The 47,594-nt window shown below is 65.9% G+C and carries 38 protein-coding genes and 1 pseudogene; 29 read left to right on the top strand and 10 right to left on the bottom strand.

From position 1 onward, the window contains the following. Window positions 1-1,139 (top strand): cyanophycinase (locus GM676_RS26230; protein WP_155467154.1); only part of this gene is annotated, 1,139 nt, incomplete at its 5' end. Window positions 1,140-1,214: 75 nt separating this feature from the next. On the opposite strand, the gene GM676_RS26235 is transcribed toward GM676_RS26230, so the two are convergent. From GM676_RS26235 to GM676_RS26255, 5 genes are all read right to left on the bottom strand, one after another. Next, a complete protein-coding gene (locus GM676_RS26235; protein ID WP_155467155.1) occupies window positions 1,215-2,963 on the bottom strand; it encodes a hypothetical protein in 1,749 nt (582 codons plus the stop codon). Between the two features lie 130 nt (window positions 2,964-3,093). Next, entirely contained in the window at window positions 3,094-4,020 is a 927-nt protein-coding gene (locus GM676_RS26240) for a hypothetical protein (RefSeq protein ID WP_155467156.1), read from the bottom strand. 57 nt (window positions 4,021-4,077) lie between these two features. Next, window positions 4,078-4,233, bottom strand: a complete 156-nt coding sequence (locus GM676_RS26245) for a hypothetical protein (protein WP_155467157.1) — start codon at window positions 4,231-4,233, stop codon at window positions 4,078-4,080. A 63-nt stretch (window positions 4,234-4,296) separates the two neighbouring features. Next, window positions 4,297-4,503: a hypothetical protein gene (locus GM676_RS26250; RefSeq protein ID WP_155467158.1), complete on the bottom strand. Its 207-nt coding sequence runs from the start codon at window positions 4,501-4,503 to the stop codon at window positions 4,297-4,299. A gap of 89 nt (window positions 4,504-4,592) precedes the next feature. Beyond that, the gene (locus tag GM676_RS26255; RefSeq protein ID WP_155467159.1) at window positions 4,593-4,769 is read right to left on the bottom strand and encodes a hypothetical protein; all 177 of its coding nucleotides are present in this window, start codon (window positions 4,767-4,769) and stop codon (window positions 4,593-4,595) included. 200 nt (window positions 4,770-4,969) lie between these two features. On the opposite strand from GM676_RS26255, the gene GM676_RS26260 reads away from it, so the two are divergent. Then, window positions 4,970-6,061, top strand: a complete 1,092-nt coding sequence (locus GM676_RS26260) for a type IV pilus twitching motility protein PilT (RefSeq protein ID WP_155467160.1) — start codon at window positions 4,970-4,972, stop codon at window positions 6,059-6,061. A 267-nt stretch (window positions 6,062-6,328) separates the two neighbouring features. Here the strand turns inward: GM676_RS26260 and GM676_RS26265 are convergent, their stop codons facing one another. Continuing rightward, entirely contained in the window at window positions 6,329-7,651 is a 1,323-nt protein-coding gene (locus GM676_RS26265; RefSeq protein WP_155467161.1) for a diguanylate cyclase, read from the bottom strand. A gap of 125 nt (window positions 7,652-7,776) precedes the next feature. Here GM676_RS26265 and GM676_RS26270 point away from each other — a divergent pair, with 125 nt between their 5' ends. Next, on the top strand, window positions 7,777-8,658 hold the full coding sequence (locus tag GM676_RS26270) for a nuclear transport factor 2 family protein (RefSeq protein ID WP_155467162.1): 882 nt from the start codon (window positions 7,777-7,779) through the stop codon (window positions 8,656-8,658). An 88-nt stretch (window positions 8,659-8,746) separates the two neighbouring features. Here GM676_RS26270 and GM676_RS26275 read toward each other — a convergent pair whose 3' ends face one another. Then, on the bottom strand, window positions 8,747-8,950 hold the full coding sequence (locus GM676_RS26275) for a hypothetical protein (RefSeq protein WP_155467163.1): 204 nt from the start codon (window positions 8,948-8,950) through the stop codon (window positions 8,747-8,749). Between GM676_RS26275 and GM676_RS26280 the strand changes: the two genes are divergently transcribed. Together GM676_RS26280 and GM676_RS26285 are read left to right on the top strand one after the other, a co-directional pair. Continuing rightward, window positions 8,949-13,262: a HAMP domain-containing protein gene (locus tag GM676_RS26280; RefSeq protein WP_155467164.1), complete on the top strand. Its 4,314-nt coding sequence runs from the start codon at window positions 8,949-8,951 to the stop codon at window positions 13,260-13,262. The two genes, GM676_RS26275 and GM676_RS26280, sit on opposite strands and share 2 nt — an antisense overlap. A gap of 188 nt (window positions 13,263-13,450) precedes the next feature. Next, complete coding sequence (locus GM676_RS26285; RefSeq protein ID WP_155467165.1) at window positions 13,451-18,811, top strand: hypothetical protein; 5,361 nt, start codon at window positions 13,451-13,453, stop codon at window positions 18,809-18,811. 346 nt (window positions 18,812-19,157) lie between these two features. Here GM676_RS26285 and GM676_RS26290 read toward each other — a convergent pair whose 3' ends face one another. After that, a complete protein-coding gene (locus GM676_RS26290) occupies window positions 19,158-20,069 on the bottom strand; it encodes a LysR substrate-binding domain-containing protein (RefSeq protein ID WP_155467166.1) in 912 nt (303 codons plus the stop codon). Window positions 20,070-20,211: 142 nt separating this feature from the next. Here GM676_RS26290 and GM676_RS26295 point away from each other — a divergent pair, with 142 nt between their 5' ends. The 17 genes from GM676_RS26295 (at window position 20,212) to glcF (ending at window position 40,370) form a co-directional block, all read left to right on the top strand. After that, a complete protein-coding gene (locus GM676_RS26295) occupies window positions 20,212-21,003 on the top strand; it encodes a citryl-CoA lyase (protein ID WP_155467167.1) in 792 nt (263 codons plus the stop codon). A 22-nt stretch (window positions 21,004-21,025) separates the two neighbouring features. Further along, the gene (locus GM676_RS26300) at window positions 21,026-22,180 is read left to right on the top strand and encodes a CaiB/BaiF CoA transferase family protein (RefSeq protein WP_155467168.1); all 1,155 of its coding nucleotides are present in this window, start codon (window positions 21,026-21,028) and stop codon (window positions 22,178-22,180) included. A 46-nt stretch (window positions 22,181-22,226) separates the two neighbouring features. Next, window positions 22,227-22,817 carry a VOC family protein gene (locus GM676_RS26305; RefSeq protein WP_155467169.1) on the top strand — a complete coding sequence of 197 codons (591 nt, stop codon included), beginning with the start codon at window positions 22,227-22,229 and terminating at the stop codon, window positions 22,815-22,817. After that, entirely contained in the window at window positions 22,804-23,664 is an 861-nt protein-coding gene (locus tag GM676_RS26310) for an alpha/beta fold hydrolase (protein WP_155467170.1), read from the top strand. Before GM676_RS26305 ends, GM676_RS26310 begins: the two co-directional genes overlap by 14 nt. A gap of 39 nt (window positions 23,665-23,703) precedes the next feature. Continuing rightward, entirely contained in the window at window positions 23,704-24,903 is a 1,200-nt protein-coding gene (locus GM676_RS26315) for an FAD-dependent oxidoreductase (protein WP_155467171.1), read from the top strand. Beyond that, complete coding sequence (locus GM676_RS26320) at window positions 24,900-25,715, top strand: alpha/beta fold hydrolase (RefSeq protein WP_155467172.1); 816 nt, start codon at window positions 24,900-24,902, stop codon at window positions 25,713-25,715. Before GM676_RS26315 ends, GM676_RS26320 begins: the two co-directional genes overlap by 4 nt. Continuing rightward, complete coding sequence (leuC, locus tag GM676_RS26325) at window positions 25,712-27,136, top strand: 3-isopropylmalate dehydratase large subunit (RefSeq protein ID WP_155467173.1); 1,425 nt, start codon at window positions 25,712-25,714, stop codon at window positions 27,134-27,136. Before GM676_RS26320 ends, leuC begins: the two co-directional genes overlap by 4 nt. Continuing rightward, window positions 27,133-27,795 (top strand): 3-isopropylmalate dehydratase small subunit, encoded by a 663-nt coding sequence (leuD, locus tag GM676_RS26330; protein ID WP_155467174.1) that lies wholly within the window; start codon window positions 27,133-27,135, stop codon window positions 27,793-27,795. The genes leuC and leuD overlap by 4 nt, the downstream gene beginning before the upstream one ends. 84 nt (window positions 27,796-27,879) lie before the next feature. Then, on the top strand, window positions 27,880-29,619 hold the full coding sequence (locus GM676_RS26335) for a DUF1302 domain-containing protein (RefSeq protein ID WP_155467175.1): 1,740 nt from the start codon (window positions 27,880-27,882) through the stop codon (window positions 29,617-29,619). A 17-nt stretch (window positions 29,620-29,636) separates the two neighbouring features. Next, window positions 29,637-30,992, top strand: coding sequence for a DUF1329 domain-containing protein (locus tag GM676_RS26340; protein WP_155467176.1), 1,356 nt, complete (start codon window positions 29,637-29,639; stop codon window positions 30,990-30,992). Beyond that, the gene (locus tag GM676_RS26345; RefSeq protein ID WP_229262874.1) at window positions 30,992-32,056 is read left to right on the top strand and encodes a WD40/YVTN/BNR-like repeat-containing protein; all 1,065 of its coding nucleotides are present in this window, start codon (window positions 30,992-30,994) and stop codon (window positions 32,054-32,056) included. The genes GM676_RS26340 and GM676_RS26345 overlap by 1 nt, the downstream gene beginning before the upstream one ends. Window positions 32,057-32,068: 12 nt before the next feature. Continuing rightward, on the top strand, window positions 32,069-34,504 hold the full coding sequence (locus GM676_RS26350; RefSeq protein ID WP_155467177.1) for an efflux RND transporter permease subunit: 2,436 nt from the start codon (window positions 32,069-32,071) through the stop codon (window positions 34,502-34,504). 11 nt (window positions 34,505-34,515) lie between these two features. Next, a complete protein-coding gene (locus GM676_RS26355; RefSeq protein WP_155467178.1) occupies window positions 34,516-36,126 on the top strand; it encodes a methyl-accepting chemotaxis protein in 1,611 nt (536 codons plus the stop codon). A gap of 43 nt (window positions 36,127-36,169) precedes the next feature. After that, on the top strand, window positions 36,170-36,589 hold the full coding sequence (locus tag GM676_RS26360) for a GlcG/HbpS family heme-binding protein (RefSeq protein ID WP_155467179.1): 420 nt from the start codon (window positions 36,170-36,172) through the stop codon (window positions 36,587-36,589). Next, window positions 36,573-38,051, top strand: coding sequence for an FAD-linked oxidase C-terminal domain-containing protein (locus GM676_RS26365; protein ID WP_155467180.1), 1,479 nt, complete (start codon window positions 36,573-36,575; stop codon window positions 38,049-38,051). The genes GM676_RS26360 and GM676_RS26365 overlap by 17 nt, the downstream gene beginning before the upstream one ends. A 13-nt stretch (window positions 38,052-38,064) precedes the next feature. Next, window positions 38,065-39,126 carry a glycolate oxidase subunit GlcE gene (glcE, locus tag GM676_RS26370; RefSeq protein ID WP_155467181.1) on the top strand — a complete coding sequence of 354 codons (1,062 nt, stop codon included), beginning with the start codon at window positions 38,065-38,067 and terminating at the stop codon, window positions 39,124-39,126. A 2-nt stretch (window positions 39,127-39,128) separates the two neighbouring features. After that, the gene (gene glcF / locus GM676_RS26375; RefSeq protein WP_155467182.1) at window positions 39,129-40,370 is read left to right on the top strand and encodes a glycolate oxidase subunit GlcF; all 1,242 of its coding nucleotides are present in this window, start codon (window positions 39,129-39,131) and stop codon (window positions 40,368-40,370) included. 55 nt (window positions 40,371-40,425) lie between these two features. On the opposite strand, the gene GM676_RS26380 is transcribed toward glcF, so the two are convergent. Further along, entirely contained in the window at window positions 40,426-41,241 is an 816-nt protein-coding gene (locus tag GM676_RS26380; RefSeq protein WP_229262875.1) for a TetR/AcrR family transcriptional regulator, read from the bottom strand. A gap of 101 nt (window positions 41,242-41,342) precedes the next feature. On the opposite strand from GM676_RS26380, the gene GM676_RS26385 reads away from it, so the two are divergent. After that, complete coding sequence (locus tag GM676_RS26385; protein ID WP_155467183.1) at window positions 41,343-41,786, top strand: DUF2147 domain-containing protein; 444 nt, start codon at window positions 41,343-41,345, stop codon at window positions 41,784-41,786. 148 nt (window positions 41,787-41,934) lie between these two features. Beyond that, window positions 41,935-42,747, top strand: a complete 813-nt coding sequence (locus GM676_RS26390; protein ID WP_155467184.1) for an oxidoreductase — start codon at window positions 41,935-41,937, stop codon at window positions 42,745-42,747. A gap of 112 nt (window positions 42,748-42,859) precedes the next feature. Here GM676_RS26390 and GM676_RS26395 read toward each other — a convergent pair whose 3' ends face one another. Beyond that, window positions 42,860-43,309 (bottom strand): hypothetical protein, encoded by a 450-nt coding sequence (locus tag GM676_RS26395; RefSeq protein ID WP_155467185.1) that lies wholly within the window; start codon window positions 43,307-43,309, stop codon window positions 42,860-42,862. 196 nt (window positions 43,310-43,505) lie between these two features. Here GM676_RS26395 and GM676_RS26400 point away from each other — a divergent pair, with 196 nt between their 5' ends. From GM676_RS26400 to GM676_RS26420, 5 genes and pseudogenes are all read left to right on the top strand, one after another. Next, a complete protein-coding gene (locus GM676_RS26400; RefSeq protein ID WP_155467186.1) occupies window positions 43,506-43,745 on the top strand; it encodes a hypothetical protein in 240 nt (79 codons plus the stop codon). A gap of 6 nt (window positions 43,746-43,751) precedes the next feature. Continuing rightward, window positions 43,752-44,171 carry a hypothetical protein gene (locus tag GM676_RS26405; protein WP_155467187.1) on the top strand — a complete coding sequence of 140 codons (420 nt, stop codon included), beginning with the start codon at window positions 43,752-43,754 and terminating at the stop codon, window positions 44,169-44,171. Beyond that, entirely contained in the window at window positions 44,171-46,162 is a 1,992-nt protein-coding gene (sctC, locus tag GM676_RS26410) for a type III secretion system outer membrane ring subunit SctC (protein WP_155467188.1), read from the top strand. Before GM676_RS26405 ends, sctC begins: the two co-directional genes overlap by 1 nt. Window positions 46,163-46,392: 230 nt before the next feature. Next, a complete protein-coding gene (locus GM676_RS32430; RefSeq protein ID WP_229262876.1) occupies window positions 46,393-47,175 on the top strand; it encodes a toxin co-regulated pilus biosynthesis Q family protein in 783 nt (260 codons plus the stop codon). Continuing rightward, window positions 47,172-47,594 (top strand): annotated as a pseudogene (locus GM676_RS26420) (PilN family type IVB pilus formation outer membrane protein); the annotation flags it as partial. The gene GM676_RS32430 and the pseudogene GM676_RS26420, both read left to right, overlap by 4 nt.

Here is a 47,594-nt window from a genome sequence, read left to right on the forward strand (position 1 = left end):
GCCCGCGCGGCGCGCTGGTCATCATCGGCGGCGGCCTGCGCCCCGACAACGACGCCGTCTGGCAACGCATCGTGCAGCTGGCCGGCGGCAAGGGCGCGCGCATCGCCGTGTTCGCCTCGGCGGCGGCCGACCCGGCGCCGGTGGCGGCCGCCATCGTCGACTACCTCAACCGCTACGGCGCCGACGCCTTCCAGGTGCCGCTGGCGGTCAAGTTGGCCGACAGCGACTACCGCAAGGCCGCCGACGACCCCATGCTGGCCGACGCCGTGCGCGGCGCCGGCGGCGTGTTCTTTTCCGGCGGCGACCAGGCCCGCATCACCCAGGCGCTGGTGCGCCCGGACGGCAGCCGCAGCGCCGTGCTGGACGCGGTGTGGGACGTCTATCGGCGGGGCGGGGTGGTGGCCGGCAACAGCGCCGGCGCGGCCGTCATGAGCAGCACCATGTTCTACGCGCCCAAGACCGTGTTCGCCACCCTGCGCGGCGGCGTGCGCGAGGGCGAGGAAATCGCCCCCGGCCTCGGCTTCATCGGCGACGACGTCTTCGTCGACCAGCATTTCCTGGTGCGCGGCCGCTTCGCCCGCATGATCCCGGCCATGCTGGCCAAGGGCTACAAATACGGCCTGGGCATCGACGAGAACACCGCCATGGTGGTCGATCCGCGGCGGCGGGTGGAAATCGTCGGCAGCAAGGGCGCGCTGCTGGTCGACCTGACGCGCGCCAGCACCGACAGCGCACACCCCGGCTTCAACGTCAGCAACGCCGTGATCAGCTACCTCGACCGCGGCGACCTGTACGACCTGGCCACCCACACCTTCACGCCGTCCGAGGCCAAGGCCGGCGGCAAGCTGGCGGCGCGCCGCGACCTGACCGCCGAGCCGGTATTCTCGCCCGACATCCTCGGGCGCGGCGCGCTGGTGCAGCTGATGGAAAACCTGATGAACAACCGCCGCAGCGAGGCGATCGGCATCGCCACCAGCGGCCGCAACACGACCTTGCCGGAGCTGGGCTTCCAGTTCACCCTGAGCAAGACGGGCGACAGCGTCGGCTACGCGTCGATCGCGCCGCAGAGTTTCTCGATTCTGCGCATGCGGCTCGATATCCGGCCGCTCGACATCGGCCAGTCGCTGACGCCGAAATAAGCGAAGGCATGCCGGCCCGCGGGCCGGCATGCCTTGGTTCGCGGCCGCCGGGAAGGGACGCCGCAAGCGTTGCCGTCAGGCCGCCGCAGCGGCTTTCGGCAGGTCGGCGGTGCCCGGCTTGCCGATGGTGCCGTCCTTGAGGGCGGCGTCGTAGTCCTTGGCGCTGAGCAGGCCGTCATGCTCGGGACGGATGGCGGTCTCGATCTTCTTGAACAGCTCGGCGTTATTGTCCATCATCTTCTGGGCGGCGGCCTGGACATCCGGCGGCACCTGGATGGTTTTGCCGTTCGGCAGGGTGCAGTAGCCGGTCTCGGCCATCTGCTGGAGCTGCTTGACGCTCATCAGACCGATCTTGTTATCCTGCTGGAAGCTCTGGATGGACTTGGCGGCGTCGGCGGCCGACGGCAGGTTGGCGCCAGTGCCGCCGGTGCTGCCCGTGTTGCCGGTGGTGCCAGTGCTGCCCGTGTTGCCGGTCTTGCCGCCGCCGTTGTTGTCGAGGTTGATGGTGATTTGCGTCGCCTTCGGCAGGTCGGCGGTGCCCGGCTTGCCGATGGTGCCGTCCTTGAGGGCGGCGTCGTAGTCCTTGGCGCTGAGCAGGCCGTCATGCTCGGGACGGATGGCGGTCTCGATCTTCTTGAACAGCTCGGCGTTATTGTCCATCATCTTCTGGGCGGCGGCCTGGACCTCCGGCGGTACCTGGATGGTCTTGCCGTTCGGCAGGGTGCAATAGCCGGTGTCGGCCATCTGCTGGAGCTGCTTGACGCTCATCAGATCGATCTTGTTATCCTGCTGGAAGCTCTGGATCGACTTGGCGGCGTCGGCCGCCGACGGCAGGTTGGCGCCGGTGTCGAGCGGCAGCGACAGCGACAGCGATGGATCGGACGAGGCCTTGTGATGGTGGTGGTGGCCGTGCGCGGGCGACGCGTCCAGTCCGCCATCCTTGATCAGGCGGTTGACATCGGCCGCGCTCAGCAGGCCGTCCGGCTCGCGGCGGATGGCGGTTTCCAGTTTCTTGAACAGCTCGCCATTATTGTCCATCATCTTCTGCGCGGCGGCCTGGACATTCGGTGGCACCTGGATGGTTTTACCGTTGGGCATGGTGCAGTAGCCGGTGTCGGCCATCTGCTTGACCTGGTCGGCGCTCAGCAGCTTGAGATGGTTATCCTGCTGGAAGCCCTGGATGGTCTTGGCGGCGTTGTATTCGGTCGGGCGGTTGCTGGAGATGGTGCCGTCCATCACGAACTTGAGGAAGGCGCGCGGGTCCAGGCCCAGATCCTTGGGCAGGTCGGCGGTGCCCGGCTTGCCGATGCTGCCATCCTTCAGCGCGGCGTCATAGTCCTTGGCGCTGAGCAGGCCGTCGTGCTCGGGGCGGATGGCGGTTTCCAGTTTCTTGAACAGCTCGCCGTTGTTGGCCATCATCTTCTGGGCGGCGGCCTGCACGTCCGGCGGCACCTGAATGGTTTTGCCGCCGGGCAGGGTGCAGTAGCCGGTGTCGGCCATCTGCTTGACTTGCTCGCTGCTCAGCAGGTTGATGCCGTTCTGCTTCTGGAAATCGCGGATGCCCTTGGCGGCGTCCGAGGCGGCCGGCAGGTTGTCGCCGGAACCGCCGAGCAGGCCGAGGGCCTTGAGCAGGGTGGATGTCGACAGGTTGTCGGCGCCGTTGCCCGGCGCGCCGGTTTTGCCGCCGTCATCGATGTCCTCGTCGTTGGTGTCGAGGTCGATGCTCAGCCCGTTCCCCGTGGTGGAGATGTGGAGCTCGGTTTGCGGCGGGCTGAAGATGTTGATGGTCAGACCGTTGTTGGGATTACTATTTACACTGCTCATGGCATTCTCCAATATCCGATATTGATCACATTCCGCGCCTGAGCGAGGAACAGTTTGAGTTTGAATTGACTCGATCTATGTGGTCGGGGCCGGCGCGCGGGTTCCATGCGCGCCGCACCCGGCCTGGACATCAAATGTTTTCCAGCGCGGCGTCGCGTCCCTTTTTTTCCAGCTTTTGCTGGGCCTTCAGATAGTCCACCTGGCTGCTGGCCCAGTTGGTCGCGTCCATGTCGGCCATCGCGGTTTCCGAGCCCTCGCGCGCCGCCGTCTGCATGCTGTCGGGATGGCCCGAGCCGCCCGGCGCGTGCGATGGCGGCGGGGTCGTCGAGGACGAACCGGGCACGCTGCGCCCCGAGTTGGGCGCGCCACCGCTGCCGTTGCCGACGCCGCCGGCATCGCCCGGCTGCTGGCCGACGCCGGCCTCTTCCGTCACGGATGGCGCGATGGCGCGATGACCGTGGTGGTGGTGATGGTGGTGGTGATGATGATGGTGGTGCGCCGGCTCGCCGGCCTGCGGCGCGCCGGCGCCGTGCTGGCCGATGCTGCCATGGCGCAGGGCGGCGTCGTAGTCGGCCGCGCTCAGCAAGCCATCGGGGGTGGCGCGGATGGCGGTCTCCAGTTTCTTGAACAGCTCGCCGTTATTGGCCATCATCCTCTTGGCGGCGGCCTGCACATCCGGCGGCACCAGCTTGATTTTCCCGTCGGCCATGGTGCAGTAGCCGGTGTCGGCCATCTGCTTGATCTGGTCGATGCTAAGCAGCTTGATGCCGTTCAGTTTCTGGAAGTCGCGGATGCAGCGGGCGGCGTCCGCCGCCGATGGCAGCGCGTCGCCGGCCTCGCCGAGCAGGTATTTCAGGCAGGCCTTGAGCCAGCCCGGCACCGGCAGGCGGTCGATCGCGCCGCCATGGTTGGCATGTTGCGGACAGCCGTCGTCGATGCCGCTGTCGTGCGGGTGATGGTCGCCGACTGCCGTCGGCCCGGCGGCGTGGTGCCCGGCCGGCGGTGTCGGGTAGATGTTGATGGTCAGGTGGTGCGGGCTACTATTTTCACAATGCATGGCGTGCTCCGGTATGCAGGTTGATCACATTCCGCGCCTGGGCGAGGAACCGTGGCGTTAGGTCGACGACTGGGCGGCGTCCTCGGCCTTTTTCATCAGTTTGAAGAACAGCTTGGCCATGTCGACCTGGTCCGACGCCTGGTCGACGCCCTCCATGGTGGCCACGGCGTTGTTGGCGCCGTCGGTGCTGGCTTGCTTGATTGAGTTGGACATCTGGCCTCCCAATAACTCAGGTGAATCGGCGGACGCCGCGGCGGGCGGCGTCCCGGACAAAAATCATTGCTGGTCGTTGATGGACTTCGCCATGGAATGGAAAATCTTCAAACGGCCCAGCGTCTGCGACTGCTGCGCGACCCACAACTGGAACGCCATGGCGTCCTGCGCGCTCGCTTGCGCCGCAGACACCATCGGATTGGGCGGACCCGAGGCGGTGCCGCCGGGTTGCTGTTGCGCGGGGATCAGGTTTTGCTGGTAGGTGGCCATGCGGTTTCCTCCGATAGAGCCTGGATAAAAAAAAGGGGGCATCTTGGAATGCCCCCGCAGGATCAGACTTGAACGGTCAAGCCGACGCGTTAGATGTTTTCCAGCGCGGCGTCACGGCCTTTCTTTTCCAGCTTCTGCTGGGCCTTCAGATAGTCGACCGCGCTGCTGGCCTTGTTGGTTGCGTCCATGTCGTCCATGGCGCTTTCCGAGCCTTTGGTGGCGCCGTCTTGCATCGACGATGGGCGAGAGGTAATTGCACCTGCCATAATAATCTCCTTTGGATAAGTCAGTGGGTAGAAAGGTTAATCAGTAAGACCGTCCCGCAAGCAAACTTGTTCAAGGTGGTCGAACATAGGTGGCGGCCCGCCGTCGAGAAGTTCCAAATTTTTTTTTGCCGGCGGCGCGCCTGTTCCTGCCCGGGGAGTTAGGCTATACTCGGACCGATTCCCCCAACGCCTGGTGCACCATGTCCAACGACTTCTCCTTATCGCGCGACCTATTAGACGAACTGATCTCCCTGGTGAATTCCGGCCAGAGCTTCTCGGACATCCACCTGGAGCAGGACATGCCGATCATGATCAAGGCGCCGCGCGGCTGGCAGCAGGTCGGCACCGAGCCGGTCTCGCTGGAGGACATGGCGCCGGTGTTGACGGCGATCGACGAGGACTGGGAAGACAAGATCATCGAAAGCGCGATCGACCGCCCCTTCATCCTGACCGACTACCGGCTGCGCTGCAACGTGTTCCGCTCGTCGGGCGGGACCAAGGTCACGGTCTCGATCCGGCGCCTGCCGCTGCGCCCGATATCGCTGGAGAAGACCGGCCTGCCGCAATACGTGAAGACCATCCTGGAGGCCTCGCGCGGCATCATCCTGATCACCGGCCCGACCGGCTCGGGCAAGACCACCACCATCGCCTCGATGCTGGACCACATCAACGCCACCCGCAGCGCCCACATCGTCATGATCGAGGAGCCGATCGAGTACCAGTTGCAGCGCAAGCAGTCGATCATCTCGCAAAAGGAAGTGCCGACCGACACCGCCACCTTCTTCTCCGGCCTGCGCGAGGGCCTGCGCCAGAAGCCGGATGTGCTGATGGTGGGCGAGATCCGCGACTTCGACACCGCCGACACCGTGCTGCACGCCGGCGAGTCGGGCCACCTGGTGCTGGCCACCATGCACACCAACAGCGCGGTCAGCGCGATCACCAAGCTGCTGGGCTTTTTCCCGGCCGAGCAGCGCGAGCAGCGCGCGGCCGGGCTGGCCAAGTCGCTGCTGGGGGTCATCTTCCAGAGCCTGCTGCCCACCGAGCAGGGCGACGACGTGGTGCTGGCCCACGAGATGGTGTTCAACCACAACCAGCAGGTGGCGCCGTACATCGCCGACCTCGGCAAGATCCATCTGATCGAGGATTTCATGCGCCGCAAGGAGGACAATATGTCGCGCGGCCTGAACGAGGTGCTGGCGCAACTGGTCGCGAAGAAGGCGGTGAGCGCCAAAGACGCCATGCGCACCGCCTATAACCGGCTGGAACTGCACGAGATGCTCAACAAGCGCTGATCACCGGCGGAACCGGAACGGCCGTGGCGCCACCCATGCTTGCCTCATCCCGCTCGCGGGCGGGGCTGGAGGTTTTGATCAACCAATCCGACTGGAGAATGCAATGTTTGTTCAATTAGGCATGGCCCTGGGTTTTCTGCATCAGCTGAAGGAAGTGGCGCACGTCGCCAAGGAGATCAAGGACAATGTGTGTCCGGCGCTTGATCTGAAGTAAGGACCGGCGGCGCTTGCGCCGCCCGGCCCGGGCGCCCTGCGGGGCGCCTTTTTTTATGCGTGCCCGGCGGCCGCCGCCAGCTCGACACGGTCGCGGCCGCCGTGCTTGGCGCGGTACAGCGCCAGGTCGGCCGCGCGGAACAGGGCGTCGACGCTGGCCAGGCCGGCGGCCTCGTCCAGCCCGACCACCCCGGCCGAGAAGGTGGCGGCGAACTCGCCCTGATCGGCGCGATGGCGCAGCCGGCCGAACGCCGCGCGCACATCGTCCAGCGCCGCCGCGGCGGCCGCCGCCGAGGTGGCCGGCAGCACCACGGCGAACTCCTCGCCGCCATAGCGCCCGACCAGGTCGCCGTGCCGCAGGCGTTGCAGCAGCAGTTGCGCCATCGCCCGTATCACCTGGTCGCCGACCGGGTGGCCGTGGCGGTCGTTGATCTTCTTGAAGAAATCGATGTCGAGCATGGCCAGCGCCAGCGCGCCGCCGTCGCGCTGGCTGCGCGCGATCTCGCGCGCCAGTTGCTCCTTGATCGCGACATGGTTGTACAGCCCGGTCAAGCCATCGTGCATGATCAGGCTGCGCAGCGCCCGCGCCCGCTCCACCCGGCTGGCCACCACCCACGCCAGTTCCTCGCCGTCGGCCGGCAGGTAGTCGTCGACGCCGGCGGCGATGGCGCGGCGGCGCTGCGCCGGGTCGCGCCGGTCCGACAGCACCAGCACCGGCAGGTCGAGGAAGGCCTGGTCCTGCCGGATCAGCGCCGCCAGGTCGAGGCCGTCGCAGGCGCTGGTGTGGACGTCGATCACGATCGCCTCGGGATGCAACTGGCTCAGGGTGCTGAGCAGGTCGAGCGGCTTGGGCAGGCGCAGCGCCTCGATCCCCGCCGCCGCCAGCCGGGCTTCGATCCGCGCCAGCCGCCCGGGGTCGCTGGCGGCCACCAGCACGCGGTAGGGCTGGCGGTCGCGGCGCCGTAGCAGGGTCTCGATGCAGGCCTTGAACGCGTCGGTGGCCACCGGCTTGGCCAGGTAGGCGTCGACCCCGGCGCGCACGGCCGCCAGCCGGGCCTCCAGCTTGTCGAGCGGCGCCAGCCAGACGATCGGCGTCGCCGCCGCGCCCAGGGCGCGGATCTGCGTAACGCAGGCGGGATCGGCGAACGGGCTGTCGCGGCCGCTGGGATCGACCACCACGCAGTGCGGCGCCTGATGCACCAGCAGCGGCGCCAGTTGCGCCAGTTCGCTCGCCACGCTGACCGTGTAGCCGGCGTCGCGCAGCCGCATCGCCGTGTCGCGGGTGAGCAGGCCATTGTCGCCGAGCAGGCAGATCAGGCGGGACGTGGCGGGGACGGCAGCGGACATGGGGCGGGCTTTCGAGGTTGATTGGACCATGTATGGCGCCGGGGGCCGTGACGGTTCCCTGGGTTTCGTTGCTTTTAGGGAACTGGTGATATGATTTGCAAGTTGCCCGCCGGGTCAGCCGGCGGGGGGATCATGATGGTGACGTCAGGAGGAATATGCGAAAGTTCGCTGGCTTGAACAAGGTGGTGCCGGCCGCGCTGGCCGCGGTGGTGCTGTGCGCGCCGGTGCGCGCGGTGGAGATATCGGATGTGTCCGCGCTGCTGCGCGCCAGGCAATATGCCGCCGCGCTGGCGCAGTCGGACGAGTACCTGGCCGCCCGGCCGGACGACGCCCAGATGCGCTTCCTCAAGGGCCTGGCGCTGGCGGGGCTGGGACGGCGCGCCGAGGCGATCGCCGATTTCACGCAACTGACGGCCGACTATCCGGCCATGCCGGAGTCGTACAACAACCTGGCGGTGTTGCAGGCGGCGGACGGGCAGTACGACAAGGCGCGCATGGCGCTGGAGGGCGCGGTGAAGGCCAACCCATCCTACGCGCGCGGCCACGAGAACCTGGCCGACATGTATCTGCGGCTGGCCAGCCAGTCCTACGCGCAGGCGCTGAAGCTGGAACCGAACAACGGCGCCGCGCGCGCCAAGCAGGCGCTGCTCCTGCCGGCGCTCGACTACCGTGGCGAGGCCGCGCCGGCCGCCCCCGGGCAGGAGGCGGAGGTGGTGGCGGTGTTGCAGGACTGGGCGCGGGCCTGGAGCGCGCGCGACGTGGCCGCCTACCTGGCGTTTTACGCCGCGGATTTCCACACCCCCGGCAATATCCCGCGCGCCAGCTGGGAGGCAGAGCGCAGCGCCCGCCTGCGGGGCGCCGCCGCCATCCACGTCACGCTGCGCGCGCCGGAGGTGGTGCTCGACGGCGCCCGGGCGACGGCCAAATTCGACCAGAGCTACCGCTCCGACCGCATCTCGTCCAACGACCGCAAGACCCTGCTGCTGGAAAAGCGCGACGGCAAATGGCAGATCCTGCGCGAGGACAGCCGCAAGTGAGCCGCCGGCTGTCGCGCTAGCCAGGCGGCGCCGGCCGGCGCCGCCTCCCGCCTCCCCTGGCGCGCCTGTCCGGCGCGCCGCCTTCCCCTCACGCCGCCACCACGCGCGGCCCACGTTCCCATCCCGGACCCGGCGACGGAACCGCCGCCGCCGCGCCGTCACTCACCGCTATATGGATGAAAGCAACCCGCTCTTTCATCGCCAGCGCGCGTCCGCCGCCATGCCGCTCAAGAAGCCCGGGTGGCGGCGCGCCTTTGGCCAGCCGATTTTGCCCACCAACGGAGAACGCCATGCCCAAGCTCGCCTCATTCCTGCACTCATCCCTGTCCCACAGCGCGCCGGCGCCGCACGCGACGCCGCCCGCCAGTCCCTCCCACAGTTCGGGGGCGGCATCGGATGCCGCGCCGGCGGCGGAGCTGCCGACCACCGCCGCGCCCTTGTCCGGGCGCGCCACGGCCAAGCGCAAAAAATCCAGCAACCCGTTCAAGCGGCTGGCCCACGCGATGGGCGCGCGGCCCTTCACGGTGGGACAGAAGGTGATGGGACTGGGCTACACCAAGGGCACCGAACTGGGCACCACCGACGGCCTGCCGGCGCCGGCCAAGCCACCCAACGAAACGGTGGACAGCCTGATCGGCGAGGCCAACGCGCTGACCCGCCGGCTCAAGAAAATCCTCGACACCTCGCTGGAGGAAATGCCCGACATTAACCAGCGGCCGCAGCGCTCGCTGGCGATGAAGGTCGTCACCGCCGCCATCCCCTGTTTCAAGCCCGAGAACCTGGGCCAGGTGATCGCCCAGGACCCGGCCTATTCCGGCGCCGGCGGCAAGGGCGGGCCGGCCCCAGGGGCGGCCTCGCCGGCCGACACGCGCGACCTGCGCAAGGCCGCGACGGACGATATCGGCACCCTGACGGAGGCGGTGCGGACGGCGCAGGCCACGCTGGAGCGCGCCCACGGCGGGGAGGATGAAATTGTCCAGCAGGAGGAGCTGGCGCAGGCCCAGGCCGGCTACGAGCGCGCGGTCGGCGACCTGCGCGAGGCGCTCATGATGGGAACGCTGGTGGGGGCGAACGACAACGCGCTGGCGACCGAGGTCCTGAGCCAGCGCATGGACTACGTCAAGGGCCAGATCGAACAGATGACCGACAGGCTGGACGAGTCCGGCCTGGATATCAAGCAGCGCAAGCTGCTGCTGGACCAGAAGCACGACGGCCTGCGCGAGGGCGTGCAGCTGGCGCGCCTGAACCTGCAAAACGCCAGCCTGACCTTGCAGGAAATGGGCACCGCCCTGCTGGCGTTGCAGGCGGAGCAGCTCGCCGCCACCGGCGCGCACATGCGGCGCGAATTCCACGACCTGCGGCTGGGGATGGCGGCGGACGCCGGCGCGCCCGCGCCGCAAACCGAGATCGTCATGGACGGCATGGAGGACGCCGGGGAGGTGGAGGAGGACCCGGCGGCGCTGGCCGCCCGGCGCGCCCGGATTGATGAAAAGCTGACGTATTTTTCCACCTGCCTGAGCGAGCTCAAGCAAGACGTGGCTCAGTGCGAGGAGGCGCTGGCGCGCGACAGCGCCGCGCTGGCGGATTTCCTGCCCGACTATACGCGTGAAATGACGTTGCTGACGGGGCAGAACGCCGGCGTCGAGGCCGCGCGCGGCGAGCTGCTGGCGGCCGGCCGGCCGCTGACGGCCAAGGCCGATCAGTGGGAAACCCGGGCGGCCGAGACGCGCGAGCTGGACAGCGCCCACCATGAACAGGTGCTCCAGGCGCTGGTGGCGGCGCCGCCCGGCTTCTCGGCGGAGCAGCTGGCCTCGCCGGGCGGACAGGCGTTGCAGGCCTGCCTGCGCCAGTTGGCGGAGGAGCTGCCGGCCAACGATCCGCAGGCCGAGCGCGAATTGCCGCGCGTGGCGACGCTGGAAATCGTCAGCCGCGCGTTCGCCGGCGTCGCGCACGGCGACGCCCAGGCCGCCGCCGACTTGCTGCGCGAGGTGATGTCGCACGGCACCGAGGACTGGTTGCCGATGCCCGACAGCCCGGTCCTGCCCGATGCCCGGCCGTCCGACCTGAACCACAGCGCGCCCTCGGCCGCAATGCGCGAGCTGTTCCATCGCATGGCCGAGGTGCCGCGCGGGCTGGAGGTGCTCAACCAGGTGTCGCTGCGCGACGAGCGCAAGCCCATGGGGCGGGCGCAGTCGGAGGCCTTGCAGGCCTACTGGATGGCCGACAAGGCGCAGGCCAAAGAGGACTCGCCCGAGGTGCGGGCATGGCTGGAATCGGCCAAGCAGGTGGCGCAGCACGAGGTGCGCAACCGCAAGAAGGAGCCGCCGGTGTTCGATACCGCCACGCTGCCGCTGGCGCAGCTGATCGCGTTCCGCGCCGTCTCCAAAGGCATCCTGTCCAACGCGGCCGATTCGGAGTTCGGCGACATCAACCGCAAGCTGCTCAAGCTGAATGGGCAATGGGTCGAGCAGGCCGGCGACAAGCGCCACAAGCTGCTGCAAGGCTTGCCGCGCAAGGCCGATCCCAGCAAGGGCAAGACGCCGTTCCATCCGCATGCCATCAAGATGGCGACCAACTCGATGGAGGCGCAGGGCATGTCGACCCTCAAGTCGAAGGCCAGCGACAGCGTGGCGGAGATCGCCGACGCCCTGATGGCCAGGGTGGCGGGCGGCTGCATGAGCAAGCGTCCCCATCACGCGAACGACCCGGCTTCGCTGGCGTTCGACGAGACGGTCAAGGTGCTGTGCGAGTACATCCGCGAGCACGGCGGCGGCGAGGCCTTGCAGGCCAACTGGCAAACCGGCCTGAAGCCGACCGGGTTCCAGGACGCCAAGCGCCTGTACCAGGCCAAGCTGGAAAAGAAGGATCTCCAGCAGATCCTCAAGGAGGCCAGCCTGCGGCTGGACCTGCCGGCGGACGGCGGCAAGTTCCCCGACCCGTTCTTCCACGACCTGCTCCACGAGAAGCAGCTGTCGGCGCTGGACGCGCTGCGCCGCGTGGCCGAATACATCGATCTGACGCTGGCCCCCTGGGAGAAGGAGGCGCAGGATCTGGGGCAACTGCGCCAGGACGTCAAGCTGGACACCATCGACGCCAAGATCAAACAGGCCGAGCAAGGGCAGTTCCACTCGCGCGAGGATGTCATCCAGTTCTTCGAGCCGATGCTGGAGGACCTGAAGCTGCGCCAGCAGGTCACCATGACGGCCGGCGGCGAGAAGGGCATCGGCATCCCCTTGCTGCCATGGACCCCGGTCAAGCCGCTGCTGGCCAGCCTCAACATGAATATCTACTCCAAGAAGGACGAGGCCACGTTCCAGGTGAAAAGCCCGACCTTCGGCGTGGAGTTCATGATCGGCGAAACCACCACCCACGCCCACGACATCAAGGCCACGGTGGGCCTGGGCGTCAAGAAGGCCAAGGTCAACGTCACCGCGCCGGCGGTCGCGGTCAAGGCCGAGAAGGCGTCGTCGGAGGCCGACTTGCTGGTGGTGCGCATCCTGCGCACCAAGGACGACAACGGCGTGCGCGAGGAGCAAAAGGCGCGCGACGACGGCCTGGCCCTGCTGGACACCATGCTGCGCTGGGACGCCGACGACAAGCATCCGGTGGCCGGCGAGAAATTCAACAGCCCGATCGAGGCCATCCTGGCGCTGCATCCGGATGTGTTGCTGGGCCGCGCCAGCAAGAGCGGCACCAGCACCGGCGTGACGGTGGATGTGTCGGTGGCTGCCCGCATCGAGCTCGACAAAAAGAAGAAATACACGCTGGGCGTGGCCGCCAACACCAACATCAAGGCCGAGAAGGCGACCGAGGTGATGAACGAGCGCAGCGGCTTCGCCCACCAGGTGGTGCATGACCGTTCGGACCAGCGCAAGCAGCGCTGGGGCGCCGGCGCCGGAGTGAGCGGCGCCGCCACGCTGTACAAGAAACTGGTCAAGCCGTCGCCGGCCACGCACGACGCCGAAGGCAAGGAGACCACCGGCCACAAGAACGACAAATACGGCACCTGGCGCGCCTCGGGCTCCGCCAACGTGCTCGACCTCACCCGCGAGCTGGCCAGCAACCTGGAAAAGAACGGCGCCACCCGCTTCGGCATGGGCGACCGCACCGGCGGCAGCGTCGACCGCAGCTACGGCACCGCCAAGGATTTGCTGGCGGAGATCGAGGCCAACCGCGAGGACTTCTTCATCCGCTTCCTCGACACCATCCCGCTGGCGCCCGGCGCCGAGAAGGACACGCCCGAGAACCGCGCGCTGGCGAAATCCTCGCTGGACCAGTTCATCAGCGATCTCAAGGTGGCGGACAAGAATCCGGCGCTGCAATTCAACGTCAAGTATGAAATGCAGCCGCGCATGAGCGGCTGGGTGGACGCCTTGAACGCGCTGGAAACCATCGCGCGGCAAAACGACGACGAGCAGGGCGTGCAGGACGTGCGCGAGGCCAGGAGCGATCTGATGAGCTACCGCAGCACCTGGGCCTTCAAGAACTGCGCCGTCCGCAACAAGGGCAAGGAAACCAACGGCACCGGCCTGGACTTCATCGCCCGCTGGCAAAGCAAGCAGACGGTGGAAACCTCCAGCGCCTTTACCGCCTATCCCGCCTAGGCCGACCGGCCCGCCCGCCACCCGGCCATGACCCCGGCCACGGCCCATGGAACCGGCCGTGGCCGGGCGTCCACCCATCCACGACATTCCGTCGCAACGCCTTTGCACTCAGGCGGGGCTGGCCGCAGGACGGCCATGCTCCCATTTCTCCATCCACCCTGGATCAGCGTACCCGGCTGAAAACAATAATGAAGACATTCACCAACCTGTTCAAACCCCTCATGACGCTGGTCCACAAGACACCGGCGGAAACCACCACCGCGCACACCGCGCACCAGCCCCATCAGGCCGGCGATGTGCCCGGCGCCGCCACCACGCGGCCCGACGCCGAGACCGGCGCGACCCAGGGCAAGAGTGCGCGCAAGCGTTTCATGAGCCGCTTCAAGAAAAAGGAAAAGCGGCCCGCCGAGCAGGGGCCGCGCCTGGGCCTGAAGGACGACAAGTCCTATCAGGCGGCGCTGGCCAAGCTCCAGCGGCAGACGCCCACGCCGGCATCGCCGCCACCGCAAACGCCGGCCGCGCCGCCGCCGCCCGAGGCCGGGCACAACACGGAGATCGATTACGATCACGTCGAGGTCGAGACGATCTACAGCGAAACCGCGTCGGAGCGCAGCGAGATCGGGGAGGAACAGGAACAGATCGAGTTGCAGCTGGTGCAGAGCGAGTCCGCGCACAGCGAGACCGCGTCGGAACCCGACGAGACCGGGCCGGTCGTGACCGGCCAGCCTGAAGCAACGGCCGCCGCCGACGGTACCAACGCCGCTGAAGCCTCGGCGCCCACCAGGACGCCGCATGAAGTGGCCCAGGGCATCCTGCAACAGGTCAGGAACACCATGATCGACCACATCACCGGCGACGTGCTGGAGGACCTGGTGGCCGGCTTCGTGGAAGACATGCTGGAGCACGCGGACGAGGAGCTGCTGCACGCGGTCAGCGCCGACGAGGTCGGGCAAGCCATCTCGGCCAGGGTCGAAAGCGCGCTCGAGGAGATCATCGCGGCGCAAGTGCGGGAGGAGGTCAGCCAGCACGTCACGGACGAGGTGCAGGGCGAAATCGATGCCGGCGCCGAACAGATCGCGCGCGAAATCCTCCAGCACATCATCGACAACATCGACGCCGAGGCGCCGGAGCCGCCGGTGAACCTCAGCGAGATCGAGGAGGTTGATGAGATCGAGGAGGTTGAGGAGGTCGTCCAGGCCGGCGCCGGCGAGGAGACCACGCCGGTGGCGCTCACGCCCGCGCCGGTGCTCGATCCGAAGACGCATGAGATCCGGCCGGAGCAGCTCAAGGCGCTGGCCGCCGACTTCGGCAATTACATCGAGCAGGCCACCCCGCTGCTGGGACAGTCGACCGTGGACGCGCTCAAGGGCAAGCTGGAGCAACTGTCGGCGGCGGGCGACAAGGACGTCGGCGCCGAGGGCTTCAGCCATGGCAGTCACGGGCTGGACGCGCGCGATTGCTACAAGAACCTGGCGCGCGAGTGCGCCAGGCAGGCCGAGGGCGCGTCCGGCGACAAGCGCGACATGCTGCTGACCCTGCGCGCCCTGTTCGATGAACTGAAGCGCCACCACCTGTCCGGCGCGGCCACGCCGATCTTCAAGGAATACGCCGCCGCCGAGCTCAAACAGATGAAGAAGGATAACATCGGCATGACCGACATCCGCGCCGGCGCCGCCGTCGGCAGCGTCGGCGAACAGAAGCTCGGCGTCAAGATCAACATCGCCCAGGCCGAGCTCAAGCGCGAGCGCAAACGCGACATGAAGATCGACGACGACAACGATGTGATGAACACCGATTACGCGGGCGGCAGCGCCGGTGGCGGCGTCGGCGGCATCGTCAAGAAAGTCCTCACCTTCAAGGGCGCGCTGAAGGTGACCAAGGGCGGACGCTACCGGAAAACCACCAATTTCCCCAACCTGGCCAAGATCGTCGCCGCCGACGAGGCCAATCACCCGTCCCGGCTGCACGCGATGCTGCTGGCCAAATCGGCCGGCGTCAAGGCGCGCCAGCGCGACCAGCTGTACCAGGGCGGCTACAAGATCGCCAACGGCCGCCTGCTGCACAACGAGGCCACCATTCCCGGCTACCTGACGGCGGACAAGGTGGCCAAGGGCGCCTACAACACCGCCGCCATCCACGCGGCGGCCCGCCTGCTGGAGCAGGCGGCGCCCGCGCCCCGGGACGGCGGCAGGACGCTCAGCCAGATCCTCAAGACGGCCTACCCCGCCGTCGCCGACCAGGCCGAACTGCCGGCCAGCGCGATGGACTACGCGCCCTTGCCGACCCTGAGCGCCGGCACCACGCTGCGGGGCAAGGAAAAGAAAACCACCATCACCGGCGTCGAGGTGGGGGCGGAGGCCAAGGCCGCGCTGCCGAATTTCCTCGGCAACCACATGAAGATATTCAAGCCGGGCAAGCACGGCTTGCCCGGCAAGATGACGGCCAGCAAAGGTTTGAGCAGCCTGGTGGAGGGCAACGCCGCCGTCAAGGGCCGCCGCATCGAGACCGCGCTGGAACGCCTCAAGCCGGTGCACACCATGATCACCACCGGCTACACCAAGGACATGCGGGTGAGCCTGAATCTGCTCGACACGCTGGAGAGCGCCGCCGCGAAGAACGATAACGCCACCAATCAGCGCATCAACGCCAAGCTGTCGCTGTACCGCGATATCAACCAGGCGTTCCAGCTCGACTCCGACGCGCACCTGCCGTCGCATGACGCCACCCTGTTCGGTCCCGAGATCGACATCCCCGCCACCTATCTCGGCAGCGTGCGCGCGCCCAAGGAGCAGTGGGGCGAGCTGCTGGGCGCGGTGAGCGGCGCCTGCGACCACTTGCAGGGCGCCTACACCCAGTTCGAGGCGGCGGCCGGGACGCTGCACATCGAGAATCGCGGCAAGGACCCGGAGGCCCTCAAGCAGGAATACGCCACGCTGCGGGAGACGGCGTCGCGCGAGGTGCTGGGCAGCGTGTGGAAGCAGGGTTATCCCGGCCTGCCGGCGGGCGACACCGGCAAGGGGCTGGCCACCAACAGCACCCGGCGGCGCGAGTTCATCGCCGACACCCACGACGCCATCAGCACGGCGCTGGCCAGCGCCGGCACCCATCTGGAAATCGTCAAGGCCAGGATCCTCGCCGAGATCAAGGCCAATCCGGAGGCGCTGGACACCGATCCGCAGCTGGCCGGCATCCTCGACAAGGTCAACCAGGCCAATGCCAAATACGCCGGCTTGAGCAAGGCCGTCGAGGCCGGCAACATCCCGGTGGCCAAAAACGAGCTGTACCGCTACAACTCGCTGGCCTGGGCCAAGGTCAACGCGCGCACCGAGCTGGAGGTGCAGGTCGGGGTCAAGGCCGGCGTGCAGATCAAGGGCAGCACGCTGGCCGAGGAGCGCCACACCAAGGAGGTCGCCGGCATCATGGCCGACCTGAACACCTCGGCCGCCACGGCCGGCTTGACGCTGGGCTTCAAGCTCATCAACCAGGACCACCCGAACTACAGCCGCAAGGGTGAGTTCATGGAATTCTCGGTGACCGGCGGCGCCGGCAATCCGCTCGCCGGCGCGCTGGTGGAGAAGATGATGCGGCAGGTGGTCAAGGCGCTGTACGGCGCCGAGCAGTTCTCCGACACCGAGGGCCCGGGCAAGCTGACCGAGCTGAGCAAGCAGGTGTTCGGCTCAGGCGTGCTCGACCTCACCCAAGAGGCGCAGCTGACCTGGCGCATGCACCGCTACCCCGAGGTCTCGGACAGCAAGTTCGAACTCCAGTCATTCAAGACCTACCAGAAGCGCAAGGAGGGTTACGGCGGCACGCTCAACATCCCGATCGCGCCGGACGGCTCGAGCGTCGAGCTCGGTTTCAAGGCGGGCCAGGAAAGCCTGGTGCCGGTGTTCGAGTACATGGGGCGCGACCTGGGCCACCACATCATCAATTTCTCCAGCATCGACGCCGGGCTCAAGGCGGCCGACGCGGCGTTGAAGAAGGAGCAGGCGGCGATCGAGGCCGCCGCCGGGGAGGCCGCCGACGGCGCCGGGCCGGCCGCGCCCAAGGACAAGCTGGCGCATTTGCGGGAGCTGCTGGACAAGGACGAGGGCGCCTATCTCAAGAGCCAGTTCTTCAGCTCGAACGCGATCGTGCAGGTGGTCTCGGATTACGCCGCGTTCAAGGACGAAGGCGACACGGCGATGAACCAGAGCGGCTTCGCCTTCTTCCACACCCGCAAGGTGGAGGAAGCGTCGCGCGTCAGCCGGCAGGCGGACGCGGTGGCGGCGGGCAAGGACTTCAAGACCACCGTGCCGACGCCGTTGACCGAGGTGAGCATCGCGGTGCCCGAGCGCGCCGCGCTGGCGGCGGCGGAGCAGCGGCTCCAGGGCATGAAGGAGGGCGAGCGCGCCGACTACCTGCTCAACACCGAGGAGGGCCGCGCCATCTTCAACGCCTACATCGCGGTGGTCGGTAACTACAAGGACATCAACTCGACCGCCACCACGCTGCACAGCTACGCGCCGTATATCCGGCAGGAGGAGCAGTCCACCGCCATGCAGACCGTCGCGCGCCCGCTGAAGACGGCGAAGAATTTCGCCGCCGCGCTCAACCCGTTCAGCGGCGGCGTCGCCGGCGGCGACCGCAAGGCGGAGCAATACCTCAGCGGCCGCGGCCTGTTTGCCGAGGGCAAGCAGCAGGAGCTGGCCGACGTCATGCAGGCGCGCGCGCGGTCGGAGACGCCGGATGCGGAGATCACCGCGCAGTCGGGCAGTTGGCTGGAGCAGCACCGCATCGCCGTGGCCGACAACGAGATGACCGGCGCCAAGAGCCTGATCGTGGCGTGCCTCCAGCAGGCCACCGGCAATTACGGCCGGCTGTACATGAAGGAGGCGGAAAAGTACCTGGCGCAACTGGGCGGGGATGGCGCCGATGTCCAGCCCTCGCCGGAACAGCTGGAGGCGATCGTCGCGGCCATCAACAAGGATTACGGCAAGAGCGGCGGCGTGCGCCTGGTGACGCCCGGCGTCGAGGGCCATCCGGTCTGGACCGGCGATCTCGCCGTCGGGAACGGCCAGGCCGGCGTGATCCTGCGCGACCGCAATGAGCGGGGCGAGGAGGTGTTCTCGGCGCTGGTGCACAAGGGCGAGCTCAAGTTCGACGAGATCCAGACACGCAAGAGCGCCGACAAGATGATGAACCGGCTGGCGCACCGCAACGAGGTCCGCGCGCACCTGACCGACCCGCAGAACGACGTCGCCGGCAGCGACCTGCGCAAAGGCAGCGATTTTGTCGCAGGCAAGGGGCGGGCGCAGAAGTTCGAGAAGCTGGCCTCCGCCACCCTGGCCGACTACCGCAACCCGATCCGCAGGGAATTGCGCGAGATGACCGACAGCGCCCTGGTCAGTTGGATCGTCCAGACCAGCGACATCGCCGGCAGGGAGAGGGATGTCGAGGAAGGCCGCAAGGAACTGGAGAAGCGCAAGCAGATGAAGGCCGCCCTCGGGGCCGTGCCGGCCGCGCCAAGTTTCGGCGAGCAACTGCTGTCCAACGCGGGGCAATTCTGACCCGGTGGCGGCCCCGCGTCCGGCGGGGCCGTCTGAGACTGGTCGCGGCAAATTCCGCACGAGTTCATGCTTGCGGTTTACCCGGGGAGGGGGCGCTGAGCGGTGTGTTGAGAGGCCTGCGCCGAACGGATTCGCTCTCGTTCGGCAGTTGTGGGTCCCGGCACTTAGGCCCGCATCGGCTTTGTGCCGCCGCACCAGGTGTCGCAGCTTTTTAGGCAGGCAGCCGCTTTGACCGGCGTTGGACGTGATCGCTGCCCCGTGCGAACGTGCTGAAATCTTCGACGCGGAGCATGGTCACGTTCGCGGCTCCCTGCTGGGATGGTCAGGGTATCCCGCTCCCGATTGCTTATGTGCGCTGTCGTTGCGCCTGCAGGCGCCTGCTCAAGGCTAACTTTCTAATGATCGACGAGAAAGACCGTATGTGCACGGTCTGCTGGTGCGCGCCGCGGTTCCACAGGATACCCGGCGTACGCACGGGGGTCGGATCTTCCAGCATGACCACGTGCAGGTCCGACCCCGCATCGATCGCATTCGCGGTGACGATGGCGGCGATCTGGGTCCGTGCAACCAATTGCAGCATGGGGGCAACGGTGTTCATTTCCGCCATCACCAGCGGTTCCGCCCCGCAGGCCCGGAAGCACTCATCCAGCATGGCCCTGGTGGAGAATGCCTCAGGCAGTAGCACCAGCTGCTGGCGATGCAGCTCAACAAAGCGGATGCGCTTGCGATTGGCAAACGGGTGCTGTTCCGACACCACCAAAATCATCTCTTCATTGTGCAGCGGTTCGAACCACAGGTTGTCCGGATTGTTGGGACGATAGGCGATGCCGAGATCCAACTCGCCGGAATTGAGCTTGACGCAAATTTCCTCGGCTGGCAGCTCCTCCACCGTTACCCTGACCAGCGGGTGCTTCTCCAGGAAGGTGGCGATGCATTCGGGCAGGAACTGAAGGTTAAAGGTGTGCGTCGCCCCCACGCGGACGTGACCGGTCAGCTCCCCCGCCGACTCCTTGAGCGCGCCTATTCCCTGGTCCACCGCGGCCAGCGCCGAGGTAACGAATTCCAGAAAGATCTCGCCCGCCTCGGTCAGCACGACCCGCTTTCCAATCCGGTCGAACAATGGCCGGTCCAGCGATTCTTCCAGTTGCTTGATCTGGTGCGACAGGGTGGATTGGGTGACGTGCATCCGCTCGGCGGCACGGGTGAAGTTGAGGCATTCGGACAACGCTTTGAAATACCTGAGGTGACGAAGTTCCATGCGCTTTTCCGTATCCAGTCATCGATGATGTCAATGATAACGATGGATAATCATCATTTCAATATCTGGTTGAAGATCGATATGATGCAGTGACTGGCAGCACAAAAGCCGCGCGACAGCGGCACTGATCAAGGAGACAGACATGAAAATTGGTAAGGAAAGTGTCCCGCGGACAGCCATCTCCACCTCGGACGAGCATTCGATCACGGTTCGAGGAGCTGACCTCTGCCATGATTTGATCGGACGCATTTCGTTCACCGATTACTTCCACCTGCTGGTCACCGGACAGCGCGCTTCCGCCGCCGCCATTGCCGTGCTGGACGCCACGCTGGTCGCGATTGCAGAGCATGGCCTGGTGCCCAGCGTGCAGGCCAGCCGCATGACGCTGGCGGCGGCGCCGGACGCCATGCAGGGCGCCGTCGCCGCCGGCATTCTCGGCTGTGGCTCGGTCATTCTGGGGGCGTCGGAAGGCGCCGGCAAGCTGTTCGTCGAAATCGACCAGCAGGCGGGGCCGGATGGCGACCTGGCCGCCGCCGCGTCGGCTGTGCTGGGACAATACCGCGCGGCGCGGCGGGCGATTCCCGGCTATGGCCATCCCCTTCATAAGGCGCGCGATCCGCGCGTGGACGCCTTGTTCGCGGTGGCACGCGCTCAGCACGTCCACTTGCGTTACATCGCGATTGCCGAGGCTGTGGAGGCCGTCATTCCCGAGGTGCTCGGCAAGGAGCTCAAGCTGAACGTCTCGGCCGCCATCCCGGCACTGCTGCTGGGGATCGGCTTCCCGCTGGCGGCGTTGAAAGGGGTGCCCATCCTGGCGCGCACGGCCGGCCTGATCGCGCATCTGACCGAAGAGTTGCAGCGGTCAATCGGCTTCGCGTTGTCATACCAGGCGACGCGCGAGCTGGTGTTCGATGGCGTCGCCCCCGCCAACTGATCAACTATCCAGAGGTATATACATGAGCAAGGTCCTACAAGGTGTCAAGGTGATCGAACAGGGCACCTTCATCACCGGCCCGGCCGCGGGCGTGATCCTGGCCGACATGGGCGCCGACGTCATCAAGGTCGAGCAGCCGGAAACCGGCGATCCGTTTCGCGCCTTCGCGGGCGGTCTCTACAGCCCGCATTTCCAGACCTACAACCGTAACAAGCGCAGCATCACCCTGAATCAGAAGAACGAGACGGACCAGGCGGTCTTTGACGAACTGATACGCGATGCCGACGTCTATATTCAGAATTTTCGCCCGGGCGCGGCGGAGCGATTGAATGCCGGCGAGGCGCGTCTGCGCGCCTTGAATCCACGCCTGATCTACTGCGCCATCAGCGGCTTCGGCCAGACCGGCCCGGCGGCCCAGCGTCCGGCCTACGACACGGTGGCGCAAGCGGCCAGCGGTTTCCTGAGCCTGCTGATCAATCCCGCCGATCCGCGCGTGGTCGGCCCGGCCATGGCCGATGCCATGACCGGTTATTACGCGGCGTTCGGCATCCTCGGTGCGCTGTTTGAACGGCACCGCACCGGCAAGGGGCGCGGCGTGGAAGTGTCGATGGTCGAGGCCATGTGCCATTTCAACCTGGACGCGTTCACCCACTATTTTGCCGAAGGCGAGGTGATGGGGCCCTTCAGTAGGCCCAGCGTTTCGCAGTCTTACGTGCTGGCCTGCGCGGATGGAAAATGGCTGGCGCTGCACATGTCGTCGCCGGAGAAGTTCTGGCAGGGCCTGGCCAACGCCATGCGTCGTCCCGAACTGTTTGCCGACCCGCGTTTTTCCACGCGCGAAGCCCGTATCGTGCACTACGAAGAACTGGTGGTGCTGTTGCGCGCGATCTTCGCTGGCGAGGCGCGCGAGGTCTGGTGTCAACGCTTGACGGCCGAGGACGTGCCCCATGCTCCGATGCATAACGCGCCGGAAACGCTGGCTGATCCGCAGGTGCGGCACTTGCAGCTGGAGGTGTCGATACCGCGTCCGGCAGCGGAACCTTTCCGCACCATCCGTTTTCCGATCGCCTTCGACGGCCAGCATGCGCTTGATATTGCTCCGCCCCCCACGCTCAACGCGGACGGTCAGGCCATACGCGAAGAATTAATGAACCGAAAGCGCAATCCACAGCATTAACCCGTTCGCGGTAGCCCATCGTCATTCACAAAACAGGAGACAAGCCATGAGCCTTGAGAATTGGACCCCCAGCAATATCGACCTGGATAAGGCGCGCGAGATCGCCTACCAGCGCCGCAGCGCCAACAAGGTGCGGCACCTGCACCATCATGCCTTCCGCTGCCGCAGCGCGGAGGAGACCCGCGCCTTCTACGAAGGGCTGTTGGGTTTCCCGTTGGTCGCCGTGTGCCTGGAGCCGATCGATCCGCTGACCAACGAACCCAAGCCCTACCTGCACCTGTATTTCGAAATCGGCGATGGCAGCGCGCTGGCGTTCTTCGATTACCCGTCGCACTTCAAGCCGGAAGACTTCCCGCAGGTGGATCAGTTTGGCCACCACATCGCCATGGAGGTGTCGGGCGGCGACGCCACCATCGACGCCTACCAGCAAAAACTCATCGCCGCCGGCATCGAGGTGCTGGAGATTAACCATGGTTACTGCCGCTCGATCTATTTCTATGACCCGAACGGCATGCGCGTCGAGCTGGCCACCAACGTCGCCGTGACCGAGCGCTTCTTCGCGGACAAATACCAGTCGGTCGACGCCGACATGGCGGCCTGGAACACTGTGCGTGCGCAACATTATGGCAGCGTCTAAGGCCCGGCACGCGGGCCCGGCCATGCTGGAACCGGCCTTCACCACCTCCAGCGATGGCTGCCGCATCGCCTACTGGAGCGGCGGCAATCCGGACGGCCTGCCGGTGGTCCTCTTGCACGGCTTCGCGCTGGACCACTCGGTATGGTCGCCGGTCTGGCGGCAGGCGGGTTTTCTCGACCAGTGCTACGTGGTGGCGCCCGACTTGCGCGGTCACGGCAGGTCGGGACGTCCAAGCGCCGAGGGCTGCGCGCAGGGGCGCCTGTGGGCCGACGACCTGGACGCCGTGATCCGGTCGAGCGGGGCGGCATGCCCGGCGCTGGTGGCGTGGTCCTACAGCGGCCGCATGGTATTTGACTACCTGCGGCACTATGACGGCGCCTCATTGCGCTGCCTGAACCTGGTGGCCGCCGCCAGCCTCGCCGACCCGTCGGTGCTGGGGCCGCGCCACGGTTACCTGGCCGACTTGTGTTCTGCCGATCCGCAGGTGGAGGCCGTCGCCGCCATTCAGTTCCTGCGGGAGGTGCTGCGGATCGATCAGTCCTTGCCGCAATTCGCCGCGCTGCTCGGGGTGTTGCGTCAGACGACTGCCGAACAACGTGGCTGGCTGCGCAACCGGCCGCTGGATTACGACGCCCTGATCGCGGCGCTGACGCTGCCGGTATTGGTCACCCATGGCGAGCACGATGCGGTGCTGCGGCCTGCGCACGCGGACAATCTGCAACAGGCCATGCCGCATGCGCTGGTCTCGCACTATGGTCAGGCCGGCCACGCGCCATTTCTCGACGATCCGGAGCGCTTCGGGAATGAATTGATTCACTTTGCCGAGCAGGTCGCGGCCCGGCATTGATAGCAACAGCAGTATCAACGATAAATTCAGGAGACTAGCATGGAAAACATAGGCGGGGTACTGGTGTCGGGCGCCGGTCCGGTGGGGTTGTTGACGGCGCTCGGCTTGGCCAAGGCCGGGATCAAGGTGACGTTGCTTGATGCGGCGGCAACCATCAACGACTCGCCGAGGGCCGCCATCTACTATCCGGTGGTGCAGGATGTGCTGGAACGCTACGGCTTGCTGGCCGACGCGCTCGAGGTCGGTTATCAAAGCACCGAATTCCAGTTCCGTGCACCGTCCAGGGAGACCGTGATCCGGATCAGCACCACCATCCTGGATGGCATGGTGGCCCATCCCAGCAACCTGCATCTCGGTCAGCATACGCTGGCGGAGCTGGTGTTGCGCCATCTGCGGCGTTATCCGAACGCCGAGGTGCGCTGGAATACCTCGGTGGTCGACTTGGCGCAGGACCCGCATGGCGTGACGGTGCAGGTCGATACCACCGAGGGCCGGCGCGCGTTGCGCGCGCAGTGGCTGGTCGGCGCCGACGGCGCGCGCAGCACGGTGCGTAAGCTGCTGAACCTACCGTTTGAAGGCCATACCTGGCCGGATCGCTTCGTGGCCACCAATGTGCGCTTCGACTTCGGCAAATATGGCTACGCGCCGATTAATCAGGTATCTGATCCGGTCAACTGGGCCGTCGTGGCGCGACTGGGTCAGGATAATCTGTGGCGCTGCACCTTTGGCGAGGATGCCGATCTGGACGAGGCCGAGGTACGCAACCGTATTCCGGCGCGTTATGCCGCCATCCTGCCCAGCACCGATTCGTACGAGATCGTCTCTGCGGCGCCATACCGGGTGCATGAACGCTGCGCGCCGAAGTTTCGCGTCGGTCGCGTGCTGCTGGCCGGCGATGCCGCGCACGTTTGCAACCCTTGCGGCGGCCTGGGCCTGACCACCGGCCTGCTGGATGCGACCATGGCGGCGGACGCGCTGTACGCTGTGATAGCCGGCGAGGCCGGTGAAGACGTGCTGGATTACTACTCGCGGGAGCGCCGTCGCGTTTACCTGGAAGTGACCACACCGCTGGCCAGCAACTTCAAGCGCCTGCTGTCCGAGAAGGACCCGCACAAGCGTCGCGAGGACGAGGCGTTCTACCAGCTCGCCGCCGACGACATTGACGTCGGCCGTCGAACGCTGCTGTACACCAACGCGGTCGCGGGCAACCCGCTGCCGGCGCGGAGCGTGGCGGCATGAGCACGCTCCTGAGGGATGAGCGCATCCGCACCGCAGGCTTCGAACGCCATGAATACCTGGTGCACGGCGTGCGCACTGTGCTGTACAGCGCCGGCCAGGGACGGCCGGTGGTGTACTTTCATGGCGCGGGCATCTTCCAGGGCTTCGAATTTGCCCGCGCCTGGACTGATCATTGCCGGGTGATCTTGCCTTACCATCCGGGTTTTGGCGAATCTGCCGATGATGATCAGATTGGTTCCCTGCATGATTATGTGAACCATTATCTGGAGCTGTTCGACCAACTGGGCCTGGACCAGTTCGATCTGGTGGGCTGCTCGATGGGCGGGCGGCTGGCGGCGGAGTTCGCCGTCGCGCACGCCGAGCGGATCCGCAAGCTGGTGCTGGTCTGTCCGGCGGGGCTGGCGGTGCCCGACCATCCCATGACCAGCCTGGCCGCGATTCCGCCGGCTGAGTTGATCAGCTACCTGATCGAGGATGCCAGTGTGCTCACCCCCTTCCTGCCCGACGGCCCCGATCCGGCGTTCGCGGCGATGCGCGCGCGCGAGGGAACGGCGGTGGGGCGTGTGCTGCGCAACGGCAGCTTGGTCAATCCAAAGCTCGGGGCGTGGTTGCACCGTGTGCAGGTGCCGACGCTGTTGCTGTGGGGGGAGGGTGACCGTCTGATTCCCGTTGGCCAAGCCGAGGCATGGGCGCGCCTGCTGCCGCAAGTCCAGGTTCAGACTTGGCCGCGGGCAGGCCATCTGCTGCTGGATGAATTGGCGGCGGCCCGCGAGGCGGTTGTGCGCTTCCTGTCGGATGTCGGGAGCGCATGATGCCGCAGACCCTGTTCGACAAGCTGTGGCGCCGCCATGTCGTCGCCGCCGGCGATGATGGCGCCGCCGACCTGTTGTACATCGACCGCCATCTGGTCTACGAGGTGACCAGCCCGCAGGCGTTCGATGGCCTGCGCCTGGGCGGTCGCCGGCCGTGGCGCCCGGATTCGGTCATCGCCACGGCCGACCATAATGTGCCGACCATCGCGCCGCGCCTGCACATCGACGATGCCCTGGCCAGGCAACAGGTCGAGCGGTTGAGCAGCAACTGCGATGAGTTCGGCATCACCTTGTTTGCGCTGGGCGACCGGCGCCAGGGCATTATCCATGTGGTTGGTCCGGAGCAGGGGGCGACCCTGCCCGGAATGACCGTGGTGGCTGGCGATTCGCACACCAGCACGCACGGCGCGTTCGCGGCACTGGCTTTCGGCGTCGGCACGTCGGAAGTGGAGCATGTGTTGGCCACGCAATGCCTGCTGGTGGACAGGATGAAAACCATGCTGGTCGAGATCAGCGGCGAACTGGCGCCGGGCGTGGCGGCCAAGGATCTGGCGCTGGCGTTGATACAGCGGCTGGGCGCGGCCGGCGCCACGGGCTATGCGATCGAGTTCGGCGGCGACACGGTGCGGAGATTGTCGATGGAGGCGCGCATGACGCTGTGTAACATGGCGATTGAGGCCGGTGCGCGCGTGGGGCTGGTCGGCGTCGACGAGCTGACCATCGCCTACCTGCAAGACCGGCCTTACGCGCCGGCAGGCGCGGCGTGGGACGCGGCCTGCGTTTATTGGCGTACCTTGGTGAGCGATCGCGGCGCGGTGTTTGACGCCACCCTGCGGATGGATGCCGAAAGCATCGGACCGATGGTCAGCTGGGGCACGTCGCCGGCCATGTCGGTCGCGGTGGATGGCTGCGTGCCACAACCGCAGGAGGAGCCTGACCCGGTGCGTCGCGCGCAACTTCAGCGCGCGCTCGATTACATGGACTTGCGGCCTGGCCAGGCGATGCGCGAGATCCGGCTCGACCGCGTGTTCATCGGCTCCTGCACCAACGCCCGCATCGAGGACCTACGCGCCGCCGCCGCGGTGCTGCGCGGCCGCGCCGTGGCCGCTTCGATCAAGCAGGCGCTGGTGGTGCCGGGTTCCGGCCTGGTCAAGGCGGCGGCGGAAGCCGAAGGCTTGCATCATATTTTCACCGGCGCCGGCTTCGAATGGCGCGAGCCGGGTTGCTCGATGTGTCTGGGCATGAATGAAGACCGGCTGCTGCCTGGCGAGCGCTGCGCCTCGACATCCAACCGCAATTTCGAGGGGCGGCAGGGTGCGGGCGGCAGAACCCATCTGGTCAGCCCGGCGATGGCGGCGGCGGCGGCGGTCGCCGGGCATTTCGTCGACGTGCGCGGCAACTGGGGAGGCCAGGGACGATGAAAACCTTGCACTCCCTGCACGCGCTGGTGGTCCCGCTGGACCGGCCCAATGTCGATACCGACGCCATCATCCCCAAGCAGTTCATGAAGTCGGTTGCGCGCAGCGGGTTCGGTCGCAATCTGTTTGACGAATGGCGCTATCTCGATCCCGGCTATCCGGGGCAGCAAGACGAGCGCGTGCCGAACCCGGCGTTCGCGTTGAACCTGCCGCGTTATCAAGGAGCGCAGATCCTGCTGACGCGCGAAAACTTCGGCTGCGGTTCCAGCCGCGAGCACGCCTTGTGGGCGCTGGCCGACTATGGCATCCGTGTGATCATAGCGCCGAGTTTTGCCGCGATCTTCCATGCCAATTGTTTCAAGAATTCGGTCTTGCCGGTGGTGCTGGACGGAGCGACGGTGGAGCGCCTGTTCGCGGCGGTGGAAGCCAGGCCTGGCTACCGGCTGCATGTGGATCTGCCGGCCCAGCAATTGATCACGCCGGACGGCGACGCCTTGTCATTTGAACTGGACGCCTACCGCAAGCGCTGCCTGCTGGAAGGCCTGGACGATATCTTGATCACCTTGCGCAAAAGCGAGCGGATCAAGGCTTATGAACAGCGGCGCAAGCTGCTTGAACCGTGGCTGACCGACTCCGCGGCGGTGACCGACAAGCCACCGTGAACCCGCCACGGCGATACCGCCGGGGCAAACCACCATTACATCAACAATATTTGTGCCGGCACAGACTGGCGCAGGGAGACATGCATGTCAAATTTTCGTAACGCCATCGCGGTTGCCATTTCGCTGGCATGGCCAGCGGCGCAGGCGATTGATATCGCCACCGACAATCCGGATCTCAAGGTACGTCTGGATTTTACCCCGAAATACAGTACCGCGTATCGCTTGAGCGATCCGTCCGCAGCGTTGACGCGCTTTGACGTGGCGCGTGACCCCAACACCGCCAATGAGGACGATGGCGACCATAACTTCAAGAAGGGCATGCTCTCCAGCCGGATCGACCTGTTGACCGAATTTGACGTCACCGCCAGGAATTACGGCCTGCGCGTCAGCGGCAGCGGCTGGTACGACAGCGTCTACCTGCGTCCCAACGACTACAGCGGAACGCAGCTCTTTGTCGCCGGCATGCCGACGCCGACCGTGCTGTCCACCGCCAACAACAAGCCCGGACAGGCGCCCAACGCCTTCCTGCCCGGCACCCGCTACCAGCACGGCAAGGGCGCCGAGATCCTGGACGCCTTTGTCTATCTGAAGGGGGAGATTGGCGACATGCGCGGCACCGTCCGGGTCGGCAAGCACACGCTGCAGTGGGGGGAGACGCTGTTCTTCGGCCAGAACGGCATCGCCAATGCGCAAGGACCGGTGGATGTGTCGAAGATCGTGTCGGTGCCAGCCTGGCAGTTCAAGGAGGTGCTGCTGCCGGTGGAGCAGGTGTCGGGGTCGTTGCAGGTGACGCCTGACGTGCAAATCGGGGCGTATTACCAGTTCAAATTCCGCCCCAGCCGTCTGCCCGGTGTCGGCAGCTATTTCTCGGACGGTGACATTTTGCCCGATGGCGGGTTCGTCAATTTCGGCACCGACGCGCAAGGTAAACCGGTCAACCTGGTCTACAACAGCGAGCGCGACCTGCGCCCGAAGAATTCCGGCCAGGGCGGGCTCCAGTTGAAGTGGAATCCGGCGGGAGGCAACTATGAATTCGGTTTCTATGCCGCTCAATATCACGAAAAGTCGCCGGCCGCGCCAGTGTTCGACTTCGTCAATAACAATGTGCACCTGGCGTTCGCGGAAAATGTGCGCATGCTGGGCGCCACGGTCAATTCTTCGCTTGGCCAGTTGAACTGGGGACTGGAAGGTTCGGTGCGTTTTGATGCGCCACTGACCAGCAGCCCGGCCGTTCTGGTGCCGGGCAGCGCGCACACCAGTTGCGGCGCCTCGGACGATGATCCGTGCTACGCCAAGGGCCGCACCGGGCATTTGAACTTGTCGGGCATCTATGTGCTGCAGCCCAGCGGGCTGTGGCAGGGGGGCTCCGTCCTGGCGGAACTCGGCTACAACCGCACCCTGAAGGTGACCCGCGACCCGTTCGCGGCCACGCCTGGCGAGACCGGGGTCAATGGCGGTCTGGCCGGCAATACCACCAAGGGCGCCTGGGCGTCACGGGTGCTATTCGAGCCGCAGTATTTCCAGGTCTTGCCAGGGTTGGACATCTCGGTGCCGATCTCGCTCGGCTACAACTTCGGCGGCCGTTCATCCGCGATGTTCAAGTTTGCCGGCGGCGTCAGCAATGGCGGCGACTACAGCATCGGCCTGAAGGGCAAATATCAGAACGAATGGAACTTCTCGCTGGCCTACACCGATTACTTCGGCGCGGTCGGCACGCTGACCAATACCCTGGTGCCCGGTAGCGCCGCGCCGCGCCAGCTGACGTTCGGGCAGACCCTCAAGGACCGCGGCTACCTGTCCATGAGCGTTTCCCGTACCTTCTAATTTAACGGAGTTCCGACATGAAAATCTCTTACCTTTACGTATCCATGCTGGCCGCGCTGGCCTCCCCCCTGACGCACGGCGCCGTCACGGCCGACGAAGCGGCCAAACTCAAGACGTCGCTGACGCCGATGGGCGCCGAGCGCGCCGCCAACAAGGATGGCACCATCCCGGCCTGGGACGGCGGCGTCACCAGGGCGCCGGCCGGTTACAAGTCGGGCGAACCGCGCCCCGATCCCTACGCGGGCGAGAAACCATTGTATGCGATCAGTGCAAAGAACATGGCGCAGTACGGCGACAAGCTGAACGATGGCGTCAAGGCGCTGATGAAGAAATATCCCGACTTCCGCATTGACGTCTATCCCACCCACCGCACCGCCGCGGCACCGCAGTGGGTTTACGATAACACCTTCAAGAACGCCACCCAGGCCAAGCTGGTCGATGCCGGCCACGGCACCGAAGGCGCTTACGGTGGCATCCCGTTCCCGCTGCCGAAGGACGGCTACGAGGTGATCCAGAATCACCGCCTGGCCTGGTTGGGGTTCTCGATCACCAGCAGCAGCAGCGCGTGGGTGGTCACGGCCGACGGCAAGCGCTCGCTGGCTTCCGCCGGACTGGAACGGATTCTGCGTCCGTACTACGATCCCAAGGGCAGCCTGGACAGCTTCAAAGGCTACTACGCTTACAGCAAGTTCTACACCACCGATCCTGGTTCCAGAGCCGGCGAGTCGATCATGGAGCACGCGGCGATCAATAACCAGACTGCGCGCGGCTTGTGGCAATACCTGGTGGGACAGCGGCGCGTGCGCAAGGGCCCTTCGGTTGCCTATGACACCCCGGACGCGGTCACGTCCGGCCTGGGGCTGGTGGACGAGGCGTTCATGCTGTTTGGCCCGTTGGACAAGCATGAACTGAAGCTGATCGGCAAGAAGGAGTTATACATCCCGTACAACAACAATCGCGCGGCAGGTGCGAAGATCGCCGATCTGATGCTGCCAAAGATGCTGAATCCGTCGTTAATCCGCTGGGAACTCCACCGTGTATGGGAGGTGGAGGCGACGCTGGCGCAAGGCAAACGCCATGTTGTACCCAAACGTAAATACTACGTGGATGAAGACACCTGGCAGATTGTCGCCATCGACGGTTGGGACGCCAGCGGTGAACTGGTACGCACGAACTACACGCTGACCCTGCTGGCGTCGGACCTGCCTGCCGTCATCTCCAACTCCCACTGGGGCGGTTATGATCTGCGAACCGGCGCCTACTACATCAACATGGCCAGTAACGAGCTGTCCATACAATACAAGCCAACGTCGACGCCGTTGACGCCCGCCGATTTTAGTCCCGAGGCGTTGGCCAACGAGGGAGCACGCTGATGCCTGCGGCCACGCTCAAGCTCGGGGCGGCTTGGATGATCCTGTCGGCGACCGGTGGCGCAGCGGCGGTCGCGGCGGTCGTGCCACCGGTCGCGCCGGCGGTCCTGCAAAACAAGGCGGTGCCGAGCAAGAAAGCACCCCAGTCGGCCATGCTGGCGGTGACGCGCGCAGGGCCACGACTGGTGGCCTCTGGTGAGCGCGGCATCATCCTGCTGTCCGACGACGCCGGCGTCAATTGGCGGCAAGCCAACGTGCCGGTACAGACCAGCCTGACGGCGCTGCGCTTCACCGACCAGCAACGCGGTTGGGCGGTCGGCCACCTGGGCACCATCGTGCACACCGCCGATGGCGGCGTCAGTTGGTCACTGCAGCTCGATGGCATGCGCGCCGCCAGGCTCGCTGCGGACGGTCTCAGCGCCAGCGGCCACCCGCCCGACCAGAAACTCGCCGAACAATTCATCGCCGAAGGGCCGGACAAGCCTTTCTTTGACGTTGATTTCAGTGACGGCCTGCACGGCTATGTCGTTGGCGCCTACAACCTGGCCTTCAGCACCGGCGACGGCGGCAAGACATGGCAAACGCTGACACCGCGCCTGCCCAACGCGAACAGCTTGCATCTGTACGCGGTGCGCGCCCGTGGCGACAAAGTCTTCATCGTTGGCGAGCAGGGGCTGGTGCTGCGCTCGCGCGACGGCGGCGCTTCGTTCGAGGCGCTGCCGTCGCCGTACAAAGGCAGCTTTTTCGGGCTGCTGCTGACCCGTTCGGGCACCTTGCTGGCCTATGGCTTGCGCGGCAGCCTGTACCGCTCCAGCAACGACGGCGCCGACTGGCAGGCGATCGCGACCAACGTCGGCAACGCCATCGGCGCCGCCGTCGAGCGCGACGACGGTTCATTGATGCTGTTGACGCACAACGGCGGCATCCTGGTCAGCGCCGACGATGGCCGCAGCTTCGCTCCCCACAAGACGGGCGCCGCCGCGCCGGTGGCCGGCGTGGCCGCCGCGCCCGACGGTGCGCTGGTGCTGGCCACCCTGCGCGGCCTGCGCCGTCAACCCACACCCTGATTCGATATTCCCATGCATACCGATACTACGCTCGACCACCAGCCGGTGATTGCCCGCCTCGCGGATTTCGACGCCAACTCCGGCTCGCTGCCGGAGCGTCTGCTGTTCAATCACCGGCCATGGGTGGTGTTGCTGTGCTTGCTGGCCAGTTTGCTGCTCGGCTGGCAGGCGACACGCCTGCAACTGAACGCCAGCTTTGAGAAGACCATCCCGACCAGCCATCCCTATGTGGTCAATTATTTCGCCAACAAGGGCAATCTGGCCGGCCAGGGCAACGCCATCCGGGTGGCGGTCGCCACCACCGGCGCGTCGATATTCGACAAGGACTACCTTGCCGTGTTGCAGCGGCTGAACGACGAGATCTACCTGCTGCCCGGGGTGGACCGTCCGTTCATGAAGTCGCTCTGGACCAGCAACACGCGCTGGGCGGCGGTCACCGAGGATGGACTCGACGGCAACACCGTGATGAGCGACAGCTACGACGGTTCGGCGCAGGCGCTGGCGGAAGTGCGTGCCAACGTCGAACGGTCGGGGGAGATCGGCCAGTTGGTGGCCGCCGACTTCAAGTCCAGCATCATCTTCGTGCCCTTGCTGGACCGCGACCCCAGGAGCGGCAAGCCGCTGGACTATGGCGCGCTGGGCCGGCGCATCGAAGAGCTGCGCGCCAAATACCAGGGAGCCGGCATTCAGATCCACGTCAGCGGTTTCGCCAAAGTGATGGGTGACCTGATTGAAAGCATGTACCAAGTGCTGGCGTTCTTCGGTGGTGCGCTGGCCATTTGCAGCATCGTGCTGTATGGCTACACGCGCTGTGTGCGCAGCACCGTGCTGGTGGTGGCATGCTCGCTGATTGCCGTGGTGTGGCAATTCGGCCTGTTGGCGTTGGCGGGGTATCAGCTCGATCCGTATTCCATCCTGGTGCCTTTCCTGGTGTTTGCCATTGGCATGAGCCACGGGGCGCAAAAGATGAATGGCATCATGCAGGATGTCGGCCGTGGCACGCACCGCGTGATTGCGGCGCGCTACACGTTCCGCCGCCTGTTCGTTGCTGGGCTGACCGCCTTGCTGTGCGACGCCGTGGGCTTTGCAGTACTGGCGCTGATCAAGATCCAGGTCATCCAAGACCTCGCGGCGGTGGCCAGCATCGGCGTGGCGGTGTTGATCTTCACCAACCTGGTGTTGTTGCCCATCCTGTTGTCTTACATCGGCGTGAGCCCGCGGGCGGCCGCGCGCAGCCTGAAGGACGAGTCCACGCCGGACGTCAGCGCCGAGCGCGCGTGGCTGTGGCGCCAGCTCGACCACTTCACCCGCCGTGGTCCGGCGCTGGCCGCCATCCTGCTTGCGGCCGCGCTGAGCGGCGGCGGCTACCTGGTCAGCCTGCACCTGAAGATCGGCGATCTGGACCCGGGCGCGCCGGAGTTGCGGGCGGATTCCCGCTATAACCGCGACAACGACTTCATGGCGCGCCACTACGCCGCCAGCGCCGATATCCTGACCGTGATGGTGGCCACCCCCGAAGACCAGTGCACGCGCTATGGCACGCTGGCGAAGGTCGACAAGCTGTCGTGGCAACTGGAACAATTGCCGGGCGTGGAGTCGACCAACTCGATGGCGGCGCTGTCGAAATGGGCCATGGTCGGCTACAACGAAGGCAACCTGAAATGGTATGAACTGTTCCCGAACGCGGCGGCGCTGGGCGGCGTGCAGACCCGCGCGCCACGCGACCTGTTCAATCAGGGCTGTTCCTTCCTTGCCTTGTACGTGTACCTCAAGGATCACAAGGCCGAGACCCTGACGCGGGTGGTCGACGAGGTGGAGGCGTTCATCGCCCAGAATCGCGGTCCGGAAGAGCGCTTCATGCTGGCCGCCGGCAGCGCCGGCATTGATGCGGCCACCAACATCGTGGTCAAGCAAGCCATGCGCGAGATGCTGCTGTGGGTGTATGGCGCGGTGATCGTGTTGTGCTTTGTCACCTTCCGCTCGTGGCGCGCGGTGGTGTGCGCCGTGCTGCCGTTGGTGGTGACGTCCATCCTGTGCGAAGCCCTCATGGTGGGGCTGGGCATGGGCGTCAAGGTCGCCACGCTGCCGGTGATCGCGCTCGGCGTCGGCATCGGCGTGGACTACGCGCTGTACGTGCTGTCTGTCATTCAGGCCCGGCTCAAGCTGGGCGACAGCCTGTCCGACGCTTACCATCGCGCCCTGCAATTCACTGGCCGCGTGGTCCTGCTGACCGGCGTCACGCTGGCGTTGGCGGTGGCGACGTGGGTCTGGTCACCGATCAAATTCCAGGCGGACATGGGAATCCTGCTGGCGTTTATGTTCGTGTGGAACATGCTGGGCGCCCTGGTGCTGTTGCCGGCACTGGCGCACTTCCTCTTGCGGCCGACAGCGCCACGCGCCCCCGCCCGGGCCGGGGATGGACCGGTCGTCGCCCCCGCCCATGCCTGAGGAGTAACGCCATGCTGACCATTGGAACACGGTTGCGACTGGGGTTTTCCCTGGTGTTGCTATTGCTGGTCGTCGTTGTGGCGCTGGGGCTGCGCCACATGATGGCGATGCAGCAGCGCATAGAGGACATCACGTTGATCAACAATAGCAAGACGCGGTTAGCTGGCGTGATGCGCGAAACGGTATTCGAGCGGATGGTCGCGCTGCGCAACATGGCGCTGATCGGGTCGATGGCTTACTTGCAACCGGAGGCGGATCACATCCAGGCGCAGGCCAGGCGTTACCGCGATGCCGAGCACAAGCTGAACGACATGCTGGACAACGCGCGCGAGGTATCCCGACAGGAGCGGCTCATCCTCGACAAGATTCGCCAACATGAGGCCGTGGCGCAGCGCTGGATAGCGCGGACGATGGAGCTGGCGATGGGGGCGGAATCCGATCAGATCTATGCATTGCTGATTAACGATCTGCTTCCAGCCCAGACCGGATGGATGGCGGAACTGGGCCGATTGGCCGCGGTGGAGGAGGAGCAGAGCCGGCAGGCCGCGCACGAGGCCCTGCAAGCCTATGTGGCGGCGCGGAATCTGATGATCGGCTTCGGCGTGGCGGCAGTGCTCATCGGCCTGATGGTTTCGTTCGGCCTGACGCGCGGCTTGCTGAGGCAACTCGGCGGCGAACCGGCCTATGCGGCGGAGATCGCCACTCGCACGGCGGCCGGCGATCTGAGCGGAGATATCGCCGTGCGTGCAGCGGACCAGACTAGTCTTCTCCTGGCGATGAAAACCATGCGCCGGGATCTCGCGGAACTGGTGGGCAATGTGCGGACCAACGCGGACAGCATCGCGGAGGCTTCATCGCAGGTCGCCGCGCACAGCCAGCAGCTGTCGTCCGGCATATCGGAACAGAGCCGCGCGCTGGATGAGACGGCGACCGGTCTGCGCGGGCTCACCGCCATGGTCAAGCACAACGCGGAACATGCGCAGCGCGGCGAGACGCTGTCAGGCACGGCTTCCGCGGTGGCCTCGCAGGGCGGTGAGGTGGTGTTGCAGGTGGTCCGGACCATGGAGGCGATACGCGCGTCGGCCGGCAGGATGGCGGACATTATCGGGGTGATCGATGGCATTGCATTCCAGACCAATATCCTGGCGCTCAACGCGGCGGTGGAAGCCGCCCGGGCGGGTGAGCAGGGGCGTGGCTTTGCCGTGGTCGCCAGCGAGGTGCGCAATCTTGCCCAACGCTCGGCCCTGGCTGCGAAGGAGATCAAAGTCTTGATCAACGACTCCGTCAGCCAGGTGCACGCCGGTAACAAGCTGGTTGGACTTGCCGGCTCGACGATGAACGATGTCCTGGCCAGCGTCTCGGAGGTGAACAACATCGTGGTGGAAATCGTCGCGGCAAGTCATGCGCAGTCGCTGGGCATCGACCAGGTGAACCGGTCGCTTGAGCGCATGGGCCTCGTGGTCCACCGCACCACCTCGCTGGTGGATCAGGTCGGGGGCGCGGCGGTCGACATGCGGACCCGGGCGGTGGCCTTAACCGCCGCGATGGGCGTATTTAAGCTGGACGTTCCAACGCCGCGCGTTGCTGTCGAGTCGATATTCCTGGGAACCAGAAGCGACTGACAGACGATGGGACTGTATATTTTTCTACTATCAGGATTGTTTTATGCACACCAAGCACACGCTTACAATGAAGGAAATATGGCTGGTCGCGTCCGCCAGCGAAGCCCACGCGCTTGCCCATGGCTGGGACGTGACCATTGCCATCGTCGACGATGGCGGTCATCCGCTGTGGCTGCAACGGCTTGACGGGGCCGCGCCGGTATCCGCTCATGTGGCCTTGTCGAAGGCGCACACGGCGGCGCTGGCGCGGCGTGACACCAAGGCGATCGAAAACATGATCAACGACGGCCGCTTTGCGTTCTTGAGCGCGCCGGGCATCCGTGGCATGCTCGAAGGCGGCGTCGCGCTGATGATCGCGGGCCAGTGCGTGGGCGCGGTGGGGGTATCGGGTGTGCTCGCGGCCGACGACGCTTGCATCGCTCAGGCGGGCGCCCAGGCGCTGTACGATGCTGTCGCCGTCTGAGCTCGCGCGACGCCGGCGCGAGGTGGTCGCCGCGCTGACCCGGGCGGTGCCGCCCCATTGCGTGTTGGCGCGCGACGAGGATACCCGGCCATACGAATGTGACGGGCTGTCGGCCTACCGCCAACTGCCGCTGGTGGTGGTACTGCCGGAAAATGAAGAGCAGGTGGTGGCGATCATGGCCGTGTGCCTCGCGCTGCGGGTGCCGCTGGTGCCGCGCGGCGCTGGCACCGGGCTGGCTGGTGGCGCGCGTCCCGTTGCCGATGGCATAGTGTTGTCGACGGCGCGTCTGAATCGCATCGTGCATCTCGATCCGGCCGCTCGCACCGCCGTGGTTCAGCCGGGTGTGCGTAACCTGGCCATTTCAGACGCCGCCGCGCCTCACGGCCTGTACTACGCACCCGACCCGTCGTCGCAGATCGCCTGCACCATCGGCGGCAACGTGGCGGAAAACTCGGGCGGCGTCCATTGCCTGAAGTACGGGTTGACCGTCCACAATGTGCTGAGGGCGCGGGTGGTGACAGTCGACGGCCAGGTACTGGAACTCGGTAGTGAGGCGCCGGATGTGCCAGGGTTGGATTTGTTGGCGGTGTTCATCGGTTCCGAAGGCATGCTGGGAATCGTGACCGAAGTGACGGTCAGGCTGGTCCCCAAGCCGGCCGTGGCGCGCGTGGCCATGGCCTCGTTCGACGATGTCGTCCGCGGCGGCGGCGCGGTGGCCAGCGTGATCGCTGCCGGCATTATCCCGGCCGGTCTGGAGATGATGGATCGCACCTCGATCGGCATGGTGGAGCCGTTTGTGCGCGCCGGTTACGATCTTGAGGCTGCCGCCATTCTCCTGTGCGAGTCGGATGGCAGCGCGGAGGAGGTGGATGAGGAAATCGAGCGCATGAGCGCGGTGCTTTGCGCGGCCGGCGCCACCGCGATCACGGTGTCCGCCACGGAGGCGGAACGGCTACGGCTGTGGTCCGGGCGCAAGAATGCCTTTCCCGCGGCGGGCCGGATCTCGCCTGACTACTATTGTATGGACGGCACGATCCCCCGCCGTGAACTGGGGCGCGTCTTGATCGGCATCACTGAGATGGCGCAGCGCTTCGGGCTGCGCTGCGCCAACGTGTTCCATGCGGGAGACGGTAACTTGCACCCCCTGATTCTGTTCGACGCCAATCAGCCTGGTGAATTCGAACGCGCCGAAGCATTTGGTGCGGCGATCCTGGAGTTGTGCGTGGCGGTCGGGGGCACCATCACGGGCGAGCATGGTGTCGGCGTCGAAAAGATCAACTCAATGTGCGTGCAATTCTCGCGCGCCGAGCTGGATGCCTTCCTGTCGGTGAAGCGCGCGTTCGATCCCGAGCATCTGCTCAACCCGGACAAGGTGATCCCGACGCTGGTGCGCTGTGCCGAGTACGGAAAAATGCATGTGCGGCCGGGCCAGCAGAAGTTTGCCGACCTGCCGCGTTTTTAGGACGGGAGTTTTAATGCAACAAGTTTTACAGTCATTTGTCGAGCGCATCGCCCGGGCGAGGGCTTCGGGCAGGCCGTTGCGCCTGCGGGGCGGCGGCAGCAAGGATTGGTACGGGCAGGCTGGAATCGGCGAGGTGCTCGACACCCGCGCCTATAGCGGCATCGTCGCCTACGAACCGACCGAACTGGTCGTCACGGCGCGCTGCGGCACACCGTTGAGTGAACTGGAGGCGCTACTGGATTGGTCCGGACAAATGTTGGCGTTCGAGCCGCCACGCTTCGCCGGCGCCACCGTCGGCGGCGCTGTGGCTAGCGGTTTGTCCGGTCCGCGCCGCCAGCGCGCAGGGGCGCTGCGCGACTTCGTGCTCGGGACTTCGCTGCTCGACAGCACCGGGACGATGTTGCGGTTTGGCGGGCAGGTGATGAAGAATGTCGCCGGCTACGACGTCTCGCGGTTGTTGGCAGGCTCGCTCGGCACGCTCGGTCTGATCCTGGAGGTGTCGCTCAAGGTGCTGCCCAAGCCTGCATGCGAGACCACGCTGCGCTTTGCGGTTTCGGAACAGCTTGCATTGAATTACCTTGCCACTTGGGCTGGGCAAGCGTGGCCGATTTCCGCCACCTGCTGGCACGACGGTGTGCTGGCCGTGCGATTGTCCGGGGCCGAACTGACGGTGCGCGCGGCCGCACGCGCGCTCGGCGGCGCCGACTGCGGACCGGACGGGGAGTACTGGCAGGCGTTGCGCGATCAGCGCTGGAACTTCTTTCAGCCTGACGAGGGCGCGGCACTGTGGCGGTTGGCCGTGCCAGCGACCACGCCGGCGCTAGGCTTGGCCGGTGACCAATTAATCGAGTGGGGCGGTACGCAGCGCTGGCTGCGTACCGATGCCAGCGCCGCGCCTCTTCGCGCGTCTGCAAAGGCGCTGGGCGGGCATGCGACGCTGTTTCGCGGAGGCGATAAGGATGTCGGTGTGTTCCAGCCGCTTACAGCCGGGGTGGCGCTGGTGCACCGGCGTCTGAAGCACTCGTTCGACCCCAGCGGGATATTCAACCCTGGCCGTATGTACAAAGGACTTTAGCAATGCAGACCTCCATTAGTGAACGCTATCGCACGACCCCGGAAACACAAGATGCCGATGGCATTTTGCGTAGCTGCGTCCATTGCGGCTTTTGTACCGCCACGTGCCCAACCTACCAATTGACCGGCGACGAACTGGATGGGCCGCGTGGCCGCATCTACCTGATGAAACAGGTGCTGGAAGGACGGCCAGCGACCCGCAGCACCCAGCTACACCTGGATCGCTGCCTGACCTGCCGCAGTTGCGAGACCACCTGCCCGTCCGGGGTCGAGTATGGGAAATTGCTCGACATCGGCCGCCGCGTCGTAGACCATCAAGTGTCAAGGCCGCTGCGTCAGCGCCTTGCGCGCGCGGCGTTGCGGGCCGTGTTGCCGCGCGCTTGGCTTTTCAAGCCGGTGCTGCGGAGCGCCCAGATGATGCGACCATTGTTGCCTTCATCTTTGCGTGCCAAGGTCCCGACTGAGCGGCAGGCGGCTCCTTGGCCGCAGCGCCAGCATGCGCGCCGGATATTGCTGCTCGATGGCTGCGTGCAGCCGGCGTTGGCGCCGTCGATCAATGTTGCCGCCGCCCGCGTGTTGGATGCGGTGGGCGTTCAATTGATCGTCGCCCCCAAGGCGAAATGTTGTGGTGCCATCCGGCATCATCTGGACGACCAGGACGGCGCCATGGCTGACGCGCGGCGCAATATCGATGCATGGTGGCCTTGGGTCGAAGGGATGGATGGCGGCGTCGTGGTGGAGGCCATTCTGATGACCGCTTCCGGTTGCGGCGCCATGGTCAAGGACTATGCCCACCTGTTGCGTCACGATCCGGTCTATGCGGACAAGGCGGCGCGAATTTCGGCGCTTACTCACGACTTGTCGACGATTGTTGCGCGGTTCAAGACCGAACTTGAGCCGCTGCTCCGCAAGCGGCGCGCGCGCGTGGTCTATCACCCACCATGCACATTGCAACATGGCCAACAAGTACGCGGCCAGGTCGAAGAACTTCTCCGGCTCGCCGGCGTGGATGTGCATATCTGCGCGGACAGTCACCTGTGTTGCGGATCGGCCGGCACTTATTCCATGCTGCAGCCGGCGCTGGCCACGAAGTTACGCGACGATAAGCTGGCCAAGCTCGGTGCGAATGCGCCCGACATGATCGTATCGGCCAATATCGGTTGCCTGACCCACCTCCAGTCGGGGACGGACACGCCGGTCAGGCACTGGATCGAGTTGCTCGATGCCGCAATCGACCGCGGCTGATGTCCCCAGCCGTCCGCTCGCGGCCCGGCAGGGAACGGTGGCCCAGCGGATCATGTTAAAGAATTTTGGTCTTGCGGTTCATGGCGGCCGGCGACATAGGCGCGAGACCGCGCAAAAGCAGTTGCAATCCGGCTGCCAGGTCAGCCTCGAAATCATATCTTAGCGGCAGGAGCTCCGGCAGCGCCATCACCTGCGCCAGGGCGTCGCGCGGGTGGCTGAGAGGCCACAGGCCGATCGTCAATACCATGGCCTGGCGCACGAACACGATGTACCCCTCGATCGATATCGACGGCATCCGCCCGTGGAGTTGTCGCGCCAGGTCCCCCACCAACGCCACGGTGTTGAGCTTGAAGGTTCGCAGGCGTTCCGGCGACACATTGTGCTCTATGATCGACGGCAAAATGCTGAGCAGCCGGCACATCAGCGGATAGGCCGCGCTCGCGCCGGCGAATGCTTGCGCCAGCTGCGGCGCCGTGGGCTGCGACAGGGCGCCCAATCTCTCATCGAGATCGGACCGCCACAGCGCCGACTCCTCCTCTAGCAAGGCCAGCAATAGCGCCTCGCGGTTCTCAAAATAGCGATACACATTCGATTTGGTCATGTGCGCCTGGCGCGCCAGCTCGTTGAGCCCCAGATCGCTAAGCTCCATCCCGCCGCGCAGGGCCGACCTGGCGGTTGCAAGCAGATGCGCGCGGCGCTCCTCCTTTTGTTCGGGGCGGCGGGCCCGCTGGAATGGCTCTGATGTCGTCATTGGGTATCCGTAATCCGCAAAATCGCAGTTGCCGCACACTGTATAGATCGCGGGCATGCTTGACAAGTGACCAGTGGTCTTGTAAATTGAAGACCACTGGTTTTTTATTTTGGCGGGCATGCTGCCATGGATGCGGTCGCGGAGGCCGCATACGGCATAGACAGGTAGCAACCGTCGCAACGATGTCCGCCTCCCCGGGGCGGCTATAACTGGAGAAATAGATGAGGAACCGCAATGCAATAGTCCCCCTGGCGTTGGCGCTTGCCCTGGCCGGCGGCGCAGCGAAGGCGCAGAGCACCCCGGCAGGGCTGTGGCAAATGCTGGACGATGACAGCAAGCAGCCGTTGTCCCTGGTGCGTATCAGCGAAGCGGCAGGGGGCGTCCAGAGCGGCCGGCTGGAGAAGTTGCTCGACCCGTCGCGACAGGACGCCAGGTGCACGCTGTGCACCGACGAGCGTAAGAATCAGCCGATGCTGGGCATGACGATCATGCGCAACGTTAAGGCATCCGGTGACGGCACCTGGGAGGGGGGCGACATACTGGACCCGAACAACGGCAAGGTTTATCGCGTCCGTCTCAAGCCTGTCGAGGGCGGCAAGGCACTCGAGGTGCGCGGTTATATCGGTCCATTCTTCCGCACCCAGCGCTGGACCCGCGTGGAATAGCGCTGACGCCATTGCCCTGCGGCGCCAAAAGGCGGCCTCGGGCTGAACCGAAAATGAAGATCACGTTGCAACGCCAGCTCCCCTGGCAGCGCTCATCCGTATTGCTGGTTTGGGGGAGCGCCAGCCAGACTCTAACGAAAGAAATCGAATGACTACTACTACCCAAGGTGTTGCGCTGGTAACCGGGGCCTCGTCCGGCATCGGCCTGGTGACCGCGTATGCGCTGGCCAAGGCCGGGTACCGCGTTTTCGGCACCAGCCGCAAGGCAGTCGCCAGTCCGGCTGGCGTCACGATGTTGGTGTGCGACGTGACGGACGAGTTGTCCGTAAAAAAACTCGTGAACGAGGTCGTCAGGCAAGCGGGGCGTATCGATCTGCTCGTGAACAACGCCGGCGTGGGGCTGTTGGGTGGGGCCGAGGAGTCGTCCATTGGCCAGGCTCAGCGCCTCTTCGACGTGAATGTCTTCGGTGTGGCGCGCGCCGTCAATGCGGTGCTGCCCTTCATGCGTGCCCAGAAGAGCGGCCGGATCATCAACATGAGCTCGATCCTGGGCTTGATCCCATCGCCTTTCAACGCCTACTACGCGGCCACCAAGCACGCGATCGAGGGGTACACGGAGTCGCTGGATCATGAGGTGCGCCGTTTCGGCATCCGCGCGGTACTGGTGCAACCGGGCGTGACGCGCACCGCCTTCGAGGAGAATTTGACGCGGGCGGATTGCCTCATGCCCACCTACGCCGAGGACCGGGAGCGCAGCGAAGCGCTCATGACTAGATGGGTCGAGACCGGGGACGACCCGCAAGTGGTGGCCGACACCGTGGTCAAGGCGGCAATGGCCGCCAAACCCGGCTTGCGCTATTCGGCAGGTAAACAGTCCAGTCAGGTACGCATGCTGCGCCGCCTCCTGCCGGAAGCTGTGTTCGACAAGCTCATGCGCAAGTTCAACGCATTCCCGGCTTGATGCCGTAGCCTGCTTACGCGACAAACGAGTACCGCACAGTAACGGGGAAGCGGCCGCGCGGGAGCGCGGCCGGGAGGTGGCGACGCGTGGCGCCGCGCCGGTGGCTGGCGGATCAGACGTCGCCGTCGCCCTTGGAGTTGTTGTCCGAGAACATGGCGCCTACCTTGTCGGCGATCTCCGGCGGAATGCCGACCGCTTGCAGCAATTGCGACACCTTGTCGCCGATGCCGCCGGCGCCGCCGCCTTTGCCGCCACCGCCGGCGCCACCGGCGCCGCTGCCACCACCACCGCCCTTGCCTTCCAGCAGTTTCATCAGATCCTCGAAGTCTTTCTTCTCCTTCGGATCCATGTCGTTATCCTGCTTCAGCATTTCGACCAGGCGCTTGACCAGCTCATTCATGGCCTCCTTTTGCTGCCATGGCTGCAATCCCTTGTCCCCCGCCAGCTTGGCGACGTCCTCGGTCGACATGTTTTTCAGATCGTTCTTGAAGTTCTTGGTTTCGCCCGAGCTCGGGCCAATGCCGCCGCTGTTGCTGACGGATGCGTTGAAATTAACAGCCATGTGATTCTCCTTCAATGGTCGCGTTGGAAACGGATGTTTTGGGGTGGTACGCCGATGGGTGGCGCCGCGCCGGCGGCGGTTCCATGCCAGACGGCGCGCCGGCGAAAACGAACTAAACGCGGCGCGCCGCCACTCAATGGGGAACGTGCCGCCCGCGGCCGTTCTTCCCGCAGCCCACCACCATGGAGGATTCACTATGTCGCGCGACAACGACCACAATCTCGTGCTCAACAACATGCGCCGGCTGGACCAGAAGTACCAGCAGATCAACGCCGATCAGACCGACTTCATGCGCCGCCAGTCGTCCGGCGAGCAGCCCGACCCGGACGAATTCATCAAGCTGCTGGAGCAGCAGTCCGTCACCGGCAGCGCGATGACGGCGCAGTTCAATCTGTTCCAGAAGCCGCTCAAGACGGCGCTCACCGACTCGCGCTGAGACGCCATGCAGATCGACGAACTGGAGCGGCAATTGCAGGGCTTTCCGCTGGAGGAGCCGGTCAGCATCGACGGCGAATCCGTGTATCTGCGGGTGGGGCGCGACGGCGCGGAGCTGGGCGCGGTGTTTCTGGAGGAAATGAACGAGCGCCAGTTGCAGGAGGCCCTGCAACTGGGCTTCCAGAGCGCGCTGGAGTTCGACGCCGGCTGGGCGCTGTCGGATGACGGCGCCAGCCTGCTGCTGACCCAGTGGCTGCCGGACGCACGCGACTGGACGGCGGCGCCGGAGGCGCTGGAGCGCCTGCTGAATCAGGTCGAGCTGCTGCGCGCGCTGGCGGCCAGCGCCCCGGCCGAGGACAGCCGCGAGCATGACGCCGGCGGCCGCGAGGAACAACGTATGCGCAGCAAGTTGATGAGGGAGAAGTGATGAACATGCCACGCACCGCGTTGCAATGGCTGCTGGCGGCGATCGCCTGCGGCCTCCTGTGCTGGGCCCCGGCCGGCCGCGCCGCCGTGCCGCCGTCCTGGAAGGAGAGTGGCTTCGCGATCGAGCCGGCCGGCATGACGCTGCGCCAGGTGTTGCAGCAATTCGGCCAGGTGTACGGCGTGCAGGTGGCGCTGGACGTGCCCAATGTCGCCGTCCGGAAGGAGAAGCTGCGCGCGGACGGTGGCGCCGAGTTTCTTGACCGCCTGGCCCAGACCTACCGCTTCCGCTGGTTCGTGTATGGCGACACGCTGCACATCGTGCCGCGCGACGACAACGCGTCGGTGCGGCTGGAGGTGGGCGAGGACGCGGTGCAGGACGCCAAGGGCGCGCTGATCGGCATGGGCTTGTACGACAGCCGCTTCGGCTGGGGCGAGCTGCCCGACGAGGGTGTGGTCATCGTCAGCGGCCCGCGCGAGTATGTCCGCCTGGCGCGCCAGATCCTGCTGCCGGACCAGGCCAAGGCGGTCGCAAAAAAGGACCGGCAAATCATGGTGTTCCGGCTGAAGTACGCCAGCGCCACCGACCGTGCGATCAGCGCGCGCGGCAAGACCGAGACCGTGCCGGGCATCAAGACCATCCTGTCCAACCTGTTGTTCGCGCCGCCCGAAAGCAAGGTCGACGATCCCGCCAGCCGCTATGACCGCGCCAGCCAGAAGCGCTCGCGCCTGCCGGACAAGGGCAAGGGCGAGGCGCGCGACCTGGTCAACCTGCCGCTGCCGGGCAAGGTTCCATTGCCGAGCTGGGGCAAGCGCGCGCCGGCCGAGGCCATCGACGACGAGCCGGAACCGGCGCCGTCGCCGCGCAACGCCCGGAACACGGCGGCGTCCGCCGACCGCACGCCGCCGCGCATCGAGGCCGACCCGTCGCTGAACGCCATCATGATCTACGACCTGGTCAGCAAGCGCGCGATGTACCAGGCGCTGATCGATCAGCTGGACGTGCAGCCGCAGCAAATTGAAATCGAGGCGCTGATCATCGACATCGACCGCGGCAAGCTGTCCGAGTTGGGCGCCGAGTGGGGCGTCAGCAGCGGCGGCGGCAATGTCGTGGCGCGCGTCAACGGCACGCAGGACGACTCCAAGGGGCTGGCGTTGCCGCTGTCCGGCTCGACCCTGCTGATCAGCAATGCCGCCCGCTTCTACGCGCGCCTCAAGTTGATGGAGAGCCATGGCGAGGTCAGCGTGCTGGCCACGCCCACCGTGCTGACGCTGGACAACGTGGCGGCCGTGCTCGATCTGAGCCAGACCAAGTACATGCCGCTGGTGGGCGAGCGGGTGGCCGACCTGGCCGACGTCACCGCCGGCACCATGTTGCGCGTCATTCCACGGCTGGTGGACGACGGCGCCGCGCCGCGCGTGCGGCTGGAGGTAGATGTCGAGGACGGCACGCTGGACGATGGCAGCGGCAGCGGCAACGTGACGCGCTCGACGATCAGCACCCAGGCCATCATCGCGCCCCAGCAGACGCTGGTGATTGGCGGTTACCGCGCCGAGTCGCTGTCGAACAAGCGGCAAAAGGTGCCGCTGCTGGGCGATCTGCCCATGGTCGGCAATCTGTTCCGCAGCACCAGCACCTCCAAAAGCACCCGCGAACGGCTGTTCCTGATCACGCCGCGCCTGGTCGGCTCGTCCGGCACGGGCGGCATGGCGACGGCGCCGGTGTCCAAGGTGACCGAAGCGGCGCGGCAAGCGGTGGCGCCAGCACCGGTCGCGGAGCCGTCGCCAGCGCCCGCCCCGGCCCCCGCCCCCGAGCCGGTTCCGGCATCAGTCCCTGCACCAGCTCCGGTCCCGGCCGTGGCTCCCGCCCCGACCCCGGCGCCGCCATTCAAGGCGGAACAGCCATCCTTGTTCAGCGCGCCGCTGAAGCGAACTAATTGTCGTCGTGGCAAGATTGAGTTGCCGAAAAGCAACAGTTACAACAGCGTCCAGTGAAATAAAGTTCTTTCGGTTACAAGGCGACATATTGCTGTGCGACATAGCAAATTAAACTATGTGAATATGCGTTATCGAAAAAAGCAAGGAGTTCCCATGCGTGTAATCCCTTATTCGTATCATGCCGTGTTCATGTTATTTCTTACATGTTTATTCGTTAAGCCATGGAATGCGGCGACGATACGCGGGAAGCTGACCATGAAGTCGGATTGCGGATCATGAAAGAAATCATGCTGAAAAACAGACTGACACAATGCCTGGTGTGTGCGGCAGGCCTGCTGGCGGCGCTTGCTCCGGCTCATGCGCAAACGTTTTCAACGCCGTCGGCGCTGCCCGACATGACGCCCGGACTCAAGCTCGACCTGGGGCTGGCCATGGGCGGCGACGATTGCGAAGAGGACTACGCCGACCTGATGGCGGTGGCGGTGGGCACCAGGAACCGGACGCCGGCAGCGGCCAAACCGGCAGCGGCGGCCAAGACCGCCGCCGCGCCCGCGCAGACAGCAACCGCACCGGCAACCGCAACCGCACCGGCGGCCGTGACCGCGCAGGCGACCGCGACCCCGGCAGCCGCAATCCCGGCAGCAACCCCGGCAGCAGCTCCGGTAGCCGCAACCCCGCCAGCCGCGACCGGGCAGGCGACCGCAACCCCGGCAGCCGCAACTCCGACAGCCGCCACCATGGTGGCCGCAGCCCCCGCCACGGCCAGCCCGGCGCTGGCGCCGGTGGCCGCCGTGCAGCCCGTGGCGCCGCCGGCGCCCACCTGGGAAGTCATGCCGGCCGATAAGACCCTGAACGTCACGCTGGCGCGCTGGGCCGCCGCCGCCGGCTGGCAACTGGTGTGGGAATTGCCGGTGGATTACGCGGTCAGCATGCGCACCGAGCTGCGCGGCAGCTTCGTCGAAGCGGTCGGCATGGTGGCGAAAAGCATGGACACCGCCGAGGTGCCGATGAAGGCGATTTTCTATGACGGCAATCACGTGCTGCGCATCGTGGCGAAAGGAACGGAATGATGGCCCGCCGAATCGCCGCCCTGCTGTGCGCACTCCTGTTGTCGGCCTGTACCGGCCTGGCGGGCAAGATCGACGCCCGGATCGAGGAGACGGGGGACAAAGCCTCCGCGCTGGTGAAAGAGACCGGCCGCGCCGCGCCCGGCGTAGTGGCCGTGCCGCCGCCGGCGGTGACGCATGAACCCGGCATCTGGCTGGGCAAGGAGGTCGTCAAGCGCGGCGCGCCCACGCTGCCGCCGCTGTTCTACCAGGACGCGGCCTTCGACCGCACAGTGGCCTCGCTGTCGGAACTGGCCGAGCGCATCAGTCTGCGCTCCGGGCTGCCGGTCAAGATCACGCCGGACGCGCAGGCCATGCTGGATGGCGGCGTTGGCGCCGGCGCCGTGGCGGGCGCGCCGCCGGCCGCCGGCCTGCCGCCCGGG

Source organism: Duganella radicis (assembly GCF_009720825.1).
In the GTDB taxonomy this organism is placed as follows: domain Bacteria; phylum Pseudomonadota; class Gammaproteobacteria; order Burkholderiales; family Burkholderiaceae_D; genus Rugamonas; species Rugamonas radicis.

Bases quoted from the DNA above. Each gene is read 5' to 3' on its own strand.
- sctC (WP_155467188.1), top strand. From the start codon at position 44,171: ATGAACATGCCACGCACCGCGTTGCAATGGCTGCTGGCGGCGATCGCC.
- GM676_RS26355 (WP_155467178.1), top strand. From the start codon at position 34,516: ATGCTGACCATTGGAACACGGTTGCGACTGGGGTTTTCCCTGGTGTTG.
- GM676_RS26265 (WP_155467161.1), bottom strand. From the start codon at position 7,651: ATGGTCCAATCAACCTCGAAAGCCCGCCCCATGTCCGCTGCCGTCCCC.
- GM676_RS26395 (WP_155467185.1), bottom strand. From the start codon at position 43,309: ATGGCTGTTAATTTCAACGCATCCGTCAGCAACAGCGGCGGCATTGGC.
- GM676_RS26360 (WP_155467179.1), top strand. From the start codon at position 36,170: ATGCACACCAAGCACACGCTTACAATGAAGGAAATATGGCTGGTCGCG.
- GM676_RS26320 (WP_155467172.1), top strand. From the start codon at position 24,900: ATGAGCACGCTCCTGAGGGATGAGCGCATCCGCACCGCAGGCTTCGAA.
- GM676_RS26365 (WP_155467180.1), top strand. From the start codon at position 36,573: ATGCTGTCGCCGTCTGAGCTCGCGCGACGCCGGCGCGAGGTGGTCGCC.
- GM676_RS26250 (WP_155467158.1), bottom strand. From the start codon at position 4,503: ATGGCCACCTACCAGCAAAACCTGATCCCCGCGCAACAGCAACCCGGC.
- GM676_RS26305 (WP_155467169.1), top strand. From the start codon at position 22,227: ATGAGCCTTGAGAATTGGACCCCCAGCAATATCGACCTGGATAAGGCG.
- glcE (WP_155467181.1), top strand. From the start codon at position 38,065: ATGCAACAAGTTTTACAGTCATTTGTCGAGCGCATCGCCCGGGCGAGG.
- GM676_RS26400 (WP_155467186.1), top strand. From the start codon at position 43,506: ATGTCGCGCGACAACGACCACAATCTCGTGCTCAACAACATGCGCCGG.
- GM676_RS26290 (WP_155467166.1), bottom strand. From the start codon at position 20,069: ATGGAACTTCGTCACCTCAGGTATTTCAAAGCGTTGTCCGAATGCCTC.
- GM676_RS26340 (WP_155467176.1), top strand. From the start codon at position 29,637: ATGAAAATCTCTTACCTTTACGTATCCATGCTGGCCGCGCTGGCCTCC.
- GM676_RS26315 (WP_155467171.1), top strand. From the start codon at position 23,704: ATGGAAAACATAGGCGGGGTACTGGTGTCGGGCGCCGGTCCGGTGGGG.
- GM676_RS26345 (WP_229262874.1), top strand. From the start codon at position 30,992: ATGCCTGCGGCCACGCTCAAGCTCGGGGCGGCTTGGATGATCCTGTCG.
- GM676_RS26300 (WP_155467168.1), top strand. From the start codon at position 21,026: ATGAGCAAGGTCCTACAAGGTGTCAAGGTGATCGAACAGGGCACCTTC.
- GM676_RS26335 (WP_155467175.1), top strand. From the start codon at position 27,880: ATGTCAAATTTTCGTAACGCCATCGCGGTTGCCATTTCGCTGGCATGG.
- leuD (WP_155467174.1), top strand. From the start codon at position 27,133: ATGAAAACCTTGCACTCCCTGCACGCGCTGGTGGTCCCGCTGGACCGG.
- GM676_RS26270 (WP_155467162.1), top strand. From the start codon at position 7,777: ATGCGAAAGTTCGCTGGCTTGAACAAGGTGGTGCCGGCCGCGCTGGCC.
- GM676_RS26275 (WP_155467163.1), bottom strand. From the start codon at position 8,950: ATGGCGTTCTCCGTTGGTGGGCAAAATCGGCTGGCCAAAGGCGCGCCG.
- GM676_RS26285 (WP_155467165.1), top strand. From the start codon at position 13,451: ATGAAGACATTCACCAACCTGTTCAAACCCCTCATGACGCTGGTCCAC.
- GM676_RS26260 (WP_155467160.1), top strand. From the start codon at position 4,970: ATGTCCAACGACTTCTCCTTATCGCGCGACCTATTAGACGAACTGATC.
- GM676_RS26310 (WP_155467170.1), top strand. From the start codon at position 22,804: ATGGCAGCGTCTAAGGCCCGGCACGCGGGCCCGGCCATGCTGGAACCG.
- GM676_RS32430 (WP_229262876.1), top strand. From the start codon at position 46,393: ATGCTGAAAAACAGACTGACACAATGCCTGGTGTGTGCGGCAGGCCTG.
- GM676_RS26280 (WP_155467164.1), top strand. From the start codon at position 8,949: ATGCCCAAGCTCGCCTCATTCCTGCACTCATCCCTGTCCCACAGCGCG.
- GM676_RS26295 (WP_155467167.1), top strand. From the start codon at position 20,212: ATGAAAATTGGTAAGGAAAGTGTCCCGCGGACAGCCATCTCCACCTCG.
- GM676_RS26385 (WP_155467183.1), top strand. From the start codon at position 41,343: ATGAGGAACCGCAATGCAATAGTCCCCCTGGCGTTGGCGCTTGCCCTG.
- glcF (WP_155467182.1), top strand. From the start codon at position 39,129: ATGCAGACCTCCATTAGTGAACGCTATCGCACGACCCCGGAAACACAA.
- GM676_RS26380 (WP_229262875.1), bottom strand. From the start codon at position 41,241: ATGCCCGCCAAAATAAAAAACCAGTGGTCTTCAATTTACAAGACCACT.
- GM676_RS26235 (WP_155467155.1), bottom strand. From the start codon at position 2,963: ATGAGCAGTGTAAATAGTAATCCCAACAACGGTCTGACCATCAACATC.
- GM676_RS26405 (WP_155467187.1), top strand. From the start codon at position 43,752: ATGCAGATCGACGAACTGGAGCGGCAATTGCAGGGCTTTCCGCTGGAG.
- leuC (WP_155467173.1), top strand. From the start codon at position 25,712: ATGATGCCGCAGACCCTGTTCGACAAGCTGTGGCGCCGCCATGTCGTC.
- GM676_RS26245 (WP_155467157.1), bottom strand. From the start codon at position 4,233: ATGTCCAACTCAATCAAGCAAGCCAGCACCGACGGCGCCAACAACGCC.
- GM676_RS26350 (WP_155467177.1), top strand. From the start codon at position 32,069: ATGCATACCGATACTACGCTCGACCACCAGCCGGTGATTGCCCGCCTC.
- GM676_RS26240 (WP_155467156.1), bottom strand. From the start codon at position 4,020: ATGCATTGTGAAAATAGTAGCCCGCACCACCTGACCATCAACATCTAC.
- GM676_RS26255 (WP_155467159.1), bottom strand. From the start codon at position 4,769: ATGGCAGGTGCAATTACCTCTCGCCCATCGTCGATGCAAGACGGCGCC.
- GM676_RS26390 (WP_155467184.1), top strand. From the start codon at position 41,935: ATGACTACTACTACCCAAGGTGTTGCGCTGGTAACCGGGGCCTCGTCC.